The organism is Cupriavidus taiwanensis, from assembly GCF_900249755.1.
Lineage (GTDB): Bacteria > Pseudomonadota > Gammaproteobacteria > Burkholderiales > Burkholderiaceae > Cupriavidus > Cupriavidus taiwanensis_D.
Genome location: NZ_LT976853.1, coordinates 2,729,171 through 2,783,530 on the forward strand (window position 1 = coordinate 2,729,171; position 54,360 = coordinate 2,783,530).

The following is a 54,360-nucleotide window of genomic DNA, read 5'->3' on the forward strand; positions in this document are numbered from 1 at the left end:
GCGCGCAGCAGCTTGCGTCGCGCCTCTTCGCGGTCGGCGCCATGCGCGACCAGCTTGGCGACCATCGAGTCATAGTGGGTGGGGATGGCACCGCCCTCTTCCAGCGCATGGTCCACACGCACGTCGCGGCCGGCGGCAGGCGGGCGCCAGCGCAGCAGCGGCCCGCCCTGCGGCAGGAAGCCGGCCGGCACGTCCTCGGCGGTGAGACGCACTTCGATGGCATGGCCGTTGAGCCGGACCTGGTCCTGCGTGACCGGCAGCGGCTCGCCTGCCGCCACGCGCAGTTGCCATTCGACCAGGTCGAAGCCGGTGATGGCCTCGGTCACGGCATGTTCAACCTGCAGCCGGGTGTTCATCTCCATGAAGTAGAAATTGCCCTCGGCATCGAGCAGGAACTCCATGGTGCCGGCGCCGACGTAGCCGATGGCCTTGGCCGCGCGCACGGCGGCCTCGCCCATGCGCGCGCGCAGCACCGGGCCGACCGCGGGCGATGGCGCTTCCTCGATGACTTTCTGGTGGCGGCGCTGCACGGAGCAGTCGCGCTCGCCGAGATGGATGACATTGCCGTGGGTATCGGCAAAGACCTGGATCTCGACGTGGCGCGGCGCGATCACGGCGCGCTCGAGGATCAGCTCGTCGGAACCGAAGGCAGCCGCCGCCTCGGAGCGTGCGCTCGACAGCGCCGCGGGAAGCGCCGCCGCGTCGCGCACCAGCCGCATGCCGCGCCCGCCGCCGCCCGCCGCAGCCTTGACCATCAGGGGGAAGCCGATGGACCCGGCCTCGGCCAGCAGGGTAGCGTCATCCTGCGCGGCCCCCTGATAGCCGGGCACGCACGGCATGTCGGCGGCCAGCATCAGCCGCTTGGCTTCGGCCTTGTTGCCCATGGCGCGGATCGCCGTGGCGGGCGGGCCGACGAAGACCAGGCCGGCGGCGCTGACCGCCTCGGCAAAGGCGGCGTTCTCGGCCAGAAAGCCATAGCCCGGGTGGACCGCATCGGCACCGCTCGCGCGGGCCGCTTCGATGATGGCGGCAAGGTTCAGGTACGACTCGCGCGGCGCGGCCGCGCCGATGCACACGGCGCGGTCGGCGCAGGCAAGGTGCGGGCTGTGGCGGTCGGCTTCGGAATACACGGCGACTGTGGCCAGTCCGAGGCGGCGGGCGGTGCGCATGATACGCACCGCGATCTCGCCGCGATTGGCGACGAGCAGCGTATGGAAGGATCGGCGGGTAGCAGACATGGGAAATCCTGTGAATCTCTTGGAAGATGCGACCGGCGCGGTCAGCGGGTCGATTGCGCGGTGCGCACCGTGTCGGCATCGAAGCGAACGGTCCAGGCGGCATCGCGCTTGTCGCGGAATGCCGCCACGCCTTCGGCGCCCTCGCGCCGCATGCATTGCGCAAACTGGCGCGAGGCCTGGTCCAGCAGCGGGCCCAGCGGCTCGTGGCCGCAGCGGCCGACCAGCGTCTTGAACACGCGGTTGGCATTGGGGCCGCAACGGCCGATGCGCGTCAGCCACTCGGCAATCAGGGCGTCCAGCTCCGCGCTGTCGGCCGCGAGCTGGTCGACCAGGCCGATGGCTGCCGCTGCCTCGCCGCTGACGCGCTCGCCGGTCAGGCCCAGGCGGCGTGTGGCGGCAGCGCCCAGCCTTTGCACGACAAAGGGGGCGATCTGCGCGGCGACGATGCCCAGCGTGGTCTCCGACAACGCAAAGCGCGCATCGCGCGTGGCCAGCACGATGTCGGCCGCGCAGGCCAGGCCCATGCCGCCGCCCATGGCCGCGCCCTCAACCGCGGCGATCACCGGCACCGGCAGCACGCTCAGGCGCTCCATGAAGTAGCCGAACTGACGGTTGCGCGTGGCGACCGGGTCTTCCTGGCTGGCGTCGGCATCGAGCCGGGACTGGAAGCTGCCCACGTTGCCGCCTGCGCTGAAGCTGCCGCCGGCGCCGCGCAGCACCAGGGCGCGGACTTCCGGGTCGGCTTCGGCCCGCGCCACGGCGGCGGCCAGCGCGGCCACCACTTCGGGCGCCAGCGCATTGCGGGTGGCAGGAATGTTGAGGGTGGCGAACAGTACGCCGCAGGCGCGGCGCACGATCACGGCATCGTTGCATGAGCTGTCAGGCATGGCGATCCTGGCTGGTGGTTGGTTCAGGATCGCGTCAGCCGCGCGACATCAGGCCCATCTGCTTGGCAATGACCTGGAGCATGACCTCGTCCGCCCCGCCGCCGATCGAGCCCAGCCGGAAATCGCGATAGGCGCGCGACGCGTGGTTGTCCCAGGTATAGCCCATGCCGCCCTGGAACTGCATGCACCAGTCGGCCACCTCGCGCGACAGCCGCCCGGCCTTGAGCTTGGCCATCGACGCCAGTTCAATGACATCGCCCCCATCGACATAGGCCTGCGTGGCCATGTAGACCAGCGCGCGCAGCGCCTCCATCTCGGTCTTGAGCTCGGCCAGCTTGAACTGGATGAACTGGTTGTCGAGCAGCGGCTTGCCGAAGGCGACGCGCTGGCGCAGGTAGTCGGCGGTCTCCTCGATCAGCGCGTTGCAGGCCAGCCGGCGCGCGGCGCCGTTCAGCCGCTCTTCCTGGAACTGCTTCATCTGGTAGATGAAGCCCATGCCCTCTTCGCCGATGCGGTTGCGCACCGGCACGCGCACTTCGTCGAAGAAGATCTGCGCGGTGTCGGAGCACCACATGCCGAACTTCCTGATCTTCTGCACTTCCACGCCGCGCACGCGCTTGCCGTCTTCCCTGAGAGGCACCACCATCAGCGACTTGTTCTTGTGGACCGGACCGTCGGAGGTATTGCACAGCAGGCAGATCCAGTCGGCCTGGGTGCCGTTGGTGATCCACATCTTGGCGCCGGAGATGACATAGTCGTCGCCATCACGTACCGCACGGGTCTTGAGCGAGGCCACGTCGGAACCGGCGCCGGCTTCGGACACGCCGATGGAGCACACCATGTCGCCGGCAATGGCAGGGGCCAGGTAGTTGCGCTTGAGCTCGTCCGAGCCAAACGCGGTCAGCGCCGGCGTCGCCATGTCGGTCTGCACCCCAACGCCCATGCCCACGCCCTGTGCGCGGGCATAGCCCAGCGCCTCGGCGGCGGCAACGGCGTAGGAGAAGTCGAGCCCCATGCCGCCGTATTCGATCGGCTTGGTGATGCCGAGGAAGCCGAGGTCGCCCATCTTCTTGAACAGCGCATGCGCCGGGAATATCTCGGCGGCTTCCCACTCGTCGACGAAGGGATCGATCTCCGCCGAGACGAATCGGCGGATGCTATCCATGATGTTGCGGTGGTCTTCCGTGTAAAGCATGGTGGTCTCCTGGTGTCTTGTTCGTTTAGGACGTGTCGGGACGGCGCCGGCGCTTAGAAGCGCCCGACGCCAAACTGGATCGCGTGCGGCTTGCGCAGGCTGGCCTCGCGCGCGGTGGCCAGCACGAAGGCCAGCACGGCGCGCGTGTCGCGCGGATCAATCACGCCGTCGTCCAGCAGCAGCCCGCTGGTGACGAAGGCGCTGGCCTGGCGCTCGAAGTTGGCAACGATATCGGCGGTCTGGCTGGCCAGTTGCGCTTCATCGACCGGCACGCCCTTGCGCGCGGCCTGCTGGCGCGCCACGATCTCAAGCGTCATGGCGGCCTGCTCGCCGCCCATCACGGCGGTGCGCGCGTTCGGCCACGAGAAGCAGAAGCGCGGCCGGAAGCCCCGCCCGCACATGCCGAAGTTTCCCGCCCCGAACGAGGCCCCGCAGTACAGCGTGACCTGCGGCACCGTCGAGTTCGACAGCGCCTGGATCATCTTGGCGCCATGCTTGATCATGCCGGCCTCTTCCGAGGCGCGGCCGACGATAAAGCCGGTGGTGTTCTGCAGGAACACGATCGGTGTGTCCGACTGGTTGCATAGCTGGATGAACTGCGCGGCCTTGGTGGCACCGGCCGGGTCAATGGGACCGTTGTTGGTGATGAAGCCGACCGTATTGCCTTCGATGCGTGCATGGCCGCACACCGTGCCCGGGCCATAGTCGGGCTTGAACGGCAGCCAGGCGGAGTCGTCGACGATGCGCGCGATCACCTCGCGCATGTCCACCGGGCGCTTCATGTCGAGCGTCATCACCCCATCCAGCTCCGACGGGTCGAGCCGCGGCGGGCGCACGGGCTGCGCGGGCCCTGCCGCGACGGTCGGCCAGTCCAGGCTGGCGACAATGTCGCGCGCGGTGGCAAGCGCGTGCTCGTCGTCCTCGGCCAGGTATTCGGCCAGGCCGCTGATCGTCGCATGCAGGTCGGCGCCGCCCAGTTCCTCATCCGTGGCGATCTCGCCAGTGGCGGCCTTCAGCAGCGGAGGCCCCGCCAGGAAGGCGCGCGCGCGTTTGCGCACCATCACCACGTAGTCGGACAGCCCCGGCATGTAGGCGCCGCCCGCCGTGGACGAGCCATGCACGACCGTGATCACCGGCAGCCCGGCCGCGGACAGGCGAGCCAGGTTGTAGAACAGCGCGCCGCCGCGCACGAACTTGTCAACGCGGTACTTGCGCAGGTTGGCGCCGGCCGATTCCACGAGATGGATAAATGGCAGCCGGTTTTCCAGCGCGATTTCCTGGCAGCGCATCAGCTTCATGTTGCCGGCCTCGGTCATGGCACCGGCGTCGATGCCGGAATCCGTGGCCAGCACCATGCAGCGCACGCCGCAGACGAAACCGATGCCGGCCACCAGCGAACCGCCGGGGATGGAGGTCGCGGGGTCGGGGTCGTCCATGCCGAAGCCGGCCAGCGTGGCAATCGGCAGGAACGGCGCGCCTGGATCCAGCAGGCGGCCGATGCGCTCGCGCGGCAGCAATGCCCCGCGTTTGGCAAAGGTGGGCCGGGCGCGCTCCGAGGCGGCCACGGCACGCTGTTCGAGCCCATGGAGGCGGTCGATCAGGGCCTGCATGCCGGCGCGCTGGCTGGCGAAGACGTCGGAAGATGAGTCGATGCGTGAATCGATGGGAATCATAGCGCTTGCGTGAGGTTCCGTGATGCATGGATTGCAAACCACCACGCCGCCCGGGACAACCGCAATCGCTCAGTCTGTGCATAATGTGCACAAGCCAGAAACCCAGGACGCGGGGCGCGGCATCCGCCACCCCCAAAGCGTTCCCCGACGCACCTTTCCATGCTAACCAAGACCCCCTCGCCCGGCGGCGTGCAGAGCCTGTCCCGTGCCTTCACCCTGCTCCAGCTGCTTGCCGGGCATCACGAGGCGGGACTGACCCTGCCGGAACTCGCCGCGCTAGCCCAGATCGACCGTACCACCGTGCACCGGATGGCGCGCTTCCTGGAATCCGCTGGGTATATCGAGCGCGAGTCTGCGGGCAAGCGCTATCACCTGGGCACTGCCGCCATGGCGCTGGGCCTGCGTGCGATGAACCGGCCGCCGCCCAACAGCGCGCTGGTGAGCAAGATGAAGGCGCTGGCCCGGCTTACGGGCGACGCGGTGTTCCTGACCGTGCGCATCGGCGACCACGGGCACTGCCTGCATACCGAGGAAGGCAGCCACCGCATCAAGACCTTCCACTTGCTGACCGGCACCTCCCGCCTGCTAGGCCAGGGCACCGCCAGCATGGCCTTGCTGGCGACGATGGACAACGAGGCGGTGCGTGCGCATTACGAGCGGCACCGCGCCGAGTACGCGGCCGGCGGCCTGAGCCTGCTCAGGCTGTTGCGCGGCGTAGAGCGCGCCCGGAAGCTGGGCTATGCGCTTGCCGGCGCGGAGGGGGTGGCAGGCGTAGGCTATGCACTGCCCCTGGAAATGGGCGCCGAGGCGGCCATCAGCATCATGTCGACTGCCTCGCGGATGCCCGCGGCGCGGCGGCATGAAATGGGGGCGATTGTCGGCGCGATGTTCGCGCAGGGAAATTAGGCTCGACTTTTGGCACCGGCCCAGACGCCCGGCCCCTATTTCCTCAACTTCCCTCCAAACTGCTTTCGGAATTTGGCCAGTTTCGGCGAGATCACAAAGGCACAGTACCCTTGGCTCGGATGATCCTGATAGTAGTTCTGGTGACTGGCCTCCGCGCGCCAGTACGGCTGCTCCGGTTCGACCTGCGTGACGATCGGCGCATCGAACGCCCTGGCGGCGGCCAGCTCGCGCATCACGTATTCGGCCGTCGCGCGCTGCGCCTCCGAATGCGTGAAGATGGCCGAGCGGTATTGCGGCCCCACGTCGTTGCCCTGCCGGTCCGGCGTGGTCGGGTCGTGGATGGCGAAGAAGATCTCGAGGATCTCGCGGTAGCTGATCACCGACGGATCGAAGCTGACGCGCACCACCTCGACGTGGCCGGTATCGCCCTCGCAGACCTGCTGGTAGGTCGGGTGGTCGACATGGCCGCCGGTGTAGCCGGACTCGACCGCGACCACCCCCTCGACCTGCTGGTAGACCGCTTCCAGGCACCAGAAGCACCCGCCGCCCAGCGTGGCGGTTTCCAATCCATGTTCCATTTGCGCCGCTCCCTTGCGTAGTTGCCTGTCTTGCCAAGGCCTCAAGCATAAGCGCAGACCGGCGCGCTTGCAGCGGCTTCAGCCGGGCGGGCGCCGGGCCTCCAGCAGCGCGCGCAATTGCGGCTTGAGCACCTTGCCCAGCGCGCTGCGCGGCAGCTCGTCCATCAGCACCACCTCGCGCGGCAGCTTGAAGCGGGCGATGCGCGCGGCCAGCAGTTCGCGCAGCGGTTCGGCCGCGAGCGCGCCACGCGGCGCGCCCGGCCCCGGCACGATCACCGCCACCGGCACTTCGCCCCAGCGCGCATCGGCCACGCCCACCACCGCGCATTCCTGCACGCCGGGCAGGCCGAGCAGCACGTTCTCGATCTCGGCGGGATAGATGTTCTCGCCGCCGGAAATGATCATGTCCTTGCTGCGGCCGACCACCTCGATGCAGCCGTCGGCATCGCGGTGCGCCAGGTCGCCGGAGCGGAACCAGCCGCCCGGCAGCCCGTCGTCGGGCTGGTTCCAGTAGCCCGCCATCACGTTGGCGCCACGCACCCACAGCTCGCCGACCGTGCCCGGCGGCACCTCGGCGCCGTCGGGGCCGGCCAGGCGCACTTCGGCCTCGGGCTGCGGCCAGCCGGCGTAGCCGGGGCGCGCCATGGCCTGTTCCAGCTTCAGCACCACCGACACCGGCCCGGTCTCGGTGGCGCCATAGACCTGTCCCAGCGGCACGCCACGGGCGTGGAACGCGTCGATATACGAGCGCGGGATGGTCGATGATCCCGCCATCACGCCGCGCAGCGCCGCCAGGTCGGCATCGGCCCAGCCCGGATGCTCCAGCACCGCACGCAGCGTCGCCGGCACCATCAGCGACAGGCTCGGCTGCGCGCGCGCCACCGCATCCAGCCATGCCTGCGGCGCAAAGCGGTCGTGCAGCGTGACCTGGGCGCCGGCCAGCAGCGCCGGCAGCGTCTGGATGCACAGCCCGCCGACATGGAACAGCGGCAGCACCGACAGCACGTGGTCGTCCGCGCTCATGCCGTGCGCCCACCAGCTGGCGCGCGCATTGGCCAGCAGGCCGGCCTGGGTATGCACCGCGCCCTTGGGCTTGCCGGTGGTGCCGGAGGTATAGGCGAGCAGCAGCGGCGCATGGTCCGGCACGGGGGCATGGACCACGCCGTACGGCGCCGGCTGGTCGATCAGCCGGTCGAGCTGCGCCAGCTGGCCTTCGCCACCGGCCTCGCGCGCCAGCGCTGCATGCGCGGCGTCATGGAACAGCACGGCCAGTTGCGCGTTGGCCGCGATCGCGCGCAGCTCGACCGGCGCCAGCCGGTAGTTGAGCGGCACGAAGATTGCCCCGACGCGGGCGCAGGCGAACAGCAGCACCAATTGCAGTTCATGGTTCAGGCACAGCGTGCCCACGCGGTCGCCGGCGCGGATGCCCCAGGTCGCGGCCAGGTGGGCGCTGGCGCGCTCGACGCGCCGCCACAGCTTGCCGTAGGTGAAGCTGCGGCCGAGGTAGTGCAGGGCCGGCCGGCCCGGCGCAGCGTCGGCATGGCGATGCAGCATGGCCGGCAGCGCACNTGCCGGAGGTATAGGCGAGCAGCAGCGGCGCATGGTCCGGCACGGGGGCATGGACCACGCCGTACGGCGCCGGCTGGTCGATCAGCCGGTCGAGCTGCGCCAGCTGGCCTTCGCCACCGGCCTCGCGCGCCAGCGCTGCATGCGCGGCGTCATGGAACAGCACGGCCAGTTGCGCGTTGGCCGCGATCGCGCGCAGCTCGACCGGCGCCAGCCGGTAGTTGAGCGGCACGAAGATTGCCCCGACGCGGGCGCAGGCGAACAGCAGCACCAATTGCAGTTCATGGTTCAGGCACAGCGTGCCCACGCGGTCGCCGGCGCGGATGCCCCAGGTCGCGGCCAGGTGGGCGCTGGCGCGCTCGACGCGCCGCCACAGCTTGCCGTAGGTGAAGCTGCGGCCGAGGTAGTGCAGGGCCGGCCGGCCCGGCGCAGCGTCGGCATGGCGATGCAGCATGGCCGGCAGCGCACCCAGCCCGGCGGCACCGGCCCGGATCGCACGGGACGCGCTCATTCGTCGCGCTCGCCGGATTCGTACAGGGTCTCGCGGCCCATGCGGTCGAGGATCAGCTCGGCGGTCCACGGCAGCATCAGCGCGCCGCAGCGCGAATCGCGGTAGAGCCGCTCCAGCGGCAGGTCCTTGAGCATCGACTGGCCGCCGCAGGTGCGGATCGCCAGCCGGGCGATATCGTTGGCCCCTTCCATCACCGTGTAGTGCGCGGCGTACAGCCGCAGGCGCTCGTCCTTGGACGGATTGGGCTTCGCTTCATGGATCGCGCGCCAGAACAGCGAGCGCATGCTCTCCAGCTGGATGCGCATCTGCGCCACCGCGATCTGCTTGGTGGGATACATGCGGCGCTTGACCGGCGGCTGGCCCGGCACCTCGCCGCGCAGGTACTGCACGGTGAAGTCGTACGCCGCCTGCGCCACGCCCAGGTAGGTCGGCGACAGCGTGAAGAACATCGCCGGCCAGGTCTGCGCGGCGCGGTAGTAGACGCCGCGCGGCATCAGCTGCTCGTGGTCGGGCACGAACACGTCCTTGAGCAGCAGCGTGCGCGATACCGTGCCGCGCATGCCCATCGGGTCCCAGTCGCCGGTCACGCTCAGCCCTTCGGCCTGGCCGGGCACGGCGATGTAGAGCGTGTCGCGCATGTCCGGGTGCTGGTCGCCGCGGTCCTCGGTGCAGAGGATGCCGTAATAGTCGGCCGCGCCCGACAGCGAGGCGAAGATCTTGCGCCCGTTCAGCACCCAGCCGCCGTCGACCTTGCGCGCAGTGGTGCCGAACGGCGCCTTGCCGGCCGCCGCGGCCGAGCCTTCGGAGAACGGCTGCGCGTAGACCGCGCCGTCGCGCACCACGCGCGCGAAGTGCAGCTCGCGGCGGGCCTGGTGTTCGTCGCGCTGTGCCGGCGTCATGTCGATGCCATCGGACAGCACGCCGGTCCACATGGTCGAGCAGATATGCATGTTGTACGTCAGCGCGGTGGCGCCGCAGAAGCGGCCGATCTCGGCGCCGACCATGCAGTAGGTGGCAAAGTCCGCGCCCGCGCCGCCAAACGCCTGCGGCACGCACAACGCCAGCAGGCCGGCCTCGCGCAGGTCGTCGTAGTTGGCGAAGGGGAAGCTGGCCTCGCGGTCCCAGGTGGCGGCGCGCGGCGCGAAGCGCTCGCGCCCGAGGCGGTTGGTCAGCGCCAGCAGGCGCGCCTGTTCCGGGGTGAATGCCGCCGTGCCGACGGCGGGAATGAAATCGAGCTGGCCGGATGGCATGTCGCGGTCTCCTGTTCTTCCTGCTCGCGCCGGGGCTTGAAGGGGGGCGGCGCGGCGGTGGTTCTTGTGTTGGCGTTGCCGGAAAGCGGCGCGCTTCAGTGCACGGAAAAGCGTCGGCGCAGGAAGTCGAGCACGGCCTCGTTGAAGCGCGCCGGGCGCTCCATGCAGGCCAGGTGGCCGACGTCGGGCAGGCAGCGGTACTCCGCGCCCGCAATGCGCTGCGCCATGCGCTGCATCACCTCGGGCGAGGCATTGGTGTCGTGCTGGCCGGCCAGCGCCAGCACCGGCACGGCGATCCGCGCCAGCGCATCGCGCTGGTTGAAATGCACCAGCGCGCCCAGCGCGGCGCGGTAGGTCGGCGCGGGCACCGCGGCCATCACCGCGGTGGCAAAGGCCACCGCCGGCGCTTCCGCATCCGGCGCGACCATCGTGCGCACCAGCCCCGCCGCCATCTCTTCCATGGTCTTGCCGGCATCCAGCGGCGCGGTGCGCGCGGCGATGAACTCGCGTTGCCAGGGGCCGTCGCCCTTGCCGAACGCGGGCGAGGTGCCGGACAGCACCATGCCGTCGACCAGCGCCGGCGTGGCCGCGCACGCCTGCTGCGCGACCATGCCGCCCATGCTGTGGCCGAGCAGCACCACGCGCCGGCCGGCAGCGCGCTCGGCCTGCAGCAGCGGCGCCAGCGCGCCGGCCAGGCCGTCGAAGTCATAGGGGTCGATCATGGCGCTGTCGCCATAGCCGGGCATGTCCCACGCCAGCGCACGGTAGCCCGCCTGCGCCAGCGCTTCGCCCTGCGCCGGCCACGCGGCCTTGCCGCCGCCAATGCCGTGCAGCATCACCACCGCCACCGGGCCGTCGCCCCAGGCCAGCGTGGCGATGCCGTTGGCGTGCCGGTCGAGGGTGGGGGCGCTCATGCCGGCACCTCCGTCAGCTGGCCCGCGTCGACTTCATTGCGGCCGTCGAGAGAGACCGTGCAGTTGCGCAGCGGCAGGTCGAAATGGCCCAGCGTATGGCGCCCGGCCACCTCGTTGGCGCCGGTGGAAAACAGGAAGTTGCCGGCGAACGCGCGCAGCTCGGTGCCGTTGCAGTCGCGCTTGTCGTAGAACGTCATCGCGTCCCAGCGCGCCGTCCGGTTCAGGCCCCAGCCCACATGCGAGACCGCGTAGGCGTCGCGCGTGCCTTCGCGGTCGGCCCAGGCCTGGTAGTAGCCGCGCATCATGTCGGCGTCGACGCCCTGCCCCTCGACGCCGACGATATAGTCGTCCTCGATATGGCAGACCACGGTATCGCGCAGGTAGGTCTTGAAGGTCAGGTTGACGTCGCCCGGCGCCAGCACCAGCGTGCCGTTGACCTGGCGCCCGGCCGGGAACGCCAGGCACAGCCCGCCGGGCCAGTGCGAGACCTGGCCGGGCTTGTTGCAGAAGCCCCAGACGCCGCCCACGCGCGCCTCGGCCAGGCCGATGCGCAGCTCGGTGCCGGCGGCGGAATGCACGCGCATCTCGCGCGCGCCGCGCAGGCGCTTCATCGCCGCGCGCACGGTGGCCTCCAGCGACGGGTCGGGCTGGCAGCGCTCCAGGATCTCGGGGTTTTCGTTGCTGACCATCAGCATGCGCGGCACCACGCCGTCGGCGCCGCGCAGGATCAGCGGCAGCTCAGGGGCATGCAGCAGGCCTTCGACGGTGCAGTCGAGCACCAGCTGGCAGCGGCTCAGCGCGGCGACCACCGGGGCGAGGTTCTGCAGCGCATCGCTGGCGCCGGTCGAACGCACCGGGGCCGGCGCGCTGAGTGCGGGGGTCGGCACCTGGATCCGCACCGGCGTGGCGCCCAGCGACTGCGCGGCCAGTTCGGCCAAGGCCACGTTGACAGGGCGGGATTGCGACTCCGTTACAATTCCGACGACATCCCCGTGCCGCAGGGCACAGAGTTCCAGCGTGCGGCGGAACGCCGCCAGCCAGCGGTGTTCGATCTGCTCGATGAGCATGCGCTTTGTCTCCTGCTTGTTTTATTGGCGGCATGCGCCGCGCTGTTTTTGTCTGCTGGCCGGCACCTGCGGCAGGGCGGCAGGCCACCGGACTTGGTTGAAGTCCCTGGCGCGAATAATATATATGAAATTTCATGAACTCCAGTGGAGCCCCCATGGGCATGCCTGAGGCCCAGCCACGGATCGCCAACGTCGCCGCCGCGCCGGACTTCGATGCGCAGCATTTCCGCCGCACGCTGTCGCAGTTCGCGACCGGCGTGACGGTGATCACCACGCGCGCCAGCGCCGAATCCATCGCCGCCGGCGCGCCGCCGTTCATCGGCATCACAGCCAGTTCGTTCAACTCGGTGTCGCTGGAGCCGCCGCTGGTGCTGTGGAGCATGGCCACGCGCGCCAACAGCCTGCCGATGTTCCGCGACGGCAGCCACTACATCATCAACGTGCTGTCGGCCTCGCAGCTGGACCTGTGCCAGCGCTTCGCCACGCTCAAGGGCGACCGCTTCGCCGGCGTCGACTACCGGCTCTCGGCCACCGGCCTGCCGATCCTGTCGAACGCGCTGGCCTGGTTCGAATGCCACAACCGCAGCCGCTACGACGAGGGCGACCACGTGATCTTTGTCGGCGAAGTCGAGCGCTGCGGCGTGCTCGATGGCAGGGACGGCCCGCTGGTGTTCCAGGGCGGCCAGTTCACCACCACCGCCCCGCTCGATCTGTGAACCGTCGCTGAGCCATCATGGCGGACCTGCCGGCTGACCCCTACCCCGCGCCCCAGCCTTTCGTCGACGGCTACCTGGCCTACCTGCTGGCGCGCGCCAGCCATCTGATCTCGGGCGAATTCCATCGCGAGGTCGAGGCCAGCGGCCTGTCGGTGCAGGAATGGCGCGTGCTGGCCACGCTGGCCGATCGGCCCGACTGCACCATCGGCGCGCTGGCGGAAATCACGCTGACCAAGCAGCCCACGCTGACCAAGCTGGTCGACCGCATGGCGCAGGACGGCCTGGTCCGGCGCCGCCCCGGCAAGACCGACCGCCGCCACGCGCTGATCTCGATCACGCCGCGCGGCCTCGCCGTGGCGCGGCCGCTGCTGGAGCGTGCCGCGCAGCACGAGCGCGCCGTGCTGGATGACTTCGGCGTGCGCCAGGGCGCGCAGCTGAAGGAAACGCTGCGCCAGCTGATCGCGCTGCATACGCCGCCGCGCTAGGCGTCCGCCGTACCCGCCGCGTCCGACTTCAGGATCGCCAGCGGCGAACTGTCCACCTTGATCCGCTGCAGCACGATATTCGAGCGGATATCCATCACGCCCGGGGTGCGGTACAGACGGTTCACGATGAAGTCCGAGTAGTGCTTCAGGTTGCGCGCCTGCACGCGCAGGATGTAGTTGCTGTCGCCGGTGATGATGTATGCCGACAGCACTTCCGGCCACGCCTGCACCGCGGCGATGAAGGTGTCGTGCCAGCCCTCCACGTCATGGCGCATCGACACCTGCACGATCGCCTCCAGCTCCAGCCCCAGCTGCTCGGCGTCGAACCACGCCCGATAGCCGCCGATCACCCCTGACTCTTCCAGCAGCCGCACCCGGCGCAGGCACGCCGACGGCGACAGCGCCACGCGGTCGGCCAGGTCCTGGTTGCTGATGCGGCCGTTCTGTTGCAGACAGGTCAGGATGCGCAGATCGGTAGGGTCGAGGTTCATTCGAATTTCCTTCGATTAATCGCTGTTTTTTCGCATTCTATGCGAAAGAAGGATGGGATGACGGGCCATTTAGCAAGCCTCTTGCCGCCGATTTTGACTATGATTCCCGACATCGAGGCATACAGGATCGGCGCCCGCAGACGGCGCCGCGCAACCCCATGACCGCCCCCAATCCCGACCCGCGCCGGCTGTGGGACATCAGCCCGCCGCTGTCGCCCGCCACGCCGGTCTGGCCCGGCGATACGCCGTTCCAGCAGCAGCCGGCCTGGCAGATCGACGCGCATTGCCCGGTCAATGTCGGCCGCATCACGCTGTCGCCGCACACCGGCGCGCATGCGGACGCGCCGCTGCACTACGCCGCCGACGGCGCGCCGATCGGCGCCGTGCCGCTGGCGCCCTACCTGGGCGTCTGCCGGGTGATCCACTGCCTCGGCGCCGCGCCGCTGGTGCAGCCGCACCACATCGAGCACGCGCTCGCTGGCCTGCCGCCGCGGGTGCTGCTGCGCACCTACCGGCAGGCGCCGCTGGCGCAGTGGGACCCGGCCTTCTGCGCGGTAGCGCCCGACACCATCGCGCTGCTGGCCGCGCACGGCGTGCAGCTGGTCGGCATCGACACGCCGTCGCTCGATCCGCAGGACTCCAAGACCATGGACGCGCACCACGCCGTGCGCCGCCATGGCCTGGCGATCCTGGAAGGCATCGTGCTGGACCAGGTCGATGCCGGCGACTATGAGCTGATCGCGCTGCCGCTGCGCTTTGCCGCGCTGGATGCCAGCCCGGTGCGAGCGGTGCTGCGCAGCCTCGACTGAGCATTTCTTCCGAAACCCCGCCTGGCCTTTCTGCACGACATGACGACCATTGACCGCGAGCACTGTATCCGGCTCGACCAGCAAGACCCGCTGCGCCCGCTGCGCGATCAGTTCGCGCTGCCTGAGGGCGTGATCTACCTCGACGGCAATTCGCTCGGCGCCCGCCCGCGCGCCGCCGCCGCGCGCGCCGCCCAGGTGGTGGCCGAGGAATGGGGCGACGGCCTGATCCGCAGCTGGAACACCGCCGGCTGGTTCGAGCTGCCGCAGCGCCTGGGCAACAAGCTGGCGCCGCTGGTGGGCGCGGGCCCCGATGAAGTGGTGGTCACCGACACCACCTCGATCAACCTGTTCAAGGTGCTGGCCGCGGCGCTGCGCGTGCAGCAGACGCGCGACCCGGCGCGCAAGGTGATCGTCTCCGAGTCCAGCAACTTCCCCACCGACCTGTATATCGCCCAGGGCCTGGCCGACCTGCTGCAGCAAGGCTATTCACTGCGGCTGGTGAACTCGCCGGCCGAGATCGACGCCGCGGTCGGCGCCGATACCGCGGTGCTGATGCTGACCCATGTCAACTACAAGACCGGCGAGATGCTCGACATGGCCGGGCTGACCGAACTGGCCCACGCCCGCGGCGCGCTGACGGTATGGGACCTGTGCCATTCGGCCGGCGCCGTGCCGGTCGAGCTGAAGGCGGCCGGCGCCGACTACGCCATCGGCTGCACTTACAAGTACCTGAACGGCGGCCCGGGCTCGCCCGCCTTCGTCTGGGTCGCGCCGGCGCTGCGCGACGCCTTCTGGCAGCCGCTGTCGGGCTGGTGGGGCCATGCCGCGCCGTTCGCGATGGATCCGCAATACCGTCCGGTCGACGGCGTGCGCCGCTTCCTGTGCGGCACGCAGCCGGTCACGTCGCTGGCAATGGTCGAATGCGGGCTGGACGTGTTCGCGCAGACCGACATGCAGGCGCTGCGCGCCAAGTCGCTGCAGCTGACCGACCTGTTCATCCAGCTGGTCGAAGCGCGCTGCGGCCACCACCCGCTGGCGCTGGTGACGCCGCGAGAGCACGCGCGCCGCGGCAGCCAGGTCAGCCTGGAGCACCCCGACGGCTATGCCCTGGTGCAGGCGCTGATCGAGCGCGGCGTCATCGGCGATTACCGCGAGCCGCGCATCGCCCGCTTCGGCTTCACGCCGCTCTACACCAGCTTCGCCGAGGTGTGGGATGCTGTGGAAATCCTGCGCGACGTGCTGGACAGCGGCGCCTATCGCGACGCGCGTTTCCAGACGCGCGGCCAGGTGACCTGACCGGGAGCGCATCATGAGTGAATTCAAGGGATGCCCCTTCTCCGGCGCGGCGCCGGCAAACCCGCCGCAAGGCGATAGCTGGCACGGCGCGCAGATGGATTTCGCCAGGGACATGAGCTATGGCGACTACCTCGGCCTGGACCAGATCCTGAGCGCGCAGCATCCGCTGTCGCCGGACCACAACGAGATGCTGTTTATCGTGCAGCACCAGACCACCGAGCTGTGGATGAAGCTGATGCTGCACGAGCTGCGCGCCGCGCGCGAGTCGGTCAAGGCCGACAGCCTGCCGCCGGCGTTCAAGATGCTGACCCGCGTGTCGCGCATCATGGACCAGCTGGTGCAGGCGTGGAACGTGCTGGCCACCATGACGCCGCCGGAGTACTCGGCGATGCGGCCCTACCTGGGCATGTCGTCGGGCTTCCAGTCGTACCAGTACCGCGAGATCGAGTTCATCCTCGGCAACAAGAACGCCGCCATGCTCAGGCCGCATGCGCACCGGCCCGAGCACCTGGCGCTGGTCGAGGCCGCGCTGAAGACGCCGTCGCTGTACGACGAGGCGATCCGGCTGATGGCGCGGCGCGGCTTTGCCATCGATGCGGATTGCGTCGAGCGCGACTGGACCCAGCCGACCGCGTACAACGCGTCGGTCGAGGCGGCGTGGCTGGAGGTCTATCGCAACCCCGGCGCGCACTGGGAACTCTATGAGCTGGGCGAGAAGTTCGTCGACCTCGAAGACGCGTTCCGGCAATGGCGCTTCCGCCATGTGACCACGGTCGAGCGCGTGATCGGCTTCAAGCGCGGCACCGGCGGCACCGAAGGCGTCAGCTATCTGCGCAAGATGCTGGACGTGGTGCTGTTCCCGGAACTGTGGAAGTTGCGCACCGACCTTTGATCCGCTCCGGCCGGCGGCCTCAGCCCGCCGGCTCGGACAACCTTGCCGCCAGTGCCCGCAGCGCCGGCGCCAGGGTCTGGTGGAACACCGCCTCGTCCACCGCGCCATAAGACGCACTGCAGCTCAGCATGTGCAGCTCCTTCTCCCCCACCGGCCGGAACGCCACCGCGCAGGCATGGATGGCCGGATGCCAGTCGCGGAACGACGCCGCATAGCCGCGCTGCTGCGCCTCGGCCAGCGCGGCGCGGGTGGCGGCCTCCTGCTGCTTCCATTGTTCCGGGAAGGCCTGGCTGAACTCGGCCATCACGCGCTCGCGCCGCGCCGCCGGCAAGGCCGCCAGGTAGGCCCGCCCCATCGAGCTGGACACCAGCGACAGCCGCGAGCCGACCCCCAGCCCCAGCATCACGCCGGCGTCGTTGCGGATCGACTCCAGGTAGATCACCTCCATGCGCTCGCGCTTGCCCAGCGACACCGAGACCCCGTACGACTGCGCGAAGGCCAGCATGTGCGGGCGCGCCAGCGACACCACGTCCGACGCCGACAGGTAGGCATAGCCCAGCGCCAGCACCCCGGCATCGAGCGCGTACTTGCCCAGGCTGTCGTCATAGCGCAGGTAGCCCAGCTGCACCAGCGTGCCCGCCAGCCGGCTCACCGTGGCCTTGGGGAAGCCGGTGCGGCGCACGAACTCCTGGTTGCCCAGCATCGCCTCGCCGGTGCGGAAGCAGCGCAGCAGCTCCAGCCCGCGCGCCAGCGCGGTGACGAAGTTCGGGTCGCTGTCGCGCACGGGTGCAGGGGCGGATGCCGATGTGGCAGGGACTTCGGAAAGTGACGGATCGGGGTTCGGGTTGGCCAAGGTTCGCGGCTCCAGTCGGCGCTTGTCCGTTCATCGCACAAAGGCGCGGGGGTTCAGGGTTTTGCCTGTTGCGTGGCAAGACCATTGCGATATACTAATTCAACGGAACACAGTTCCGCAATGCGGAACTTTCAGGATCCCGAAAAAATCCTCCGCACGATCACCGAACCCGTTACGAAATGACCGATGCGCCGGCGCGCACAGCGGCACGCAAGCCGCCCCGCCCGGCGCTTCCCCTGCGCTACCGAAGGAGACCTGCATGGCTGCCAACGCCGAATTCCACTGGGCCGACCCCCTGCTGCTGGACCAGCAACTGAGCGCCGACGAGCGCATGGTGCGCGACGCCGCCGCGGCGTACTGCCAGGACAAGCTGATGCCGCGCGTGCTGCAGTCGTTCCGCAACGAGAAGACCGACGTCGAGATCTTCCGCGAGATGGGCGAGCTGGGTCTGCTCGGCCCGACCATCCCCGAGCAATACGGCGGCCCCGGCCTGAACTACGTCAGCTACGGCCTGATCGCGCGCGAAGTCGAGCGCGTCGATTCGGGCTACCGCTCGATGATGAGCGTGCAGTCGTCGCTGGTGATGGTCCCCATCTACGAATTCGGCACCGAGGCGCAGAAGCAGAAGTACCTGCCCAAGCTGGCCACCGGCGAATGGATCGGCTGCTTCGGCCTGACCGAGCCGAACCACGGCTCCGACCCGGGCTCGATGGTGACCCGCGCCAAGAAGGTTGAAGGCGGCTACGAGCTGACCGGCGCCAAGATGTGGATCACCAACTCGCCGATCGCCGACGTGTTCGTGGTCTGGGCCAAGCTGCAGGGCGAGGACGGCAAGGAAGACATCCGCGGCTTCATCCTGGAAAAGGGCTGGAAGGGCCTGAGCGCCCCCGCCATCCACGGCAAGGTCGGCCTGCGCACGTCGATCACCGGCGAGATCGTGCTCGACCAGGTGTTCGTGCCGGAAGAAAACATCATGCCGGGCGTGAAGGGCCTGAAGGGTCCGTTCACCTGCCTGAACTCGGCCCGCTACGGCATCGCCTGGGGCGCGCTGGGCGCCGCCGAATTCTGCTGGCACACCGCGCGCCAGTACACGCTGGACCGCAAGCAGTTCGGCCGCCCGCTGGCGCAGACGCAGCTGGTGCAGAAGAAGCTGGCCGACATGCAGACCGAGATCACGCTGGGCCTGCAGGGCTGCCTGCGCCTGGGCCGCATGAAGGACGAAGGCACCGCGGCGGTGGAAATTACCTCGATCATGAAGCGCAACTCGTGCGGCAAGTCGCTCGACATCGCCCGCGTGGCGCGCGACATGCTGGGCGGCAACGGCATCTCGGACGAGTTCGGCGTGATCCGCCATGTGGTGAACCTGGAGGTGGTCAACACCTACGAAGGCACCCATGACATCCACGCGCTGATCCTGGGCCGCGCCCAGACCGGCCTGCAGGCCTTCTTCTGATCGCAGCATAAAAAAGCCCGGCGATGAAGCCGGGCCAAGCACACTACCAAGGAGACGACGAGGCTGCCCTCGTCGATACAACACCTGCCTTGCATACGGCCCCGCCTCTGGCGGGGCCGTATGCATTGGGCTGCCGCGATGCGAGATCGCCGGGACGCAACGCCATGTTTCATGGTGGAACCAGAGTAACCGGATTGATATCCAACCCAAACGAATATAAAGTCACTACAAAATCACTCACAGTCATATAGACATTCTCTGACATCCATCACGCCCGCTTTCGTGCATGCTGGCAATACTTGGGCGTCCGATCCTTCCGCGACCCCTCGGCAACCCCTTCAGCGACCTGCCTCCGGGCGCGTTGCCTTGAAACGGCGACGTGTCGCCACATATGCTAAGTATCAGACCGACAAATGCCGTTAGCCTCGGAGCGAAGAAAATGTCAGAATCCGCACAAACCGAACCAACCGCCCGCAAACAGGAGAAACTGATGAGCGATGTCAAGACCGTGCTGTCCGACGCCGAGGAACTGCTGAAGCAAGCCGCCTCGACCACCGGGGAAAAGGCCGCCGAACTGCGCGAGCGTGGCATGGGCCTGCTCAAGCAAGCCAAGGAAAAGGCCCAGGACCTGCAAGATGCCGTCGTCACCAAGAGCAAGGCCGCCGCGCGCGCCACCGACGACTACGTGCACGACCACCCGTGGCGCGCCGTGGGCGTGGCGGCCGGCGTGGGCCTGCTGATCGGTCTGCTGCTCAACCGCAAGTAAGCGCTGCAAAGCCGGCGCGGCACGCCCATGCCGCGCCATCGCGGCGACCCGCCCCGGCGGGTCGCCAATGGCCGGGGTGCCCGGTGTGTCGATAGCGCGGACGTGGTTGGCCAGTGTCATGGTCGGCCTGCCGTTGTCGACGCCACCTGGCGCCGCATCCGGCCCCGCCAGCTGGATAGGTGCGCACGGCCATGCCGGCGCACCGCTCTTTGACGCCGGAGCCGCATGAGCGAATCCACCCCTTCCCCAAAGTTCCTCGACGCCGTGCGCAACCTGGCCGGCTCGCTGGTGGCGATGGTGCAGACGCGCCTGGAGCTAGCCAGCGTGGAGTTGGCCGAGGAGCGCACGCGCTTGCTGAAGGTCGCCCTGCTGGCCTTGTTCGGGCTGGCGTTCTTCGGGCTGGGCCTGGTCACGCTGACCGCCCTGATCGCGATCCTGTTCTGGGACACCTACCGCTGGCAGGCGCTGGGCGCGCTGACGGTGCTCTACCTGGTGCTGTGCGCCATCTGCCTGGCGTACGCCCGCAACGTGCTGCGCAACGCGCCGCCGATGCTGGAGGCCACGCTCGCCGAAATCGACAAAGACCGGGAGATCCTGCGCAGATGAGCACACTCGACCCTGACGACAGCACGCCCGGACGCGAACGCGGCGAGTACCCGCGCGCGCCCCGGTTCACGCAAGAGGTGCGCCTGCCGCTGGCGGTGCGCAAGGAACTGCTGCTGACCCGCGCCGCCCTCGAGCGCCACGATTGCCTGCAGGCGCTGCGCGCGGTGCGCGGCGGCGTGCACCGGCTGGGCAGCGTCAGCGCCTGGCTGCCGCGGATCGCGCGGCCGGGCTCGTGGATGAAGGTGGTCGGCCTGACCAAGGACTACCCGATGCTGAGCACCGCGGTGACGCTGGCGCTGCCCCTGCTCAAGCGCGCGCCGATGCTGCGCTGGACCTGGAAGCTGTCCAAGCTCGGCCTGCTGGCCGGCGCGGGCTACTGGGCCTACAACACCTGGCGCGAGGCCAAGGGCCAGGCAGTGCCGCCGGCAAGCGTGCCGACGCCGGCCCCGGCCGGCACCCCGCCCGCTGCCGACACCGGCTTCCGCGATCCGCTGATTCCCTGATCCCCCTGGCTGCGCCGGCGCACCCTTGCCGGCGCAGCCTCAGCCGGCCAGCGCCAGCACCGGCGGCGCCCCGGCCTCCGGGCCGGGCGGTGCGAACGGCACCGGCGGCGCAATGTGATAGCCCTGCGCCAGGTCCACGCCCAGCTCGCGCAGGCGCTCGAGCATTTCCTCGTTCTCGACGAATTCCGCAATGGTCTGCTTGCCCATCGCGTGGCCGATGCGCTGGATCACCTCCACCATCACCAGGTTGACCGGGTCGGCCAGCATGTCGCGCACAAAGCTGCCGTCGATCTTCAGGTAGGCCGCGGGCAGGTGCTTCAGGTAGGTGAACGAAGACATGCCGGCGCCAAAGTCGTCCAGCGCGAAGCGGCAGCCAAGCTGTTGCAACTGCACGATGAAGGCCCCGGCCTGCGCCAGGTTGGCAATGGCCGCGGTCTCGGTGATCTCGAAGCAGATGCCGTCCAGCGCGATGCCGAAGCGCTGCGCCTGCTCGCGCACGAAGTCCGGGAACTGCAGGTCGGCCAGCGACGAGCCTGACAGGTTGATCGCGCAGATGGCAATCTCGGCCTGGCGTCCCGCCAGCGTGGCAAACGCGGTCTCGACCACCCAGCGATCGATCATCGGCATCAGGTTGTAGCGCTCGCAGGCCGGCACGAACGCCATCGGAGGCACCAGCCGGCCGCGCTCGTCGACCAGGCGCAGCAACAGCTCCACATGGCGTCCCGCCGGGGGCAGCGCGCCCGGCTGCACCGGCACGATCTCCTGCGAGAACAGGCAGAAGCGGCCGGCGGCCAGCGCCGCATGCACGCGGCTGACCCATTCCATCTCGCCATGGCGGGCCTGCACCACGCTATCCAGCGGATGGTAGACCTGCACGCGGTTGCGCCCGCCCTCCTTGGCCACGTAGCATGCGGCGTCGGCCGCGCTCAGCGCCTCGGCCACGCTGCCGGTGTGCCGGTCCAGCGTGACCAGGCCGATGCTGACCCCGACCGCGAAGGTGCGCTGCCGGTGCGCAAAGCGGAAGCTCGCGATGGCGTGGCGCAAGCCCTCGGCGACGCGCTCGCCGTCGGCGCTGCCGCAATGCTCGAGCAGCACGCCGAACTCGTCGCCGCCCAGCCGCGCCAGCGTGTCGCTGCGGCGCAGCTGGCCGCGCATGATCTCGGCCATCTGCCGGATCAGCTCGTCGCCGGCGGCGTGGCCGCAGGTATCGTTGACCACCTTGAACTGGTCCAGGTCCAGGTACATCAGGGTGTGGGAGGTGCCTTGCGCGCGCGCGCGCCCGATCGCCGCGGCCAGCCGGCGCTCGAACTCGGCGCGGTTGACCAGGCCGGTCAGCGCGTCGTGGCTGGCCTCGTATGCCAGGCGCGCGGCATGCGCGCGTTCCTGGCTGATGTCGTGCAGCACCACCACCACGCCGATGGCCTGCGCGGCACGGTCGCGGATCAGCGCCACCGATGGCTTGACCGCCAGCGCCTGTCCGGGCTGGCCGGCGCCGTCGCGCTGCACCAGCTGGGCCGAGCGGCTGTGCCAGCGCTGGCGCAGCGCCAGCGTCACGATATCGGGCAGCGGCGCCAGGCTGTCCTCGTCGCGCAGCACGCAGACCTGGCTCAGCGGCAGGCCGCGCGCCTCGGTCTCGCGCCATCCGGTCAGGGCTTCGGCCGCGGGGTTGAGCGACTGCACGCGCCCCCACACATCGGCGGTCACCACCGCGTCGCCGATCGCCTGCAGCGTGACCTGGGCGCGCTCCTTTTCCGCAAACAGCTGCGTCTCGTAGCGCTTGTGCTCGGAAATATCGGTCAGCGAGCCCGCCATGCGCGCGCGCCGGCGCCCGGCGCCGCGCACCAGCCGGCCGCGGGCGCGCACCCAGAGGTAGTCGCCGGCGCGGTTGCGCAGGCGGAATTCGGCATCGTAGGGTTCGCCGCTGCGCAGGTGATGCGCCAGCTTGGCCTCGAACGCCGCCAGCTCGGACGGATGCAGCAGGCCCAGCACGGTTTCGCGCGCATGCGGCAGCTCGTCGCCGCGGTAGCCCAGCATCTGCGCGCAGCGCGGCGAGAAATACAGCTCGCCGCGGCCCAGGTGCCAGTCCCACAGGCCGTCGTTGCTGCCCTCGACCGCCAGCTGCAGTTGCTCCTCGCGCTGCGCCAGCGCCTCGCGCAGCCGGCGCTCGCGCCGCAGCGGCCCCACCGACAGCAGGATCGCCGACATCAGCAGCGCCGCCGCCATCACCGCGCTGCCGGTGGTGAGCAGCCGCGTGACCCGGCGCGAGGCCTGGCCCAGGTGGCCCGAGAAGGCTCGCTCCAGCGGCGTCAGCCTGGCGTCGATCTGCGCAATATTGCGCAGCACCGGCGCAACGCAGGCGTCGTCGCAGCCGGGCTGGCGCGCCAGGCGCCGCAGCGCCAGCGCTTGCTCATGCAAGGCAAAGATTTCGAGATCGCCCTGCGCCCACACGCGGATGGCGGCGTCGACCTCGTGGATATGGCGGAAATTGCGGTACAGGCGCACCATCCGCGGGATGTCTTCCGGGTGGTTGCCGCCGGCCAGCAGGCCTTCGTGCACGCGTTCGAGGTCGGGCTCGGCGCGGTCCAGCTCCAGGCGCGCGCGGTGGTCGCCGAACGGGATGGCGATGGACGACAGGTAGGCTTCGAAATCCGTGGGGTCGCGGGTCTCGCCGTAGCGCAGCAGGTGCAGCACGGCGTTCTTCTGGCCCTTGGACCACTGGCTCTCGCCCGCGACGAAGGCGCGCGCGGCGGACAACAGGTCGAGGCCGGCGATGCTGAACATCGCCAGCGCGACGACCACCGGTACGAACGGCCAGATGATGCGCAGCACGTGCCCGCTGGCCGGCAAGGAAACGCCTGCTCGCCGCATAGGTCTTGTTCGAGGGGCCGTGTCTCGCGGCCGTTCCGAGGGCCCGCGGTCCACACGCCGCGGTTGGCCCATTGTGCGGCGCGCGCCGGGCCTGCGTCTCTACCTCGAACTAGTTAAAGCACCCCCTACCATCGGGGCATGCCGGCGGCATCAAAACGCAAAAAGGGCCTGTGACGTGCGCCACAGGCCCTTCGGCATGCTGGTGGGTCGTGCGTGACTCGAACACGCGACCAACGGATTAAAAGTCCGCTGCTCTACCGACTGAGCTAACGACCCGAAAAAACAGAACCGCGATTATAGTGACGCGATTCTCGATGTGTCAAGCACGCGCCGCGCTGGCCCTCGCCATCAGACCATGCGTTCCAGGCGCCACATCTGGTAGCGGAATGCCAGCACCGCGCCGGCCAGGATGCCGGCCAGCGCAATGAACGATCCCAGCGCCAGCGTCGACACGCCCGACAACCCCTGCCCCACCGTGCAGCCCAGCGCGGTGACGCCGCCCGCGCCCATCAGGATGCCGCCGACCATGTGGTTGGCGACGTCCTCGGCATTGCCGAAGCCTTCCCAGCGGAACGTGCGCGTGACCAACGCATACGCAGCGGCGCCGGCGATCACGCCGAACACGCTGACGATGCCGATGGTCAGGACCTTGCTCTTGTCGCTGAACATCATCAGCCAGTCGAGCGTGTAGGCGTACGGCGCGACGAAGCTCAGGCTTTCCATGCGGCCGCTGTTGGTCGAGACGAACAGTTCTTCCAGCGTATTGGGGTCTTCGGCAACGTAGCCGAGGTGGCCGGACACGTACCACATCGCGACGATGATCAGGCCCACGCCGATGCCGCCCAGCAGGTTGTCGAAGGTGCGGAAGCCGCGGCCCGCCAGCGCCCACGCCGCCAGCACGCCGCCCAGCGCCAGGCCCAGCGCCAGCTGCAGCACGCCGCGCGCCGCGCCGGTGCCCTGCGCCAGTACCGACGGCAGGTCCTGCGTGGTCGGCAGCGCCAGCGCCACCGCATCGACGGTATTGACGCGCACCACGCCGAACAAACCGCGCAGCGTCATGTAGGCCGACAGCCCCAGGAACACGAACACCACCAGCGACTTCAGGTTGCCCGCGCCGATGCGCACCAGCGTCTTGCTGCCGCAGCCGGACGCCAGCACCATGCCGAAGCCGAACATCAGCCCGCCGGCCAGCGCCGACAGCCAGGCCAGCTTGCTCGCGGCATAGATGGTCTTGGTCGGGTCGATGGCGCCGTGCCAGGCCAGCACGCCGGTGCCGATCATGGCCACGCCGATCGCCAGCGCCCACATGCGCATGCGGCTCCAGTCGCCCATGTTGACGATGTCCGAGACCGCCCCCATGGTGCAGAAGTGCGTGCGCTGCAGTACCGCGCCAAACAGGAAGGTCAGGACAAAGGTGCTCAGCAGCACCGAACGCGAGAGCGCGGCAAGATCGATTTCAGGCATACGGGGGCGGGACGGCGGGCTCGGGGTTCAGGCGGCGGCCTGGTAGCGGGTCGGGTCGGGCACGCCGGCGGCCTCGAAGCCGGCGCGGCGGATGCGGCAGGAATCGCACACGCCGCAGGCGCGGCCGTCGTCGTCGGCCTGGTAGCACGACACCGTCAGGCTGTAGTCGACGCCCAGCGCGATGCCGGCGCGGATGATCTCGCCCTTGGTCATGTCGATGATGGGGGCATGCACGCGGAAGCGGTCGCCCTCGACGCCCGCCTTGGTGGCCAGGTTGGCCAGGGTCTCGTAGGCGGCGACGTATTCCGGGCGGCAGTCCGGATAGCCGGAATAGTCGACCGCGTTGGCGCCGAAGAACAGGTCGCGCCCGCCCACCGCCTCGGCCCAGCCGAGCGCCAGCGACAGCATGATGGTGTTGCGCGCCGGCACATAGGTGACCGGGATGCCGCCGGTGGCGCCATCGGTCGGCACCTCCAGCGCGTCGTCGGTCAGCGCCGAGCCGCCGAAGCGGCGCAGGTCGAGGTCGACGATCTCGTGGCGCACGGCGCCCAGCGCCGCGGCCACGCGCTTGGCGGCTTCCAGTTCCGAGGAATGGCGCTGGCCATAGCGCATCGACAGCGCATAGGTCTCGAAGCCCTGGGCGCGGGCCATGGCAAGTACGGTGGCGGAGTCGAGTCCGCCGGAGAGCAGGACGATGGCGCGTTGGGTCATGGTGCGGGTCGCGCCGGGGGGCGCGCAAGAACGTTCAGGCGAATCGCATATTCTAGCGCGACAAACGAGAAAGGCCCGCCGAAGCGGGCCTTGCGGTGGCGGGCAGCGGCGCCTGCGCTTACTTCAGCGTCTTGAGCCGGTTGCTCGCCGCCTGCGCGCCCTCGGTGCCGGGATACTTCGCCACCACCTGCTCCAGCGTCTTGCGCGCGGCCGCCTTCTGGCCGGACTCGAGCTGGTTGTTGGCAATGGCGATCATCGCGTCCGGCACCTTGGGGTGCGTCGGGTTGGCGTTGACCATGTTCTGCAGCACGAAGGTCGAGCCCTTGTAGTCGCGCTGCGCGTACAGCGAGTTGCCCAGCCAGTACTGGGCCAGCGGCAGGTACGGGCTCTGCGGGTACTTCTTCACGAACGCCGAGAACGAATTCCCCGCGCTCTTGAAGTCGCCCGCCTGGAACTGCTTGAGCGCGGCATCGTACTCGGGCTTTTCGCCCGGCTGCGCGATGCCTTCGCGGCCTTCTACCGTGACCTGCTGCGGCTCGAATTTCTTCAGGCGCGCATCCAGGTCGGCGTAGTAGTCCTTCTGCTGCTTCTGCAGCGTGTCCACCGTGTTCTGCAGGACTTCGTTCTGGCCGCGCAGCCGCGCCACTTCCTGGCGCAGGCCTTCGAGCTGGTTCTGCATGTCGAGCATGGTGCGGCTGTTCTGCTCGATGCGCTGCGTCGCGGTCGCCTGGAAACCGTTGAACTGGTCGCGCAGGCTGATGACGGCCTTGCGGGCCTCGTCATCGTCGAACACTCCGGCATGCGCCTGCGACAGCGGCAGCATGCCGCCGCCGGCCACGGCGGCGAGCCACAACAGGGTGGAAACGCGTGCTTTCATGGAAGGCGGTCCGGATCAGTAGTTGATGTCCGCGCGGCGGTTCTCGGCCCACGAGGCTTCATCATGGCCGGTGGCCTTGGGCTTTTCCTTGCCCAGGCTGACGGCTTCCATCTGCGCGTCGGGCACGCCCATCGACGCCAGCGAGCGGCGCACGGCTTCGGCGCGCTTCTGGCCCAGCGCGAGGTTGTACTCGCTGGTGCCGCGTTCGTCGGTGTTGCCCTGGATCAGGATCTTGCGGCCCTTGTTGGTGCCCAGGTACTTGGCGTGCGCGCCCAGCATGCCCTGGTAGTCGGCCTTGACGGTGTAGCTGTCGAAGTCGAAGTAGACGCTGCGCTTGGCCAGCGGGCTGTTCGGGTCGTTCAGCGGATCGGCGGCGGTCACCGGGGTGACGGCGCGCGGATCGGCACCCGTGCCGCCCGCGGCGCCGGCGCCGGCGTTGGCGGTGTCGTCGAGCTTGACGCCGGAGCTGCAGGCGCCCAGGGCCAGCAGTGCGGCAACGGCAAGGGATTTGGTCATCAGTTGAGGCATGGTGAATGACTCCTGTTATTGCATGAAAGGACCCCAGGACGGCTCGCGAACATCGCCGGACTGGAGGGACAGAACCTGCCGGGTACGCCCGTCAGTGGACACCGCCGCCAGCACCGCGCGACCGCCCACGCGGGTGGCATAAAGGATGTACTTGCCGTTGGCGGCGAAGCTGGGCGCTTCGTCGTTGGCCGTATCGGTCAGCGAAGTCACGTCGCCGTTGGTCAGGTCCTGCAACTGCAGCTTGAAGCCGCCCCCGCGCGAGATGTACGCCAGGTACTTGCCATCCGGCGAAATGCGCGGGCTCACGTTGTAGCTGCCCTTGAAGGTGACGCGTTGCGCCCCGCCGCCCTCCTCGCCGGAGGCGGGCATGCGGTAGACCTGCGGCGCACCGCCGCGGTCGCTGGTGAAATAGATGCTCTTGCCGTCGGGCGAGTACTGCGGCTCGGTGTCGATGGCGCTGCTGCGCGACAGGCGGCGGATGCCCGAGCCGTCGGCATTGACCTGGTAGACCTGGGTATTGCCATCGCGCGACAGCGCCAGCGCCAGGTGCCGGCCGTCCGGCGACCACGACGGCGCGCTGTTGTTGCCCTTCTGGTTCGACACCAGCGTGCGCTTGCCGGTGGCCAGGTCGTGCACATAGACCACCGGCTTTTTGGCCTCGAACGAGACGTAGGCCACGCGGGCGCCGTCCGGCGACCACGACGGCGAGATGATGGGCTCGTTGCTGGTCAGCGCCACCTGGGCGTTCTGCCCGTCCGAATCCGAGATCAGCAGCTGGTAGCGGCCGCCGACCTTCGACACGTAGGACAGGCGCGTGGCAAACACGCCGCGCTCGCCCAGCAGCTTTTCATAGATGTAGTCGGCGATCTTGTGCGCGGTCACGCGCAACTGCGACTGGTTGACGGTGAAGGCCAGCCCACCCAGGCTCTGGCCCTTGACGGTGTCGTACAGGCGGAAGCGCACCTCGTACTTGCCGCCCGCGGCCGGGGTCACGCTGCCGGCGACGAAGGCATCGGCGCCACGCGCCTTCCAGCTGCCCAGGTCGACATTGGCGGACTCGGCCACGGTGGCGCCGCCCGGGTCGACGTTGCGGAAGCGGCCGCTGCGGGCCAGGTCCGAACGGATGATCGCGGTCAGGTTCTGCGGGGCCTGGGCCTCGCCCTGGAAGTTGGCGGTGGCCACCGGGAACTGGCTGGCCCCTACCCCGGAGATCTCAACATTGAGCTGCGCGTGCGCGGCGCCGGCGGCCATGGTCATGGCCGCGGCCAGCCACGCCATCAGCGCGCGCCGGCCCGCCAGCGGCACCGCGCGGGCGGGGCCTCGGGATGCGGGGGGATTTGCGTTGTGCCGCCTCGCGGACAGCCAGTTGGGGGCCCAAAGCTTTCGCATGCTGCTCCTCAGTCGATTTCAAGTTTCGTCGGGCACGACAGGCAATCGGCAACACGGGCAAAGCGGCATTGCAGCGCGTGGCGCATGCCCCGTCCGCGTGCGTACCGCACCGTCGGCTGCGTCAGGCAACCTGTCATGCTAGCGCTGGGACCAGAACCCGGCGATGTAGGTTGCATTATGTTGCAAATCATGCCGTGCCGGTCACTCAGTCCTTCGGCCGGAAGGTAATGGTGAAGCTGGCCGGCGCCTTGCCGTTCTCATCGCGCGGCAGCGGATCGGAACGCTCCACCGCGCGCAGCACGGCATTGTCCCAGCCGGAATTGCCGCTGGACTTGGACAGCCGCGCCGCCAGCAGCGAACCGTCCGGCGCCAGCTGCACCGAGACCACCGCGGTCGGGTTGCCCGGCACGTCCTCGGTAAAGACGATGTTCGGCTTGACGCGGCGCCGCACGCGGTCGGCATAGCCGGGCGAAGCCTTGCCGCCACCGCCGGCACCGGCGCCGGCCGCATTGCCGACCCCGCCACCGCCGGCGCCGGAGCCGCCGGCCAGCGCCTGCAGGCGCGCCAGCTCGCTCTTGCGCTGGGCGTTGGCGGCGGCCTCGCGCCTGGCCTTGGCGTCGGCATCCGCCTTGGCCTTGGCGTCGGCCTGGGCCTTCGCCTTGGCGTCGGCCTGGGCTTTGGCCTTGGCGTCGGCGGCTTCCTTGCGCTCGCGCTCGGCCTGTTCCTTGCGGTCCTGCTCCTGCTGCGCGGCCTTCTTCTTCGCGTCTTCCTTGCGCTGCGCTTCCTTGCGCTCGGCTTCCTTGCGGTCAGCCTCCTTGCGCAGGGCTTCCTTGCGGGCTTCCTCCTTGCGGGCCTCTTCCTTGCGCTGCTCGGCCTCCTTGCGCTCGGCTTCCTTGCGCGCCGCTTCCTTGCGCTCGGCTTCTTCGCGCGCGGCCGCCTCGGCCCGGCGCTTCTTCTGCTCCAGCGCGATATCGGCGTCGTCCTCGACCTTGCTCTTCACCTGCGGCGGCGGCGGCACCGGACGCGGCTGCACCACCGGCTCGGGCTCTGGCCGCGGCGGCGGCGGGGGGGCGGTGGCGGCGGGAATTTCCTCCCACAGCTCGGCCTCGGCCCCGACCGGGGTGCTGCTCTGCCAGCTCACGCCGTAATACAGCACCACTGCCAGCAGCAGGTGCATGAACAGCGCGAGCAGGAAGGAACGCAGGGTTCCCCGCTCCTTGACCGGCTGGTAGGGATAGGCGGCGGCGGTCGTCATCAGGCGCAACGGCAATCGGATTGGCGCTTCAATGCGTCAGGAGGTCTTGGACTTGACCATCAGGCCCACGCGCTTGATGCCGTCGGCCTTCAGGATGGACATTACGTCCAGCACTGCTTCGTACTTGACCGCGCGGTCGGCGGCGATCACCACCGGCTGGTCGGGGTTCTCGTTCTGGCGCTGGTGGACGAAGTCCAGCAGGCCCTGCTTGTCGAGCTTGCGTTCGAAGGCATTGCCGGCATTGTCCTTGCCGCGCGCGGTGAGCTGGCCGTCTTCATGCACGGTGACGACGATCGGCGGCGCCTTCTGCTGCGGCGTGGCATTGGCCACGGTGGGCAGGTCGACGGTGGCGGGGCTCACGATCGGCGCGGCCACCATGAAGATGACCAGCAGCACGAGCATGACGTCGATATACGGCACGACGTTGATCTCGGCGCTGGCCCGGCGGCGCGAGCCGCCGCGGCGCTGAATGGCTGCCATTGCAGGACTCCTGGAGACGCCGGCCCGGGCTCACGCCCGGGCCGCTGGTACGCGGATAGGGAATACGGTCAGCGGGTCTGCCGCTGCAGGATGTTCAGGAACTCTTCCATGAAGCTCTCGAAGCGGATCGCCAGGCGATCGATCTCGGTCGCATAGCGGTTGTAGGCGATCACCGCGGGGATGGCCGCGAACAGGCCGATCGCGGTAGCCACCAGCGCTTCGGCAATGCCGGGCGCCACCGAGGCGAGCGTCGCCTGCTGCACGTTCGACAGCCCGCGGAACGCGTTCATGATCCCCCACACCGTGCCGAACAGGCCGATATACGGGCTCACCGAACCGACCGACGCCAGGAACGGCAGGTGCGATTCGAGCACGTCCATCTCGCGCTGGTAGGCCGCGCGCATGGCGCGGCGGGCGGCGTCGAGCAGCGCGCCGGCCTCGTTGCCGCGCTCGCGCGCCTTCAGGAACTCGCCCATGCCGGATTCGAAGATCCGCTCCAGCGCACCGGTGTTGTGGCGGTTGTTGACGGCGCTGTTATAGAGCGCCTGCAGGTCGCCGCCGGCCCAGAAGTCGCGCTCGAAGCCTTCGGTCTGGGTCCGCGCCGAGCGCACCGCCAGGTGCTTGCGGAAGATATAGGTCCACGAAAACAGCGACATGACGAGCAACAGCGCCATGACGGCCTGTGCCAGCACGCTGGCGTGGAGCACCAGCGTTACGATCGACATGTCTTGCGTGACGGTCACGGGATTCATCGTGCTGACTTGATGGTGGCTAGAACGGGGTCGGGGATCGGGGCGGGACGGAAAGTGCTTTTGTCGACGCAGCCGACGCGGATCGCGCCGGTCGCCAGCATCTGCTCGTCCCGCCAGGCTTCCTGGGTGAACTGCACCGAAGCCGGGCCGACCCGGTCGATGCGCGTGCGGATCTCAAGCTGGTCGTCCAGCCGGGCGGGCGCATTGTAGTCCACCGCCGTGCTGCGGACGATGAAGACCACGCCCGCCTGGTCGGCGAGCGCCTGCTGTTCGATGCCGAGCGAGCGCAGCCACTCGGTGCGGGCGCGCTCGAAGAACTTGAGGTAGTTGGCGTAGAACACGACGCCGCCTGCATCGGTGTCTTCCCAGTACACCCGCAGGGTCCAGACAAAGTTTGTCATGGCCGCGATTGTAACGGAGAGCGATACCCGTTTCGTGTAAACCCGCAGGACGACTTTGCAACAGCAAGTTGCTGGCCAGGGCCGCGCCAGCCCTTGCCAGCGCTTGGCTGGCGGGCCCACGGCTTGCGGCGGGCGGCCGCCTCGCGCTACACTGCGCGCAACCATTCCATCTTGCGCGACTGGCGAAGTCAGTGGGCACTACCACGAGGAAGCGCAAGTTCTCTGGCGTGAAGTTTCCAAACGCCATGGCGTTGACGCGAGTCATGCCTGCCGCTCGCCTGGGCAGCGAATGGGAAGCAGGGTGCGCCCTGCGCCGACGGCCAAGTGCCGCCGGTGCCGGTCGCCGCTAGCCTTCCCCGCGCGCCCTACCCCCGATGCCCAGCATCGGATTCCCTTTTTTCAGACGAGTTTCGCCATGTTCGAACGCAGCCGTTTTACGATCGACCAGATCGACCCCGAGGTCTTTGCCGCCATCCAGCAGGAAAACCAGCGCCAGGAAGACCACATCGAGCTGATCGCCTCCGAGAACTACACCTCGCCGGCGGTGATGGCCGCGCAGGGTTCGCAGCTGACCAACAAGTACGCCGAGGGCTATCCCGGCAAGCGCTACTACGGCGGTTGCGAGTACGTCGACATCGTCGAGCAGCTCGCCATCGACCGCGTCAAGCAGCTGTTCGGCGCCGAAGCCGCCAACGTGCAGCCCAACTCGGGCTCGCAGGCCAACCAGGGCGTGTACTTCGCCGTGCTCAAGCCGGGCGACACCATCATGGGCATGAGCCTGGCCGAAGGCGGCCACCTGACCCACGGCATGGCGCTGAACATGAGCGGCAAGTGGTTCAACGTGGTCAGCTACGGCCTGAACGCGCAGGAAGACATCGACTACGACGCGCTGGAAAAGCTGGCGCAAGAGAAGAAGCCCAAGCTGATCATCGCCGGCGCCTCGGCCTTCGCGCTGCGCATCGACTTCGAGCGCATCGGCCGCGTTGCCCGCTCGATCGGCGCCTACTTCATGGTCGACATGGCCCACTACGCCGGCCTGATCGCCGCGGGCGTCTACCCGAACCCGGTGCCGCACGCCGACTTCGTCACCACCACCACGCACAAGAGCCTGCGCGGCCCGCGCGGCGGCGTGATCCTGATGAAGGCCGAGCATGAAAAGGCGATCAACTCGTCGATCTTCCCCGGCATCCAGGGCGGCCCGCTGATGCACGTGATCGCCGGCAAGGCGGTGGCGTTCAAGGAAGCGCTGACGCCCGAGTTCAAGGAATACCAGCAGCAGGTGGTGAAGAACGCCGCCGTGCTGGCCGAGACCCTGATCGCGCGCGGCCTGCGCATCGTCTCGGGCCGCACCGAGAGCCACGTGATGCTGGTCGACCTGCGCGCCAAGAACATCACCGGCAAGGAAGCCGAGCGCATCCTGGGCGAGGCGCACCTGACCGTGAACAAGAACGCGATCCCGAACGACCCGGAAAAACCGTTCGTCACCTCGGGCATCCGCGTCGGCTCGCCGGCCATGACCACGCGCGGCTTCAGGGAAGAAGAAGCCCGCATCGTCGGCAACCTGATCGCCGACGTGCTGGACAACCCGCACGACGCCGCCAACATCGCCGCGGTGCGCGAGCAGGTGTCGGCCCTGACCAAGCGTTTCCCGGTCTACGGCTGACGGTACCAGGCCGCCCGTGCGCGCGCGCAGGGGCGGCCGGCAGCTCCGCGGTCCGCGCCACCCCGGCGCGGGCGGCGGGCCTCGCCAACCCGCCCCGCCGCCGCAGAACGACAACACAAGGCGATGGGGTTCAAACTGAAGGTGGTCCGGCATGAAATGCCCCTTTTGCGGTCATTCCAATACCCAGGTTCTCGACACGCGCATGTCCGAAGACGGCGATGCCGTGCGCCGGCGCCGCCGCTGCGAAGCCTGCGACCGCCGCTTCACCACCTATGAGCGGATCGAGCTGTTCTTTCCCGCCATCGTCAAGAAAAACGGCTCGCGCGTCGACTACACCCGCGCCAAGCTGAAGGATTCGATGCGCCTGGCGCTGCGCAAGCGCCCGGTCTCGGCCGAAGCCATCGACGAAGCCATCACCCGCATCGAAGAAAAGCTGCTGGCGCTGGGCGAGAAGGAAATCCCCAGCAGCCAGGTCGGCGAGCTGGTGATGCGCGAATTGCGCAAGCTCGACAAGATCGCCTATATCCGCTTTGCCTCGGTGTACCGCAGCTTTGAAGACGTGTCCGAGTTCTCGGACGTGCTGGCGGAAGTCACCGCCGGCAGCGGCAAGCGCTGACGCCTGCTCTTCCCGCTACCAGCACTGCGCCGACGCCACGCCGGCGCGCATCCCGGTGTTTCCCTGCATCCCAAGATGGTTGATGGTGTAGCTGCCGCAGTCGTCCCCCGCCTGCGGCCCGACCGGCGTTGCCGTCGCGGTATAGGTGGTCGCCGGATTGCCCGCCACCACGGTCAGCTGGTAGTAGGCCTGGCTGCCTGACTGGATCGCCACCGGAAACGCCGGCCCGGCGTAGCCGAGCGCGGCCGGCGTGCCGCCGTAGACGTTCTGCGTGGTGAACAGGCGCTCCTGGCGCGCCGCCAGATCCAGCAAGGCCGTCTTGGCGTCGGTGCGGCGCGACTTGCGCACATGCTCCGTGTAGGACGGGTAGGCAACCGCCGCCAGGATCGCGGCGATCGCCACCGTGATCATCAGCTCGATCAGCGTGAAGCCGGCGGCGGCACGGCGGGATCGGGCGAAGTCAGTCAGGGTCATGGTCATTACCGCAAGCGTATCCAGTTGAGGCGGGCGCCGGCACCGTTGGCGCCGGGGTTGATCTGCGTGATGGCGCCGCTGCCGCCCACGGTCTGCTGCACCAGGTAGGGCCGCTTCTTCGCCGTCACCACCGACGGCGTGCCGGTGCCGCTCAGGCCGATGCCGCTGACGATGCCGTTGTTCAGCAGCGGGAAGGTGCTGCTGTTGGTGCTGCTGAAGAACGACTGCGCGGCCGCGCCGCCCGAGCCCATCGACACGCCCATGGTGAAGCCCGACGGCACCTCGGCATTGCACGACAGTGCCTGTGACAGCGCCGAACTGGGCGGGATGGTGGTGTTCACGATCACCATGCCGTAGGCGATCACCGGGTTGTAGATCACCTGCTCGCGCGTGGCCGACGGCAGCGGCAGCTGCCAGCCGTACTTGTTGTTGCCGCTCGCGCAGGCCGTCGAGCCCTGCCAGCACACCTTGCTGGCGCTGACCGTTCGCACCGTCACCGTGCTGCCGGCGGCGCGCCCTTCGGCGGTAATCGATTGCTGCGTCAGGTTGGCGCTGGCGAGCGGCCGCGTGGCGCTGGCCAGCGACGCATAGCGGGCCTGCGCGCCGGCCAGCGCGTTCCATGCCGCCATGTCCCAGTCCCACACGCCATACAGCCCCTGCCCGCCTGGCTCGAACACCGCTTCGCTGCCCTGGGTCTGCTCCAGCCGGCGGCCGGTGCCGAACGCCACCACCACGCGCGGCATCGCCGACGCGCCGGTGCCGGTACCGGGCACCGAGCCCACCGCCACCTTCGTGGAGATCGGCTTGCCGCCGGTCTGCATCAGCGGGCGGCTGGCGGCGCGCCAGTTGTCCGGATTGTCCGAAGTCAGGTCGAAGCGCCACAGGTTGCCGAACACGTCGCCGGCGTAGACGTAGTCGGTGATGTGGTCGCCGTCGAGATCGGCCGGCGTGACGTAGGCGATGCCGTTCTTGCTGCCGGCGCCGGCCGGGTCCTGCTGCGGGCCGTAGCCGGTGCCGAGATAGCGGAAGCTGCGCGAGCCGTCGGCCGGATCGACCAGCATGAGGAACAGGCCGGCCGAGCCGCTCTTGCTGTTAAGCCCGTTGCCAAACAGCACCGCCCACTGGCCGTTGTGCAGGCGGCGGATCACGGGCGTGCCATAGGTGTTGCCGAGGTTGTCGCCGCACGCGGTGTCGCCGCTGCATTGCAGCGTGTTGTTCCATTCGCCGATCACCGTGGCGCTGGCCGCTGCCGGGGTATCGCTGAAGCGCTCCGGGTCGGTCACGTCGAGCGCGTAGAGCGCACCGCCGGTCGCGGTCGCGGTCTTGCTGGCGAGCGGGCCGCCGCGGTTCGCGCCCGGCCCCAGGCCGCCGACCAGCCAGGTATGCCAGGCACCGTTGTAGTAAAGGTCGCCGGTGCCGGGCGTGGCATCGACAAACAGGTTGTGCACGTATTGCGGCGAACTGTAGTCGAGCGCCGCATTGGTCGAATGGATGGTGTCGAGCACCGCGCCGGGCATGTACGCCAGCACCTCGCGGCCGTCGTTGGGCTTGCTGGCATCGTTGCCGACGAAGGCGCCGGCCGCGTTGTAGTAGCCCGAGCGGAAGCCGTGCAGCAGCCCGTCGTTGGCGCCGACATAGACCACGTTCAGGCGCTGCGCCCGGGCTTGCCGGAAGGCGTCATAGCTGCCGGCAGGCTCGGGCGGGGTGGCGCTCTTGTACAAGGCATCGGTCCAGGGCCCGCTGTAGGGCGATGACGGCGCGCCCACCCAGGCCGGGCTGGAATCGATGATGTCGCCCAGCACGCCGGTGCGCTTGCGGAACAGCCCGGCGCCGGATGCGGTCAGCTCCTTGCTGCGGTTGCCGCGCAGGTAGTCGAGGCGGTCGCCGGTCTGCGTGGCATCGCCCGCGGTCAGCCTGGCCTTGAGCGCGTCGGGCAGGTTGGCGTCCCAGCGCAGCGGGATGCCGGTGCTGCCGCTCCAGGTCAGGATCTTGCGGCTGTCCGGCGCCTGCGCCACCACCGAGGTGCCGGTCGCCGCGCAGTTGCCGCCGGTCAGCGTGCAATGGGCGTTCCAGTTGGCCACGGTGGCGATCGACACCGAATCGGTGGCGGCATCGTAGAGCAGGTTCTGCGCGCTCAGCTCGCCCCACCAGTTGGTCGGGTGGTAGTAGGCCAGGTACACCTGCGAGCCCGCCTCGACCCGCGCCGACTGCTGCACGTTGGTGCCGGCCGAACTGCTGGACTGCCCCACCGGCTCGGCCTTGAAGCAGGTGATTTCGTGCACGTTGCTGCCGCCGCCGGTGCCCGCCGCGAAGCCGAAGCGCAGCGACGCCGGCACCGGCCCGTTGGACTGCGTGATGTCCTGGTCGGTGATCACGGGCGTGGCGGCGCCGCCGTTGTAGCTGTAGGACATGCTCAGCAGCCCGTTCTGGGTCAGCTTGAGCGAATAGACGATGGGAATGCCCTTGGCCCGCGTCGGCCTGGACACTGCCTGCTGGTTGGCGATCTTGTCCGGCAGGTCGCTGATGCCGAGGATGCGGTAGTTGTAGGGCAGCCGCCGGCCGCTGACATCGCCGCCGTCCCGGCCCTTGCTCCAGTCCTGCACGTAGCCGCGCGCGCAGGTGTTCTGCACCGCTTGGGTGCGCTTGCTGGCGCTGAGGCTGTCGGGGTAATAAGCCGGATAGGCGGCGCGCAGGCCGGCCCAGTTGGTATCGCCCGAGCCGCGCACGCTGATGCGGTTGGCCTGGAACGCCGGGCCGGAGTCGGTGTTGTCGGCCTTGTTCGAGAAGTTGCCGTACTCGTCGATGCCGATGCCGATATAGCCGCCGGCCACGCCGTCGTACGCGGCATTGAGGTTCGAGCAGCTGTAGCCGAGGCTGCCGCCGAGCCCGCCCACGGTCGGGCTCTTGCTGCCGTCGGCCAGGTAGAAGCTGATGCCGTCGGCACCGGTGCCGCGCAGGTTGTCGCCGCCGTAGGTGACGGTGGAGAACGTGACCTGCAGCCCTTCCTGCATGCCGAAGGTGAACCGCGACACCACCGCCCCGGTCTGGTTGTCGCCGTTCGCGCCTTCGGCGGTGTCGCCATTGGTCAGCCGCAGCGCGCCATAGCCTACGGCGTCCGGCACGGTTCCGCTGGCGCCGCCGACCAGCTTCGAGTTGCGGTCCCGGTAGTAGGTGAAGCTCGACGTGGCGCAGCCCGGGATCGAGCCGGTGCCGTTGCCTGCGGTCAGGCAGGCGCCATTCAGCGCCACCCAGTCATAGGAGGACGAAGCCCCGTTCAGGTTGTCCTGGATCACCAGCGCATGCGCCGGCCCGGCCAGGACTGCGTTGACGGCGGCGCTGACGGCGGCGGCGATGCCGGCGAGGCGTGGAGGTTGGCTCATCACTCTTTCCCGAGGTCTTTGGTACCCGCGCCAAGCTGGTAGGTGCTCTGCACCACCGCGGCGGTGCCGTCGCTGCCGCCGTAGCCGGCGCCGGTCACGCGGAACAGCATCGACAGGCCATCCGGCGACAGGCCCAGGTAGTGGATATAGAGGCTGGGCGCGCGCGTGTAGCGGATGTCATTACCGTTCACGCCGACCGGGCGGTCGGCGCCGGCCAGCGTCATCGACGGCGGCAGGTAGTCGGCCCGGGCCGGCGTCCACGGCAGGTTGACCGGGTCTGCCAGCGCGTTGGCGCAGACCTGCAGGTTGGCCGGATCGTTGGCGTCGATCACCGCGTTGCAGGCGGCGCCGGCCGAGCCGTTGCCCTGCCCCAGCCACCATTCGCCGTACTGCAGCGCGCCCTGCGCGGCCTCGAACGCGCGCTGCTTCTCGCGCGTGTTGCCGGCGATCTTCTCCTGCAGGCCGAAGCCGCGGAACATGGTCACCGACAGCAGCGACAGGATCAGCAGGAACAGCAGGCCGATGATCAGGACATAGCCGCGCGGCGCGCTAGAGCAGGCACTCGGGCAGGCGCGCAAGCAAACGCGGGCACGGGAACGGGGCATGGCGCGTGTCATGGGCGGTTCATCAGGCTGATGGTCTGGGTCCAGCCGATGGTGGCCGGCTGGCCGGGCTGGCCGGCGAAGGGATTGACAAAGGTCAGCGTCACGCGCGCGGTGCGCACCTGCCCCCACAGTGCGCCGGCGCTGACCGCGCTGGCGCTCAGGTAGCTGTCGACATTGCCGCCATTGCCGGTATCGGTGCCGTAGCGCACCCGCAGCGCCGTGATGCCGCCGGCCAGCGGCACCGCCGCGCCGCCGTTGACCGCGCAGGTCAGCTCGTTGGCGGCATTGACGGCAAAGGTATTGAGGTAGGCCGCATTGGCGCCCGAGCTATTGGCCGCGCCCTGGCAGTTCATGATGCCGTCGCCGCTGGCGGTGACAAAGCGCGCCGTCAGCGTATCGCTCGCACCGTCGGCGCCGGATTGCCCGACGATCGCCTGCCCCGCGGCGAAATCGCCAAAGGCGTTGCCGGCCAGCGCCGGCAGCGCGTCCGCCGCCACCTGGTTCAGCGGATCGGGGAAATAGCCGGCCGACTGCACCGTGTTGGCCAGCATCGTCATCACCAGCCGCTCGCTGTCCTGCAGCGCGGCCAGGCGCTCCTGGTCGCGCACGGTGCCGCGCAGGTTGAGGAATACCGTCATCAGCGCCGCCAGCATGAACAGCGCGATCACCATGGCCACCAGCACCTCGACCAGCGAGACCCCGGCCTGCCTGCGGCAAGGGCTGCCGCGCGAAATCCGGAACGTGGCGCTCATGGCTGGACGTGCAGCGTCAGGCTTTGCGTGGCGGCCATGGCCGAGGTCTGCGCCGCGGTGGTCTGGTTGTAGGCCACGTAGTGCTCGCTCCAGGTGGTGGTCAGGCTGCAGCGGATCGGGCGGCTGATGTCGTTGCTGCAGGTGACCGTGGCCGCGTAGGTGGGAAAGTGCGCCGCCATGTCGGCCGCCCAGTGCTGCACGTCGTAGGCGGCCATCTGGATCGGCGTGCAGGCCACGCTGGCGCAGTCCGGCGCCTCGGTGCCGAGCGCGCCGGTGCTGTCGGTCACGGTGGCGCCGGACAGCGTGAACGTGGTCGGCGCCGTGCCCGCCGCCCAGAAGCCGCGGTTGCCGTGCATCGCCGCGGCCAGGCTTTCGAGCTGCAGCGCCACCAGCGAACGTCCGCGCGCGATCTGCGTATTGGCCAGCGCCGCCGCCTGCATCTTGGCCAGGCCGAGCAGCCCCACCGAGGTAATGACCAGCGTGATCAGCACCTCGATCAGCGAGAATCCCAGCGCCATGCGGCGCATGCGCAAGTCTTGCCGACGGGTCATTGGCATGCACCCTCTCCCGCGCGCTGGATGGTCTGCCGGCCCGCAATGTTGATGGCAATGCAGCGCGTGGCTTCGGCCGCCACCGGGCTGGTGTGCAAGGTCATGGTCAGCGCGCCGCCGGGCAGCACGGCGAAGCCATCGCGGTTGTAGGTCAGGAAGGCCGCGCCGGCGGGCGTGGTGAAGGTGTCGGTGGCGGACCAGCCGGCGCGGTAGTGCAGCACCTCGTCGGCCGGCGCCGCTGCGTCCACCGTTCCCGACGCATTGCGGTCGACGAACGCGATCCAGCCGCGCGCCCAGTTGCCGGCCCCCAGGCACGCGCTGCCGTTGGCGGACGGGCACACGCTGACCGGCAGGCCGCGCTTGATGGCCTCGCTGCGCGCGAGCTGCAGGGTGCCGACCATCGACTGGATCTCGCTGTCGACGCGGCTGTTGCGCAGCAGCGCGATGAACGAAGGCGTGCCGATCGCGGCGAGGATCGCCACCATCACCACCACCGCCATCAGCTCGACCAGCGTCAGCCCGCGGCAGCGCCGGCGCCATGCCCGCGGGCCGGCGCCATCGCCACTGCGGTAGCCGTGCAGCTTGCCGCGAATGCCGCTGCCGCTGCCGGCCACGCGCACACGCATGCCCCGGCCGGGCATGGCGACATCGTGGTGGAGGCGGGGAGGCGCGGTATCGCGAAGGCGAACCGTCGCCGGCATGTCAGCGCGCGGGCAGAGGTGCCGCCGCCGATGGACAAGGAACTGCCAGGATGACCCGATGCATGTTGACCCCCGATAAATGGCTTTTGTTATCTAGGCAAGGCACTCCGCTCTGACGGCGGAAAGGCCAGCCCGCACCCGAAATTCTTGTTTTATGCCTCGCTGCCGGCCGAGATGCGGGCAGCGGGATGCCGCGAATAGCGGAATCGTTACGACTTTGCAACACCCGCGATAGTGGGGAATTTGATAATTCCTGTCAATTGCAGCGCGCGTCGGGCGGGCGGCAAGGCGTTGGGCCGCCGCAACTGGCCGGAGCAAGCGTGACGAGCCGGCGCGCCAAGCCCGGCTTAACACAATGGTGCGGATCGCCCTGCTTTACGTTTGGGCACGTTCGCGGCCGCTGCGGCTGGCTAATCTTGGCCCATCGCCTGCCGTCGCCCGTGCCATGCCCGCATCCGCAACCCGCCGCCGAACGCTGCCGCCAGCCTGCCCGCAACCCGGCCTCCAGCGCGCTTACGCCCTGGTCGAGGCGCTTGGCGCCTTGTCGATCGTACTGGCCGGCCTGCTGCCGATGACCGCGGTCGGCACCAACGGCCTCGGCTGGCTGCGCCAGCTGGAGCGCCTGGCGCAAGCCACCCGCAGCGCGGCCGACGATGCCGAACTGGGCCGCTGTGCGTCAGCCCCGTTGCCGATGCCGCGCGTCGTCTTCGTGCCGATGCCGGATACCGGCGGCTGCCTGTCCGGCGGGGCAACATGGGTGGGCCCGTGAACACGCGGACCTCGCGCGCCAGGCCACGCGGCTTCTCGCTGGTCGAGCTGATGGTCGGCATGACGCTGGGCCTGATCGCCGCCGCGGCCGCCGGCGCCGCCTTCCTGGCCGCGCACGCGGCTTATCTTGCCGCTACCGACCGCGTGCTGATCGAGGAGCGCGGCCAGCGCGCGCTGGCCATCGTCGCCGCGCTGCTGCGCCAGTCAGGCTGGCCGGGCGAGCCTTCGCCTGGCAGCAACGGCGCTGGCCTGCCCGTGGTCAGCGGCGCCGACAATTGCGGGCAACCCGCCATGGCCGCCGTGCCTGCCTGCGCCAAAGCTGCCGTCGGCCAGAGCGACGCGCTGCTGCTCCGCTTCAGCGGCAGCGGCCTGCCTTCCGCGCCGGCGCAGCCGGACGACACCATGACCGATTGCAGCGGCTACCCGGTCGCGGCCCGCTTGGCGGGGGTGGCGGGGGCGGCGGGGGCGGCGGGCGCCGAGCCAACCGCCGGCCATGTCGCGGAGAACCTGCTCTATGTCGCGGCTGGCGCCGATGGCGTGCCGCAACTGCTGTGCCGTTACCCGTCCCGCCGCAACGGCCTGATCGACGGCAGCGGCTGGACCTCGGGCGCGCTGGTGCGCGGGGTGGAATCGCTGCAAGTGCGCTATGGGCTGGACCTGGACCAGGATGGCTGGCCCGAACGCTTCGAGCCGGCCTCGGCCATCCCCGCGCTGGGCGTAGACGCCTGGCAACGCGTGGTGGCCGTCCAAGTTGCCATCGCCGTGCGCGGCGACCGGCCGGGTTCGGCCACGCCGGTTCGCGGCAGCGGCGCCGACCCGCTGGCGCCGGCGGGCACCGCAGCGGGAGACCTGCCGCCCGCTGCGGCGGCGCAGTCCGGCACGGCGCGCCGCGTGTTCGCCGCCACGGTACGGCTGCGCAATGCGCCCCGCTGCGAGGAGACGCTGTGCTAGCGCGCCGCCCGCAACCACACCCGCGCCAGGCCGGCGCCGTCACGCTGCTGCTGTGCGGCACCATGCTGCTGATGGTGGTGCTGATCGCGGCCGCGACGCTGCATATGCTGCTGTCCGGCCGGCAGCTTGCCGTCATGCAGCGCGAGCGCGAACTCGCCTTCCGTGCCGCCGAGGCGGCGCTGCGCGATGGCGAGGGCGAACTGCTCGCCGCGGCTTCATCGCCCGACACGCAGGACCGCCTGGGCCAGTGGCCGGCGCCGGGCGGGTGCGGCAGCGGCCGGCAGGCTGGCATCTGCCGGCCAGCGGTGGCCGGGCCGCCGGTGTGGCTGCCATGGCTGCAGGCCGATGCCGACGTCGGCGCCATCGGCGTGCCGCTGGGGCGCTTTACCGGCACCACCCTGCCCGCCCTGCCCGCCCTGCCCGCGCTGCTGGCTGACACCGCCGCAACGCAGGAGCCGCCGCGCTATATCGCGGAAATCCTGGAAGAAGCGCCTGCCGGCTACAGCGTGCCGGACCCCGCCATGGCCACGGCCCCGGCGCCGCGAATCCGCGTGACCGCCATCGGCTTCGGCCGCACCCACGCCGTGCGCGCCTTATTGCAAAGCGTGATCCAGCCATGACCTGCCGCGCCGCCCGCTGCCTGATCGCCTGCCTTGTCTTCTTCCTTGCTCCGGCGTGCCACGCCGCCGGGTCCGAAGCGGGCCGGCTGCCGCTGGCCTACCGCACCGCGAACGGCGCCTATCCGTGGACCGGGCGCCTGTTCGCGGTCGGCTGGCAGGACCTGACGCAGGCACCGTCGCCGGACTTGTGGGAGGCCGGCGATCGCCTCGACCACCGGACCGTGCCGTCACGCCGGATCTTCACGTATGCGGCGCTGGCGGGCGAGACCGCGCGCGCCATGCCGCTGCAATGGGATGCCGTGGCCGGCGTCTTGCCCGGCGCGGACCGCGCCGCGGTGGACTGGCTGCGCGGTGACCAGACCCACGCCGGCCTGCGCCCGCGCGATACGCGCCTGGGCCACGCGGCGGGCGCACGGGTGCGCGTGGTCGCGCCGCCCGCATGGTCGCCCGGCAAGCCCGGCCACGCCGGCTTTCGCCTGCGCTACAGCCTGCGCCCGCACCTGGCCTGGCTGGGCACCGGCGACGGCCTGCTGCACGCCTTCGACGCCGCGACCGGCGACGAGCGTGCGGCGTACCTGCCGGGCGCGTTGCTGCCCCATGCCCTCGCCATGCCGGTCCCCGGCGCTCCCACGATGCCGTCGCCGTGCCCACGCCCCGAAGCGCAGGACGTCACCATCAGCGGCGAATGGCGCACGGTCTTGCTGTGCGGCATCCCGGCCAATGCCGGCGCCGGCAATCCCGCCGCAGCCTTCGTGCTGGACATCACCGATCCCGACGGACAGATGCCGTTCGTGCCGATCTGGGAAATCGCCGCGACCGACACCCTGCCGCTGGCCGCGCGCGGGCCGGTACGCGCCGCCGGCCTCCGCGGCCCGGACGGGATGCGATGGTTCGCGGTCGTGATCGTGGATGCCAGCGCCAATGACGCCGCGGGCGCCGGCCGCGCCGGGCTTGCGCTGCTGCCATTGGACAAGCCCGCCGCTGCCGCATGGGCCGGCCAGTACGCCATCCGCACCCTGCCCTTGCCGGCTCGCGATTGCCTTGGCCAGGATGCGGCCAGCCAGCTGGTGGCGGTCAGCGTGCTGTCCGACCTCACCGGTGCCGCGCTCACCGCCTATGCCACCGACGATGCCGGCCAGCTGTGGCGCTTCGCGCTCGCCGACGCGCCGCAAGCCGGGGCAAGCGCTGCCGCGGCATGCCTGTACCGGATGCAGACGTCCGCGCAACCGGCCAGGGAAGAAGCCCCCGTGTTGCTCGGGTCCCCGACCGCACCCGTGGTGATCTACGGCGCCGGCAACGAACTGGCCGCGGTGCCCGATGGCCCCGCCACGCGCACCGCCCCGGCACGCACGCCGCGGCAGGTCGCGGCGCAGGCGGCGGACAACGGCCATATCTTGCGCGGGCCGCCCGGCGGCGCGGACGATACCGGCTGGCGCCTGACCCTGCCCCATGCCGGCGAGCAATTGGTCGAGATCCAGCCGATATTCCCCGGCTACCTGCTGTTCGTGACGCGCACGCCCGATGGCGCGCAGCGCAGCTACCTGGTGCTGGCGGCAAGCGGGGAATCGGTCGTCCAGCGCAGCACCGGCGAGCGCCTGCTCGTCGCCACCGGCCAGTTGCTGCCGTCCGATGCCAGCGTGTTCGCGACCCGCACCGAATTGCCGGGGACGCCCGCACAACCGGGCGAAGCCGGGCGCCAGGCGTACGCGCTGTCGGTGTGGTCTGCCACGGACAACGCCGTCACGCGCGTCGCGCAAACCGTCGCCACGCGCCGCACCGGGCGCCTGCGCTGGCGCGAGATCGTCGGCCCGCCAAGGGAGGACTCGCCATGATGATCGTGGCATCGGCTGGCCGGCGCAGGCGCGGCTTCAGCCTGATCGAGCTGGTGGCCGCATTGGCCGTGCTGGCCATCCTTGCGGCCATCGCCGTGCCCACGTGGCATCGCCACCTGGCGCGCGGCTGGCGCGCGCAGGCCCGCGCCGCGCTGACCGGCGCGATGCTGCAACTGGAGCGGCATGCGCTCGAGGCCATGACCTTCGCCACCGCGCCCGGGTCGGACACGGTCGCCGGCGAATGGCCGCTGCCCGTTCCAGCCAGCGGCCCCGTGCGCCATCTGGTCAGCGCCGGCGCCTGCCCGCAAGACGCGCTCGATACCTGTGTCGAACTCCGTGCGACGCCGCAAGCCGCCGATCCCGAATGCGGCACGCTGATCCTGCGCAGCACCGGACAGTGGCTGGCACTGCCCGATGGCGCGTCAGCGCCGCAGCCATTGCCGCAGCACTGCTGAGCCCATGATGCACAGGCCAATGCCATCCGATGCCGGCAGGCACCACCGCCTCCATGGCCGAAGCCCTTGTGGCCTGACGCTGGTGGAACTGGTCGCCAGCCTGGTCATTCTGGGCGTGATCTCCGCCGCCGCATATCCGGTCTTCAGCGGCATGCTCGCGCGCCAGCAGGTCACGCTGGCGGCCGACCGGCTGGCAATGTCGCTGGCGCTGGCGCGCGCCACCGCGTTGTCGCGCCGCGTCGAGGTGACGCTGCAGCCGCTGCCGGGCGAGGTCACGCTGAGTCCCGGCTGGCAGTTGGTGACGGCCGGCGCCGGCCCGGACCGGCAGACCGTGCTGTCCGTCGTCGAACCGGGCATGCCGTGCCTGTCCGTGACGCTGCGCCAGGCCGTGCGCGGCGCCAATGTGCTGAAATTCCTGCCTGTGGGATACTCTCGATCTGAGCAGGGCGGTTTTCAGGCCGCCACCTTCACGCTTGGCTGCCGTGGCGAGCAGCGGCAAGTCAGGCTGGGCGCGCAGGGACGTATCCGACTCTGCACACCCGGCCGCGACGCTGACTGCGAGGCGGCGGTATCCTCCGACCCGCCATGACCCGGCTGCCCTGTCACCCCAATCGCAGCGCCAAGGCCCACCCGAAACGCCGAATGTTTTCCGATACCGACCACGCCGCCATGCAACAGGCGCTCGCGCTCGCCGCGCGGGGCATGTTCAACACCACGCCCAACCCTCGCGTCGGCTGCGTGCTCATCAAGGCTGGCCAGGTGATCGGACAGGGTTTCACGCAGCCGGCCGGGCAGGACCATGCCGAGATCCAGGCGATGAAAGACGCGCTGTCGCGCGGGCTCGATCCGGCCGGCGCCACCGCCTATGTCACGCTGGAGCCGTGCAGCCATTTCGGCCGCACCCCGCCCTGCGCCGATGCGCTGGTGCGCGCCGGCGTGGCGCGCGTGGTGGCGGCGATGGAAGACCCCAATCCGTCGGTCTCCGGGCGCGGCCTGCAGCGCCTGCGCGATGCCGGCATCGACGTGCGCTGCGGCCTGCTGGAAAAAGAGGCGCGCGACCTGAATATCGGCTTCGTCTCGCGCATGACGCGCGGGCTGCCGTGGGTGCGCGTGAAGGTGGCGGCGTCGATGGACGGCGGCACCGCGCTGCATGACGGCACCAGCCAGTGGATCACCGGCCAGGCCGCGCGCGACGACGGGCACGCCTGGCGCGCGCGCGCCTGCGCCATCCTGACCGGCATCGGCACGGTGCGCGACGACAATCCCGCGCTGACGGTGCGGGCCCTCGCCACGCCGCGCCAGCCGCAGCGGGTGCTGGTCGATTCCCGGCTCGAAGTGCCGCTCGACGCGCAGATCCTGGCGCCTGACACCGGCGAGTTCGCCCGGCCCGTGCTGGTGTTCTGCGCGGTGGAAGACCGGCAGCGCCAGCGCGCGCTGGAAGGCCGCGGCGCCGAAGTGGTGGTGCTGCCCAACCCGCACGGCAAGGTCGAGTTGCGCCGCATGCTGGAAGAACTCGGCCGCCGCGGCATCAACGAATTGCACGTCGAGGCGGGCTTCAAGCTCAACGGTTCGCTGGTGCGCGAGCATTGCGCGGACGAACTGCTGATCTACCTCGCGCCCAAGCTGCTCGGCGATGCCCAGGGCATGTTCAACCTGCCGCCGCTGGCCCGGCTGCAGGACGCCGAGCAATTCCACTGGCATGAAGTCCGGCAGATCGGCGATGACCTGCGCCTGATCGCCCGGCGCAACGACGCGTAGCGCGACCTGCCACGGCAGCGCACCCCACGATTTTCAAAACCTCAAGCACAAGACTCCACCATGTTTACTGGCATCGTCGCGGCGGTCGGCCGCATTGAATCCGTTACCCCGCTCGGCAGCGCCGCCGACGCCGGCGTGCGCCTGCGCATCGCCGCGGGCGGGCTGGACCTGTCGGATGTCATCATCGGCGACAGCATCGCGATCCAGGGCGCCTGCATGACCGTGATCGCCATGGCGCCCGACGCGTTCGACGTCGAAGTCTCGCGCGAATCGCTGGACAAGACCGTGGGGCTCGACCGTGCCGGCCGCGTCAACCTGGAAAAGGCGCTGCGCCTGGCCGACCGCCTCGGCGGACACCTGGTGTCGGGGCATGTCGACGGCCTGGGCGAAGTGGTGCATTTCGCGCCGGTGGGCGAGTCGCATGAACTGCGCATTCGCGCCCCGCGCGAGCTGGCGCGCTACCTGGCGTACAAGGGCTCGGTGGTGGTCAACGGCGTGTCGCTGACCGTCAACCGCGTCAGCGACGAGGCCGACGGCTGCGTGTTCTCGATCAACCTGATCCCGCACACCGTCGAAGTGACCACGCTGCAGGAGCTCAAGCCCGGGGCGCGCGTGAACCTCGAGATCGACCTGATCGCCCGTTACGTGGAGCGGATGCTGTCGACCGCGCAGGCGCCCGCGTAAGCGGCGCGGCTACTTGCCCTCGTCGGGCACGTTGTAATCCTGGCGCAACTGGTCGGTGAAGGGGCGCAGCGCTTCCACGCAGGCGGCGCTGTCGCCGCCTTCCATGGTCGACAGGCTCCAGTTGCAGCCGCTGGCATCCGGCGCGTGCCAGACGATATCGCCAAAGCAGGCCCCCTCGCACACGGGCACCTTCGCCTGCTGTGCCCGGACCATCGCGCGCAGTTCGGCCTTGTTCTTGATCTGTCTCGGCATGGCTGTCTCCCTGAGTGGTGCAAACCCGCGGACGCGACCGGAGCGGGGCCGCATCCCCGGTCCGGCTGGCACTCCCACGCCGCCACTGGTGCAGCTTACGCTGCCGGGCCCCTTTGGTGGCAGTTTTGGTGGCAGTTTTCTTGCCGCGATGCCTATCTTGTAAGTGAACTGGGATGAACGGCCCGGTGCGCCTAGAATGAAAGGGCTGTGCGGACGGCATGTCTGGCCCCGGCCGCACCCCGGCACCCGCATTCCGCATTCCGGTTTCCCTCGCCTACGCCTCTTCGGACGCTGCCTCTTGGCAAGCGCGCCCGCTTCACTGGCGTTTCCATACATCCGCCACGCCGAGCGCCAGTGCCGTGGCCGCCGTGCCGGCTTCTGCCCCGGCAACCAAGAGGATTCGCATGTCCGAGCTCGCTTCCCGAATGACTTACCGCTGGATTCCCGCCCTGCCGCGGCCCCAGTCGCCACGCCATGCCGCGCGCGCCACCCAGAACATGGGCCTGCTGCGGCTCAGCTCGACGCCGCTGCGGCGCGCGGTCACGCTGCTGATCGACTGGGATCGCGCCGTCGGCGACGGCTGGCCGCGCCTGCAGCCGCCGTCGTGGCCGTTGTTCAGGCGCTTCAGGCCGCTCCGGCGCCCCGGCGCGCGGCGCTATGCCGGTTTTCCGTGGTGCCATGCCCGGCCAGCCTGACGGGATGCAAGCGACCTTCCATCCCGCCAACTATCGCGCGCTTTCACGCGCGCCAACCAAATGGAACCAGCATGGGTGAAAGCTTTTTCTACCAGCACTGCCACGTTGTCGTAACACTGGCCGAAGTCACCTTCGGCAAGTGGGAATGGTCGTATGCGCTCGATGCGCACGCCAGGTTCACCCGGCCCGATGCCGGCTTCGCCACCCGCGAACTGGCGCTGGCGGACGCCACGCGCTCCGCCCGGACACGCATTGCCAGGACCTCGCGCCTGCGTACGGCAGTCCTGGTTCCGGATCGGATGCCTCTGGCCGAAGCCGCTTAAGCCCGCATACCGGCGGGCGCCAGCGGCCAGGGGCCGCAGCCTGCACCCGGCCGGCTTGCCCCTTCCTTCCCGCCGCTGCAGCCGGCGCACTTTCCGCTGCCGCTGCCTCCCGCATCGCCTGCCTTGGCGTACAATACCCGGCTTGACTGGGCAACCGGCCGCGCGTATATGGCCGGCCGGCCTGGCCCGATGCCCCGCCTCAGTCCGGCCGCTCTCACCGCGGCCATGGTTCCTGCCACAGCTATTCGCCGGTTTTCCGCCAGAATTCGCCCCAACTTGCCGTTCAGCACGCCATGACAATCGCCCGTACCGAAGACATCATTGCCGACATTCGCGCCGGCCGCATGGTCATCCTTGTCGACGAGGAAGACCGCGAAAATGAGGGCGACCTGGTCCTGGCTGCCGATTTCGTCACGCCCGAGGCGATCAACTTCATGGCCAAGCACGGCCGTGGCCTGATCTGCCTGACGCTGACCGCCGAGCGCTGCCGCCAGCTGGACCTGCACCCGATGGTCAGCCGCAACGGCACCCAGCACGGCACCAACTTCACCGTGTCGATCGAAGCGGCCGAGGGCGTCACGACCGGCATTTCCGCCGCCGACCGCGCCCGCACCGTGCAGGCGGCGGTCGCCCGCGACGCCAAGCCGGCCGACCTGGTCCAGCCCGGCCATATCTTCCCGCTGACGGCCCAGCCCGGCGGCGTGCTGATCCGCGCCGGCCATACCGAGGCCGGCTGCGACCTGGGCGCGCTGGCCGGCCTGACCCCGGCCGCGGTGATCTGCGAGATCATGAAGGACGACGGCACCATGGCGCGCCTGCCCGACCTGGTCGAGTTCGCGCAGGAGCATGGCCTGAAGATCGGCACCATCGCCGACCTGATCCACTACCGCAGCCGCACCGAAAGCATCATCGAGCGCGTGGGCGAGCGCGCCATGCAAACCCCGTACGGCACCTTCCACAGCATCGCCTACCGCGACAAGCCCACCGGCCAGGCCCACCTGGCGCTGGTCAAGGGCAAGCCCACCCCAGAACAGGAAACGCTGGTGCGCGTGCACGAGCCGTTCTCGGTGCTGGACCTGCTGGAAGTGAAATGCACCACCCATTCGTGGAGCATCCCCGCCGCGATGCAGGCCATCGCCGAGGCCGACCGCGGCGCGATCGTGCTGCTGAACTGCGGCGACACCGTCGAGCAGCTGTTCACGCAGTTCAGCGCGCTCGACGCCCCGCAGTCGCGGCCGCGCCGCAAGCCGGACCTGCGCACCTATGGCATGGGCGCGCAGATCCTGAAGGACGTCGGCGTGGGCAAGATGCGCGTGCTCGCCGCCAAACAGCGCATGCCCAGCATGACCGGCTTCGACCTGGAAGTGACCGGCTACCAGCCGATGAACGGCCAGGCCGACTGAGCCGCTCCCCCCAATATCCGGGCCGCGGCGCATGCCGCCGCGGCCCTCCCGAAAACTGGAGAACTGAACAATGGATCACGGCTTCTACCCCAGCAACCTCGACGGTGAAGGCCTGCGCATCGGCATCGTGCAGGCACGCTTCAACGAGCCGGTCTGCGCCGAACTGCTCGAGGCCTGCGTGGCCGAGCTGGAAAAGCTCGGCGTCGAGGGCGAGGACACCCTGGTGGTGACCGTCCCCGGCGCGCTGGAAGTCCCGCTGGCACTGCAGAAGATGTGCGAGAGCGGCCAGTTCGACGCGCTGGTCGCGCTGGGCGCGGTGGTGCGCGGCGAGACCTACCACTTCGAGCTGGTCTCGAACGAGTCGGGCGCCGGCATCACCCGCGTCGGCCTGGACTTCAACGTGCCGATCGCCAACGGCATCCTGACCGTCGACACCGACGAGCAGGCCCATGCCCGCACCCGCGAAAAGGGCCGCGACTGCGCCCGCGCCGCGGTGGAGATGGCCAACCTGGTGGCGGCGCTCGATTCGCTGCGCGGCCAGGAAGACGAAGACGAGGACGACGATGAGTGATACGTCGAAGACCCCGGACAACGACGCCGGCAAGAACGCCGGCGCCAAGCCCGGCGCGGCCCGCACCGAGGCCAAGGCGCCGCCCAAGAGCGCGCGCCGCCGCTCGCGCGAGCTGGCCCTGCAGGGCCTGTACCAGTGGCTGCTGAACCGCAACGACATCGGTGCGATCCAGGCCCACCTGCATGACGCCCAGGGCTTCAACAAGGCCGACCGCGAGCACTTCGACGCGCTGCTCAACGGCGCCGTGCGCGAAGAGACCCGCCTGACCGCCGCGTTCGAGCCGTTCCTGGACCGTACCGTCGACGAGCTGTCGCCGGTGGAGCGCGCCGCGCTGCTGGTCGGCAGCTATGAGTTGGTGCACTGCCTCGACATCCCGTACAAGGTGGTGATCAACGAGGCCGTCGAGCTGACCAAGACCTTCGGCGGCGTCGAGGGCTACAAGTACGTCAACGGCGTGCTGGACAAGCTTGCCGCCCAGGTGCGCGCCGCCGAAGTGGCCGCGCGCCGCTGAGCGGCCCTGCCCCGCGACCCAGCGGCCCCTGCGTGCCGTCGCGCTGGCCCTGGCGCCAGCGCCGATGAAGACGACACCCGCCGCGGCGGGTGTTTTCATTCCTACCTATCCCTTTTGCTGATCGGGCCCCGGCCCGCCCCGGAACACCATGGACTTGCAGCACCTGGCCACCGCCTCCCGCCTCGCCAACATCGAAGCCTTCCATGTGATGGAGCTGGCCAAGCAGGCCGCCGCGCTGGAGCGCGCCGGCCGCCATATCGTGCACATGGGCATCGGCGAGCCGGACTTCACCGCCGCCGAGCCGGTGGTGCGCGCCGCCGAAGCCGCCATGCGCCGCGGCGTCACGCAGTACACCGGCGCGCTCGGCATCCACCCGCTGCGCGAGGCCATCGCCGGCTATTACCAGACCGCCTACGGGCTCGATATCCCGGCCCGGCGCGTGATCGTCACCGCCGGCGCGTCGGGCGCGCTGCTGCTGGCGTGCGCGGTGCTGGTCGAGATCGGCGCCGAGGTGCTGATGCCCGACCCCAGCTATCCGTGCAACCGCCACTTCGTCGCCGCCTTCGACGGCGCCGCGCGCATGATCCCGAGCGGACCGGCCGAGCGCTTCCAGCTGACCGCGGCGCAAGTCGAGGCCAACTGGGGCGAGCAGACCCGGGGCGTGCTGCTGGCGTCGCCGTCCAACCCGACCGGCACTTCGATCCTGCCCGACGAGCTTGCGCGGATCCTGCAGGCGGTGCGCGCGCGCAACGGCTTCGCCATCCTGGACGAGATCTACCAGGGCCTGTCCTACGACGCGCCGCCGGTTTCGGCGCTGAGCCTGGACCCGGACGTGGTCACGGTGAACAGCTTCTCGAAGTACTTCAACATGACCGGCTGGCGCCTGGGCTGGCTGGTGGTGCCCGACGCGCTGGTCGAGGCCTTCGAGAAGGTCGCGCAGAACCTGTTCATCTGCGCGTCGGCGGTGGCGCAGCATGCCGCGCTGGCCTGCTTCACGCCCGAGGCGCTGGCGATCTACGACGAACGCAAGGCCGAGTTCCGCCGCCGCCGCGACCTGATCGTGCCGGCGCTGGAGTCGCTGGGCCTGCGCGTGCCGGTGCGCCCCGACGGCGCCTTTTATGTGTATGCGGACTGCCGCGGCGTCAACCACCCGGCCGCCGGCGATGCCGACCGCCTGACGCAGTCGATGCTGCACGATGCCGGCGTGGTGATGGTGCCGGGGCAGGACTTCGGCCCGCATACCGCCAGGGACTACATCCGGATCTCGTATGCGACCTCGCGCGAGAATATCGAAGAGGCGATGGCGCGGCTGGGCAAGCTGTTCCGCTGAGCACGGCCCGGCCGCTGCGGCGGCAGGCAAAAGAAAAGCACCCCGCGGGGTGCTTTTCTTCTGGGCGATGCCGGGGCCAGCCTCAGGCGTTGTGCGGCCCGTTGTTGGCTTCCAGCTTCTCGGTCGGTGCGTGCTCGACCGGCGCCTTGTCCTCGACGGCCGGCTTGTCGGCGTTGGCGGGCGCGCTGCGCACGCCGATCAGCTGGCGCAGGCGGGCGCGCTCGGCCAGCACCTTGGCGCCGTAGCCGCCGTCGGTGGCCGTGGTGGCGCCGACGTAGTACTTCAGGCCGCCCTCGAGCGAGCCGGCGCGGGCGATGCAGTCCTTGAGCACCAGCGCGCCGATCTTGATGTTGGCGTACGGGTTCAGGGCCGCGGACACGCCGCCGACGGCTTCGTACTTGTCCTGGTGGACCTTGGTCATGACCTGCATCAGGCCCTGCGCGCCCACGCCGCTTTCGGCGTACGGGTTGAAGCTGGACTCGATCGCGATCACGCCCAGGATCAGCAGCGGGTCGATCCCCACCTCGCGGCCGGTCAGGTAGGCCGCCTTGACCAGCTGCGCGGTGGCCTGCGCCGCCACGCGGTACTTGCGCGCGATATAGTCCGCCACGGCGGCCTGCTCGCGCGCGCTGCCCAGCGTGGCGCCGGTGCTGCGGGCATCCATGGCCACGCGCGTCACCGGGATGCGCGCGGCGAGGTGCGCCACCGACGGCACCTTGGTATTGGCCGCCAGGCTCCATTCGTCGACGCCCGACACGGTCGGCAGGCCGAGCTTGCCGCTGCGGCCACTGCCGGCGCCATAGCCGAACTTGATTGCCGCGACGTCCGCCGTGCTCGGCGGCACGGCGCTGGATGCGGCCGCGCCGTTGGCTGCGCTGCTGGTGGCGCTGTCGCCAGCGGCGGCCGTGCCGCCATGCGCGGGCGCTGCCACGGCAGCGCTCACCAGCACCGCGGGTGCTTCGTCGCCGGCCAGCAAGGCGGCCAGCGTGGTGCGCCATTCCTGGCTCACCGACAGCGACACCGCCGAAACCACCGCCACCACGCCCAGGCTGTTCAGGGCGTACTTCAGTGTTGTGCGGCCACCGCGCAACGCGCGGCCCGCGACCGGATGCGCGAGGCGGACCTGCAATGCCCGACTCACTCCGGGTACCGGCTGTCGGAGGCGGACCTGCAGGGCCCGCCCGATGCCGGGAAGATGAAGGGTTTTCCAACCGCTCATGCTTACCTCCATCCGTTGCCCGCTTCGCGTGCCACACTGCGGCGCGCGCCCGATCTCAACGTACTCAAGTAAGGATGCCGCGCCGTCTAGCAGTGACGACCAAGCACCTGTTGGCAGGGCGCTCCCCATGCGCCCAACTTGGAAACAGGCCACGCCCTGGGGGAGCGCTACCTGCCACGACTTAACTCTCTCTACACTCCGGCAAGCCGCCGGAGGCGACCGGTCGTCCCACCATGCGTGCGGGACTCTGACCATCGGTCCTTGCTGGAGGGACTTTCTGGCACGTTGTTTTGATGTGCACCCCTTGACACAGGGGGAAAATCCATGTTGCGACGCAACACTCCATGGAGCAGACCGGATTGTAGGAACGGTGTTATATCCCGTCAAGAATAATAAAATGGAATTTCACTACTTCCAGTTATTTGTAACAAGCCTGTTTTAGTCGGCCCCGCATCACTCGTTCGCCCGCAAACGCAGGCGTGGCCTTGCCTCCCAGCGATCGGACGGAACTTCGCATCGACAAAAAACTTACAATTTGCCCGGCATCGCTCATGCGATTTTTTTGCCGTCGGCGGGATCCATGTGTATCGTCACCGACCTGACCGCGGCCTCGCGGAATCCCCTGCGGATGCCGCACCACAACAGAATTCACTATGCAATACAAAGACTTGCGAGATTTCATCAGCCAGCTTGAGCGCATCGGCGAGCTGCGGCGGATCGCCCGGCCGGTGTCGCCCAACCTGGAAATGACCGAAATCTGCGATCGCCTGCTGCGCGACGGCGGCCCCGCGGTCCTCTTCGAGCAGCCTGCGGGCGCCCCCCATGGCGACATCTATAGCGTGCCAGTGCTGGCCAATCTGTTCGGC

Annotated in this window: 56 protein-coding genes, 1 tRNA gene, 1 pseudogene and 1 riboswitch (2 of these 59 only partly in view); of the genes and pseudogenes, 27 read left to right on the plus strand and 31 right to left on the minus strand. The window is 69.5% G+C overall.

Features of this window, described 5'->3' with window-relative positions:
• The 4 genes in view from CBM2594_RS12450 to CBM2594_RS12465 are tightly spaced (at most 53 nt apart) and all read right to left on the minus strand, a layout consistent with a single transcriptional unit that may run on beyond the window.
• On the minus strand, positions 1-1,238 hold the 5' portion of the coding sequence (locus tag CBM2594_RS12450) for an acetyl/propionyl/methylcrotonyl-CoA carboxylase subunit alpha (protein WP_116357088.1). 766 nt of this gene lie to the left of the window's left edge; 1,238 of the gene's 2,004 nt are visible here — the first part of the coding sequence; it begins with the start codon at positions 1,236-1,238; the stop codon falls past the left edge of the window.
• A 41-nt stretch (positions 1,239-1,279) separates the two neighbouring features.
• Positions 1,280-2,125 (minus strand): enoyl-CoA hydratase/isomerase family protein, encoded by an 846-nt coding sequence (locus tag CBM2594_RS12455; protein ID WP_116357089.1) that lies wholly within the window; start codon positions 2,123-2,125, stop codon positions 1,280-1,282.
• A 34-nt stretch (positions 2,126-2,159) separates the two neighbouring features.
• The gene (locus CBM2594_RS12460) at positions 2,160-3,320 is read right to left on the minus strand and encodes an acyl-CoA dehydrogenase family protein (protein WP_116357090.1); all 1,161 of its coding nucleotides are present in this window, start codon (positions 3,318-3,320) and stop codon (positions 2,160-2,162) included.
• 53 nt (positions 3,321-3,373) lie between these two features.
• A complete protein-coding gene (locus tag CBM2594_RS12465; RefSeq protein WP_116357091.1) occupies positions 3,374-4,993 on the minus strand; it encodes an acyl-CoA carboxylase subunit beta in 1,620 nt (539 codons plus the stop codon).
• Between the two features lie 159 nt (positions 4,994-5,152).
• Here CBM2594_RS12465 and CBM2594_RS12470 point away from each other — a divergent pair, with 159 nt between their 5' ends.
• A complete protein-coding gene (locus CBM2594_RS12470) occupies positions 5,153-5,899 on the plus strand; it encodes an IclR family transcriptional regulator (RefSeq protein WP_116357092.1) in 747 nt (248 codons plus the stop codon).
• 35 nt (positions 5,900-5,934) lie between these two features.
• Here CBM2594_RS12470 and msrA read toward each other — a convergent pair whose 3' ends face one another.
• From msrA to CBM2594_RS12500, 6 genes and pseudogenes are all read right to left on the minus strand, one after another.
• Positions 5,935-6,477 (minus strand): peptide-methionine (S)-S-oxide reductase MsrA, encoded by a 543-nt coding sequence (msrA, locus tag CBM2594_RS12475; RefSeq protein ID WP_116357093.1) that lies wholly within the window; start codon positions 6,475-6,477, stop codon positions 5,935-5,937.
• 78 nt (positions 6,478-6,555) lie between these two features.
• Complete coding sequence (locus CBM2594_RS12480) at positions 6,556-8,031, minus strand: class I adenylate-forming enzyme family protein (RefSeq protein WP_232346607.1); 1,476 nt, start codon at positions 8,029-8,031, stop codon at positions 6,556-6,558.
• A gap of 76 nt (positions 8,032-8,107) precedes the next feature.
• Positions 8,108-8,554 (minus strand): annotated as a pseudogene (locus CBM2594_RS12485) (AMP-binding protein); the annotation flags it as partial.
• Entirely contained in the window at positions 8,551-9,804 is a 1,254-nt protein-coding gene (locus CBM2594_RS12490; protein WP_116357095.1) for an acyl-CoA dehydrogenase family protein, read from the minus strand. The gene CBM2594_RS12490 and the pseudogene CBM2594_RS12485, both read right to left, overlap by 4 nt.
• A 95-nt stretch (positions 9,805-9,899) precedes the next feature.
• On the minus strand, positions 9,900-10,718 hold the full coding sequence (locus CBM2594_RS12495; RefSeq protein WP_116357096.1) for an alpha/beta fold hydrolase: 819 nt from the start codon (positions 10,716-10,718) through the stop codon (positions 9,900-9,902).
• The gene (locus CBM2594_RS12500) at positions 10,715-11,785 is read right to left on the minus strand and encodes a peptidase M29 (RefSeq protein ID WP_116357097.1); all 1,071 of its coding nucleotides are present in this window, start codon (positions 11,783-11,785) and stop codon (positions 10,715-10,717) included. The genes CBM2594_RS12495 and CBM2594_RS12500 overlap by 4 nt, the downstream gene beginning before the upstream one ends.
• A gap of 155 nt (positions 11,786-11,940) precedes the next feature.
• Here CBM2594_RS12500 and CBM2594_RS12505 point away from each other — a divergent pair, with 155 nt between their 5' ends.
• Together CBM2594_RS12505 and CBM2594_RS12510 are read left to right on the plus strand one after the other, a co-directional pair.
• Positions 11,941-12,501, plus strand: a complete 561-nt coding sequence (locus tag CBM2594_RS12505; RefSeq protein WP_116357098.1) for a flavin reductase family protein — start codon at positions 11,941-11,943, stop codon at positions 12,499-12,501.
• Positions 12,502-12,518: 17 nt separating this feature from the next.
• Positions 12,519-12,986 (plus strand): MarR family winged helix-turn-helix transcriptional regulator, encoded by a 468-nt coding sequence (locus tag CBM2594_RS12510; RefSeq protein ID WP_116357099.1) that lies wholly within the window; start codon positions 12,519-12,521, stop codon positions 12,984-12,986.
• On the opposite strand, the gene CBM2594_RS12515 is transcribed toward CBM2594_RS12510, so the two are convergent.
• Positions 12,983-13,477: an Lrp/AsnC family transcriptional regulator gene (locus CBM2594_RS12515; protein ID WP_116357100.1), complete on the minus strand. Its 495-nt coding sequence runs from the start codon at positions 13,475-13,477 to the stop codon at positions 12,983-12,985. The genes CBM2594_RS12510 and CBM2594_RS12515 overlap by 4 nt on opposite strands.
• Positions 13,478-13,635: 158 nt before the next feature.
• Here CBM2594_RS12515 and kynB point away from each other — a divergent pair, with 158 nt between their 5' ends.
• The 3 genes from kynB to kynA are packed head-to-tail and all read left to right on the plus strand — an operon-like array spanning position 13,636 to position 16,474.
• On the plus strand, positions 13,636-14,286 hold the full coding sequence (kynB, locus tag CBM2594_RS12520) for an arylformamidase (RefSeq protein WP_116357101.1): 651 nt from the start codon (positions 13,636-13,638) through the stop codon (positions 14,284-14,286).
• Positions 14,287-14,325: 39 nt separating this feature from the next.
• Positions 14,326-15,582: a kynureninase gene (gene kynU, locus CBM2594_RS12525; protein WP_116357102.1), complete on the plus strand. Its 1,257-nt coding sequence runs from the start codon at positions 14,326-14,328 to the stop codon at positions 15,580-15,582.
• A 13-nt stretch (positions 15,583-15,595) separates the two neighbouring features.
• Positions 15,596-16,474, plus strand: a complete 879-nt coding sequence (gene kynA, locus CBM2594_RS12530) for a tryptophan 2,3-dioxygenase (protein ID WP_116357103.1) — start codon at positions 15,596-15,598, stop codon at positions 16,472-16,474.
• Positions 16,475-16,493: 19 nt separating this feature from the next.
• Here the strand turns inward: kynA and CBM2594_RS12535 are convergent, their stop codons facing one another.
• A complete protein-coding gene (locus tag CBM2594_RS12535) occupies positions 16,494-17,327 on the minus strand; it encodes an IclR family transcriptional regulator (RefSeq protein ID WP_116357104.1) in 834 nt (277 codons plus the stop codon).
• 259 nt (positions 17,328-17,586) lie between these two features.
• On the opposite strand from CBM2594_RS12535, the gene CBM2594_RS12540 reads away from it, so the two are divergent.
• The 4 genes from CBM2594_RS12540 (at position 17,587) to CBM2594_RS12555 (ending at position 20,655) form a co-directional block, all read left to right on the plus strand.
• Entirely contained in the window at positions 17,587-18,780 is a 1,194-nt protein-coding gene (locus tag CBM2594_RS12540; protein ID WP_116357105.1) for an acyl-CoA dehydrogenase, read from the plus strand.
• A 439-nt stretch (positions 18,781-19,219) separates the two neighbouring features.
• On the plus strand, positions 19,220-19,546 hold the full coding sequence (locus CBM2594_RS12545; RefSeq protein WP_010813729.1) for a DUF883 family protein: 327 nt from the start codon (positions 19,220-19,222) through the stop codon (positions 19,544-19,546).
• A 225-nt stretch (positions 19,547-19,771) separates the two neighbouring features.
• Entirely contained in the window at positions 19,772-20,152 is a 381-nt protein-coding gene (locus CBM2594_RS12550) for a phage holin family protein (protein ID WP_116357106.1), read from the plus strand.
• A complete protein-coding gene (locus CBM2594_RS12555; protein ID WP_116357107.1) occupies positions 20,149-20,655 on the plus strand; it encodes a DUF3318 domain-containing protein in 507 nt (168 codons plus the stop codon). Before CBM2594_RS12550 ends, CBM2594_RS12555 begins: the two co-directional genes overlap by 4 nt.
• A 39-nt stretch (positions 20,656-20,694) precedes the next feature.
• Here the strand turns inward: CBM2594_RS12555 and CBM2594_RS12560 are convergent, their stop codons facing one another.
• The 11 genes from CBM2594_RS12560 to ybgC all read right to left on the minus strand — a co-directional run bounded on the left by CBM2594_RS12560 (position 20,695) and on the right by ybgC (position 31,380).
• Positions 20,695-23,595 (minus strand): EAL domain-containing protein, encoded by a 2,901-nt coding sequence (locus tag CBM2594_RS12560; protein WP_116357108.1) that lies wholly within the window; start codon positions 23,593-23,595, stop codon positions 20,695-20,697.
• Positions 23,596-23,723: 128 nt separating this feature from the next.
• A tRNA-Lys gene (locus CBM2594_RS12565) sits at positions 23,724-23,799 on the minus strand.
• Between the two features lie 72 nt (positions 23,800-23,871).
• Entirely contained in the window at positions 23,872-24,987 is a 1,116-nt protein-coding gene (locus CBM2594_RS12570; protein ID WP_116357109.1) for a YeeE/YedE family protein, read from the minus strand.
• 27 nt (positions 24,988-25,014) lie between these two features.
• Positions 25,015-25,698 carry a 7-cyano-7-deazaguanine synthase QueC gene (gene queC, locus CBM2594_RS12575; RefSeq protein WP_116357110.1) on the minus strand — a complete coding sequence of 228 codons (684 nt, stop codon included), beginning with the start codon at positions 25,696-25,698 and terminating at the stop codon, positions 25,015-25,017.
• Positions 25,699-25,816: 118 nt separating this feature from the next.
• Positions 25,817-26,575, minus strand: a complete 759-nt coding sequence (ybgF, locus tag CBM2594_RS12580; RefSeq protein ID WP_116357111.1) for a tol-pal system protein YbgF — start codon at positions 26,573-26,575, stop codon at positions 25,817-25,819.
• A 15-nt stretch (positions 26,576-26,590) separates the two neighbouring features.
• Positions 26,591-27,103, minus strand: a complete 513-nt coding sequence (pal, locus tag CBM2594_RS12585) for a peptidoglycan-associated lipoprotein Pal (RefSeq protein ID WP_116357112.1) — start codon at positions 27,101-27,103, stop codon at positions 26,591-26,593.
• A gap of 15 nt (positions 27,104-27,118) precedes the next feature.
• Positions 27,119-28,492 (minus strand): Tol-Pal system beta propeller repeat protein TolB, encoded by a 1,374-nt coding sequence (gene tolB / locus CBM2594_RS12590; RefSeq protein ID WP_116357113.1) that lies wholly within the window; start codon positions 28,490-28,492, stop codon positions 27,119-27,121.
• 205 nt (positions 28,493-28,697) lie between these two features.
• The gene (gene tolA, locus CBM2594_RS12595; protein WP_116357777.1) at positions 28,698-29,747 is read right to left on the minus strand and encodes a cell envelope integrity protein TolA; all 1,050 of its coding nucleotides are present in this window, start codon (positions 29,745-29,747) and stop codon (positions 28,698-28,700) included.
• A gap of 36 nt (positions 29,748-29,783) precedes the next feature.
• The gene (gene tolR, locus CBM2594_RS12600) at positions 29,784-30,227 is read right to left on the minus strand and encodes a protein TolR (protein ID WP_116357114.1); all 444 of its coding nucleotides are present in this window, start codon (positions 30,225-30,227) and stop codon (positions 29,784-29,786) included.
• A 68-nt stretch (positions 30,228-30,295) separates the two neighbouring features.
• Complete coding sequence (gene tolQ / locus CBM2594_RS12605; RefSeq protein WP_012353556.1) at positions 30,296-30,979, minus strand: protein TolQ; 684 nt, start codon at positions 30,977-30,979, stop codon at positions 30,296-30,298.
• Entirely contained in the window at positions 30,976-31,380 is a 405-nt protein-coding gene (ybgC, locus tag CBM2594_RS12610) for a tol-pal system-associated acyl-CoA thioesterase (RefSeq protein ID WP_116357115.1), read from the minus strand. Before ybgC ends, tolQ begins: the two co-directional genes overlap by 4 nt.
• Positions 31,381-31,545: 165 nt before the next feature.
• Positions 31,546-31,671, plus strand: a riboswitch (ZMP/ZTP riboswitch).
• Between the two features lie 124 nt (positions 31,672-31,795).
• On the opposite strand from ybgC, the gene glyA reads away from it, so the two are divergent.
• Both glyA and nrdR read left to right on the plus strand, forming a co-directional pair.
• The gene (gene glyA / locus CBM2594_RS12615; protein WP_116357116.1) at positions 31,796-33,043 is read left to right on the plus strand and encodes a serine hydroxymethyltransferase; all 1,248 of its coding nucleotides are present in this window, start codon (positions 31,796-31,798) and stop codon (positions 33,041-33,043) included.
• 151 nt (positions 33,044-33,194) lie between these two features.
• Positions 33,195-33,659 (plus strand): transcriptional regulator NrdR, encoded by a 465-nt coding sequence (gene nrdR, locus CBM2594_RS12620; protein WP_116357117.1) that lies wholly within the window; start codon positions 33,195-33,197, stop codon positions 33,657-33,659.
• A gap of 15 nt (positions 33,660-33,674) precedes the next feature.
• Here the strand turns inward: nrdR and CBM2594_RS12625 are convergent, their stop codons facing one another.
• The 6 genes from CBM2594_RS12625 to CBM2594_RS12650 are packed head-to-tail and all read right to left on the minus strand — an operon-like array spanning position 33,675 to position 40,062.
• Positions 33,675-34,133: a type IV pilin protein gene (locus tag CBM2594_RS12625; protein WP_116357778.1), complete on the minus strand. Its 459-nt coding sequence runs from the start codon at positions 34,131-34,133 to the stop codon at positions 33,675-33,677.
• A 5-nt stretch (positions 34,134-34,138) separates the two neighbouring features.
• Complete coding sequence (locus CBM2594_RS12630) at positions 34,139-37,513, minus strand: pilus assembly protein (RefSeq protein WP_116357118.1); 3,375 nt, start codon at positions 37,511-37,513, stop codon at positions 34,139-34,141.
• Entirely contained in the window at positions 37,513-38,118 is a 606-nt protein-coding gene (locus tag CBM2594_RS12635; RefSeq protein WP_116357779.1) for a PilX N-terminal domain-containing pilus assembly protein, read from the minus strand. The genes CBM2594_RS12630 and CBM2594_RS12635 overlap by 1 nt, the downstream gene beginning before the upstream one ends.
• An 8-nt stretch (positions 38,119-38,126) precedes the next feature.
• Positions 38,127-38,870 (minus strand): PilW family protein, encoded by a 744-nt coding sequence (locus CBM2594_RS12640; protein ID WP_116357119.1) that lies wholly within the window; start codon positions 38,868-38,870, stop codon positions 38,127-38,129.
• Positions 38,867-39,421: a type IV pilus modification protein PilV gene (gene pilV / locus CBM2594_RS12645; RefSeq protein ID WP_373457589.1), complete on the minus strand. Its 555-nt coding sequence runs from the start codon at positions 39,419-39,421 to the stop codon at positions 38,867-38,869. The genes CBM2594_RS12640 and pilV overlap by 4 nt, the downstream gene beginning before the upstream one ends.
• On the minus strand, positions 39,418-40,062 hold the full coding sequence (locus tag CBM2594_RS12650; RefSeq protein ID WP_116357120.1) for a GspH/FimT family pseudopilin: 645 nt from the start codon (positions 40,060-40,062) through the stop codon (positions 39,418-39,420). Before CBM2594_RS12650 ends, pilV begins: the two co-directional genes overlap by 4 nt.
• Positions 40,063-40,663: 601 nt before the next feature.
• Here CBM2594_RS12650 and CBM2594_RS12655 point away from each other — a divergent pair.
• Genes CBM2594_RS12655 through CBM2594_RS12690 form a run of 8 tightly spaced genes read left to right on the plus strand, consistent with a single transcriptional unit; the run spans position 40,664 to position 47,190 of the window.
• A complete protein-coding gene (locus tag CBM2594_RS12655) occupies positions 40,664-40,891 on the plus strand; it encodes a hypothetical protein (RefSeq protein ID WP_116357121.1) in 228 nt (75 codons plus the stop codon).
• Positions 40,888-41,841, plus strand: coding sequence for a PilW family protein (locus CBM2594_RS12660; protein ID WP_232346609.1), 954 nt, complete (start codon positions 40,888-40,890; stop codon positions 41,839-41,841). Before CBM2594_RS12655 ends, CBM2594_RS12660 begins: the two co-directional genes overlap by 4 nt.
• Complete coding sequence (locus tag CBM2594_RS12665; protein ID WP_232346610.1) at positions 41,835-42,461, plus strand: pilus assembly PilX family protein; 627 nt, start codon at positions 41,835-41,837, stop codon at positions 42,459-42,461. Before CBM2594_RS12660 ends, CBM2594_RS12665 begins: the two co-directional genes overlap by 7 nt.
• Complete coding sequence (locus CBM2594_RS12670; RefSeq protein ID WP_116357123.1) at positions 42,458-44,293, plus strand: pilus assembly protein PilY; 1,836 nt, start codon at positions 42,458-42,460, stop codon at positions 44,291-44,293. Before CBM2594_RS12665 ends, CBM2594_RS12670 begins: the two co-directional genes overlap by 4 nt.
• Complete coding sequence (locus tag CBM2594_RS12675; protein ID WP_116357782.1) at positions 44,293-44,748, plus strand: prepilin-type N-terminal cleavage/methylation domain-containing protein; 456 nt, start codon at positions 44,293-44,295, stop codon at positions 44,746-44,748. Before CBM2594_RS12670 ends, CBM2594_RS12675 begins: the two co-directional genes overlap by 1 nt.
• A gap of 19 nt (positions 44,749-44,767) precedes the next feature.
• Positions 44,768-45,337: a GspH/FimT family pseudopilin gene (locus CBM2594_RS12680; RefSeq protein ID WP_116357124.1), complete on the plus strand. Its 570-nt coding sequence runs from the start codon at positions 44,768-44,770 to the stop codon at positions 45,335-45,337.
• Between the two features lie 53 nt (positions 45,338-45,390).
• Positions 45,391-46,506, plus strand: coding sequence for a bifunctional diaminohydroxyphosphoribosylaminopyrimidine deaminase/5-amino-6-(5-phosphoribosylamino)uracil reductase RibD (gene ribD, locus CBM2594_RS12685; RefSeq protein WP_116357125.1), 1,116 nt, complete (start codon positions 45,391-45,393; stop codon positions 46,504-46,506).
• Positions 46,507-46,566: 60 nt separating this feature from the next.
• A complete protein-coding gene (locus CBM2594_RS12690) occupies positions 46,567-47,190 on the plus strand; it encodes a riboflavin synthase (protein WP_116357126.1) in 624 nt (207 codons plus the stop codon).
• A 9-nt stretch (positions 47,191-47,199) separates the two neighbouring features.
• Here the strand turns inward: CBM2594_RS12690 and CBM2594_RS12695 are convergent, their stop codons facing one another.
• On the minus strand, positions 47,200-47,442 hold the full coding sequence (locus CBM2594_RS12695) for a hypothetical protein (RefSeq protein ID WP_116357127.1): 243 nt from the start codon (positions 47,440-47,442) through the stop codon (positions 47,200-47,202).
• A gap of 404 nt (positions 47,443-47,846) precedes the next feature.
• Here CBM2594_RS12695 and CBM2594_RS12700 point away from each other — a divergent pair, with 404 nt between their 5' ends.
• The 6 genes from CBM2594_RS12700 to CBM2594_RS12725 all read left to right on the plus strand — a co-directional run bounded on the left by CBM2594_RS12700 (position 47,847) and on the right by CBM2594_RS12725 (position 52,275).
• Positions 47,847-48,137, plus strand: coding sequence for a hypothetical protein (locus CBM2594_RS12700; protein ID WP_116357128.1), 291 nt, complete (start codon positions 47,847-47,849; stop codon positions 48,135-48,137).
• Between the two features lie 71 nt (positions 48,138-48,208).
• A complete protein-coding gene (locus CBM2594_RS12705) occupies positions 48,209-48,460 on the plus strand; it encodes a hypothetical protein (RefSeq protein ID WP_116357129.1) in 252 nt (83 codons plus the stop codon).
• Between the two features lie 293 nt (positions 48,461-48,753).
• On the plus strand, positions 48,754-49,863 hold the full coding sequence (gene ribBA, locus CBM2594_RS12710; RefSeq protein ID WP_116357130.1) for a bifunctional 3,4-dihydroxy-2-butanone-4-phosphate synthase/GTP cyclohydrolase II: 1,110 nt from the start codon (positions 48,754-48,756) through the stop codon (positions 49,861-49,863).
• A 70-nt stretch (positions 49,864-49,933) separates the two neighbouring features.
• The gene (gene ribH, locus CBM2594_RS12715; RefSeq protein ID WP_115680885.1) at positions 49,934-50,434 is read left to right on the plus strand and encodes a 6,7-dimethyl-8-ribityllumazine synthase; all 501 of its coding nucleotides are present in this window, start codon (positions 49,934-49,936) and stop codon (positions 50,432-50,434) included.
• Positions 50,427-50,945, plus strand: a complete 519-nt coding sequence (gene nusB, locus CBM2594_RS12720; RefSeq protein WP_116357131.1) for a transcription antitermination factor NusB — start codon at positions 50,427-50,429, stop codon at positions 50,943-50,945. The genes ribH and nusB overlap by 8 nt, the downstream gene beginning before the upstream one ends.
• Positions 50,946-51,093: 148 nt before the next feature.
• Positions 51,094-52,275, plus strand: coding sequence for a pyridoxal phosphate-dependent aminotransferase (locus CBM2594_RS12725; RefSeq protein ID WP_116357132.1), 1,182 nt, complete (start codon positions 51,094-51,096; stop codon positions 52,273-52,275).
• An 82-nt stretch (positions 52,276-52,357) separates the two neighbouring features.
• Here the strand turns inward: CBM2594_RS12725 and CBM2594_RS12730 are convergent, their stop codons facing one another.
• Positions 52,358-53,494, minus strand: a complete 1,137-nt coding sequence (locus CBM2594_RS12730) for a lytic transglycosylase domain-containing protein (RefSeq protein WP_116357133.1) — start codon at positions 53,492-53,494, stop codon at positions 52,358-52,360.
• Between the two features lie 653 nt (positions 53,495-54,147).
• Here CBM2594_RS12730 and ubiD point away from each other — a divergent pair.
• A protein-coding gene (ubiD, locus tag CBM2594_RS12735) for a 4-hydroxy-3-polyprenylbenzoate decarboxylase (RefSeq protein WP_116357134.1) crosses the window boundary here: on the plus strand, positions 54,148-54,360 show its 5' portion. 1,314 nt of this gene lie beyond the right edge of the window; the window shows 213 of its 1,527 coding nt (coding positions 1-213); it begins with the start codon at positions 54,148-54,150; the stop codon falls past the right edge of the window.

Excerpts from the sequence above, each read along its gene's own strand:
- CBM2594_RS12640 (WP_116357119.1), bottom strand. The coding sequence starts at position 38,870 with ATGAGCGCCACGTTCCGGATTTCGCGCGGCAGCCCTTGCCGCAGGCAG.
- CBM2594_RS12470 (WP_116357092.1), top strand. The coding sequence starts at position 5,153 with ATGCTAACCAAGACCCCCTCGCCCGGCGGCGTGCAGAGCCTGTCCCGT.
- CBM2594_RS12635 (WP_116357779.1), bottom strand. The coding sequence starts at position 38,118 with ATGCCCCGTTCCCGTGCCCGCGTTTGCTTGCGCGCCTGCCCGAGTGCC.
- CBM2594_RS12705 (WP_116357129.1), top strand. The coding sequence starts at position 48,209 with ATGGGTGAAAGCTTTTTCTACCAGCACTGCCACGTTGTCGTAACACTG.
- CBM2594_RS12625 (WP_116357778.1), bottom strand. The coding sequence starts at position 34,133 with ATGACCCTGACTGACTTCGCCCGATCCCGCCGTGCCGCCGCCGGCTTC.
- CBM2594_RS12540 (WP_116357105.1), top strand. The coding sequence starts at position 17,587 with ATGGCTGCCAACGCCGAATTCCACTGGGCCGACCCCCTGCTGCTGGAC.
- CBM2594_RS12545 (WP_010813729.1), top strand. The coding sequence starts at position 19,220 with ATGTCAGAATCCGCACAAACCGAACCAACCGCCCGCAAACAGGAGAAA.
- ybgF (WP_116357111.1), bottom strand. The coding sequence starts at position 26,575 with ATGAAAGCACGCGTTTCCACCCTGTTGTGGCTCGCCGCCGTGGCCGGC.
- CBM2594_RS12675 (WP_116357782.1), top strand. The coding sequence starts at position 44,293 with ATGATCGTGGCATCGGCTGGCCGGCGCAGGCGCGGCTTCAGCCTGATC.
- tolQ (WP_012353556.1), bottom strand. The coding sequence starts at position 30,979 with ATGAATCCCGTGACCGTCACGCAAGACATGTCGATCGTAACGCTGGTG.
- nusB (WP_116357131.1), top strand. The coding sequence starts at position 50,427 with ATGAGTGATACGTCGAAGACCCCGGACAACGACGCCGGCAAGAACGCC.
- ribH (WP_115680885.1), top strand. The coding sequence starts at position 49,934 with ATGGATCACGGCTTCTACCCCAGCAACCTCGACGGTGAAGGCCTGCGC.
- kynU (WP_116357102.1), top strand. The coding sequence starts at position 14,326 with ATGACGACCATTGACCGCGAGCACTGTATCCGGCTCGACCAGCAAGAC.
- pal (WP_116357112.1), bottom strand. The coding sequence starts at position 27,103 with ATGCCTCAACTGATGACCAAATCCCTTGCCGTTGCCGCACTGCTGGCC.
- CBM2594_RS12555 (WP_116357107.1), top strand. The coding sequence starts at position 20,149 with ATGAGCACACTCGACCCTGACGACAGCACGCCCGGACGCGAACGCGGC.
- CBM2594_RS12680 (WP_116357124.1), top strand. The coding sequence starts at position 44,768 with ATGCCATCCGATGCCGGCAGGCACCACCGCCTCCATGGCCGAAGCCCT.
- CBM2594_RS12650 (WP_116357120.1), bottom strand. The coding sequence starts at position 40,062 with ATGCCCGGCCGGGGCATGCGTGTGCGCGTGGCCGGCAGCGGCAGCGGC.
- CBM2594_RS12510 (WP_116357099.1), top strand. The coding sequence starts at position 12,519 with ATGGCGGACCTGCCGGCTGACCCCTACCCCGCGCCCCAGCCTTTCGTC.
- nrdR (WP_116357117.1), top strand. The coding sequence starts at position 33,195 with ATGAAATGCCCCTTTTGCGGTCATTCCAATACCCAGGTTCTCGACACG.
- CBM2594_RS12455 (WP_116357089.1), bottom strand. The coding sequence starts at position 2,125 with ATGCCTGACAGCTCATGCAACGATGCCGTGATCGTGCGCCGCGCCTGC.
- CBM2594_RS12480 (WP_232346607.1), bottom strand. The coding sequence starts at position 8,031 with ATGCTGCATCGCCATGCCGACGCTGCGCCGGGCCGGCCGGCCCTGCAC.
- CBM2594_RS12505 (WP_116357098.1), top strand. The coding sequence starts at position 11,941 with ATGGGCATGCCTGAGGCCCAGCCACGGATCGCCAACGTCGCCGCCGCG.
- ribBA (WP_116357130.1), top strand. The coding sequence starts at position 48,754 with ATGACAATCGCCCGTACCGAAGACATCATTGCCGACATTCGCGCCGGC.
- CBM2594_RS12670 (WP_116357123.1), top strand. The coding sequence starts at position 42,458 with ATGACCTGCCGCGCCGCCCGCTGCCTGATCGCCTGCCTTGTCTTCTTC.
- kynA (WP_116357103.1), top strand. The coding sequence starts at position 15,596 with ATGAGTGAATTCAAGGGATGCCCCTTCTCCGGCGCGGCGCCGGCAAAC.
- CBM2594_RS12630 (WP_116357118.1), bottom strand. The coding sequence starts at position 37,513 with ATGAGCCAACCTCCACGCCTCGCCGGCATCGCCGCCGCCGTCAGCGCC.
- CBM2594_RS12550 (WP_116357106.1), top strand. The coding sequence starts at position 19,772 with ATGAGCGAATCCACCCCTTCCCCAAAGTTCCTCGACGCCGTGCGCAAC.
- CBM2594_RS12465 (WP_116357091.1), bottom strand. The coding sequence starts at position 4,993 with ATGATTCCCATCGATTCACGCATCGACTCATCTTCCGACGTCTTCGCC.
- CBM2594_RS12500 (WP_116357097.1), bottom strand. The coding sequence starts at position 11,785 with ATGCTCATCGAGCAGATCGAACACCGCTGGCTGGCGGCGTTCCGCCGC.
- CBM2594_RS12560 (WP_116357108.1), bottom strand. The coding sequence starts at position 23,595 with ATGGGCCAACCGCGGCGTGTGGACCGCGGGCCCTCGGAACGGCCGCGA.
- glyA (WP_116357116.1), top strand. The coding sequence starts at position 31,796 with ATGTTCGAACGCAGCCGTTTTACGATCGACCAGATCGACCCCGAGGTC.
- pilV (WP_373457589.1), bottom strand. The coding sequence starts at position 39,421 with ATGACCCGTCGGCAAGACTTGCGCATGCGCCGCATGGCGCTGGGATTC.
- CBM2594_RS12700 (WP_116357128.1), top strand. The coding sequence starts at position 47,847 with ATGTCCGAGCTCGCTTCCCGAATGACTTACCGCTGGATTCCCGCCCTG.
- CBM2594_RS12515 (WP_116357100.1), bottom strand. The coding sequence starts at position 13,477 with ATGAACCTCGACCCTACCGATCTGCGCATCCTGACCTGTCTGCAACAG.
- CBM2594_RS12460 (WP_116357090.1), bottom strand. The coding sequence starts at position 3,320 with ATGCTTTACACGGAAGACCACCGCAACATCATGGATAGCATCCGCCGA.
- CBM2594_RS12730 (WP_116357133.1), bottom strand. The coding sequence starts at position 53,494 with ATGAGCGGTTGGAAAACCCTTCATCTTCCCGGCATCGGGCGGGCCCTG.
- CBM2594_RS12690 (WP_116357126.1), top strand. The coding sequence starts at position 46,567 with ATGTTTACTGGCATCGTCGCGGCGGTCGGCCGCATTGAATCCGTTACC.
- msrA (WP_116357093.1), bottom strand. The coding sequence starts at position 6,477 with ATGGAACATGGATTGGAAACCGCCACGCTGGGCGGCGGGTGCTTCTGG.
- CBM2594_RS12695 (WP_116357127.1), bottom strand. The coding sequence starts at position 47,442 with ATGCCGAGACAGATCAAGAACAAGGCCGAACTGCGCGCGATGGTCCGG.
- CBM2594_RS12725 (WP_116357132.1), top strand. The coding sequence starts at position 51,094 with ATGGACTTGCAGCACCTGGCCACCGCCTCCCGCCTCGCCAACATCGAA.
- tolB (WP_116357113.1), bottom strand. The coding sequence starts at position 28,492 with ATGCGAAAGCTTTGGGCCCCCAACTGGCTGTCCGCGAGGCGGCACAAC.
- tolR (WP_116357114.1), bottom strand. The coding sequence starts at position 30,227 with ATGGCAGCCATTCAGCGCCGCGGCGGCTCGCGCCGCCGGGCCAGCGCC.
- ribD (WP_116357125.1), top strand. The coding sequence starts at position 45,391 with ATGTTTTCCGATACCGACCACGCCGCCATGCAACAGGCGCTCGCGCTC.
- CBM2594_RS12490 (WP_116357095.1), bottom strand. The coding sequence starts at position 9,804 with ATGCCATCCGGCCAGCTCGATTTCATTCCCGCCGTCGGCACGGCGGCA.
- queC (WP_116357110.1), bottom strand. The coding sequence starts at position 25,698 with ATGACCCAACGCGCCATCGTCCTGCTCTCCGGCGGACTCGACTCCGCC.
- CBM2594_RS12495 (WP_116357096.1), bottom strand. The coding sequence starts at position 10,718 with ATGAGCGCCCCCACCCTCGACCGGCACGCCAACGGCATCGCCACGCTG.
- tolA (WP_116357777.1), bottom strand. The coding sequence starts at position 29,747 with ATGACGACCGCCGCCGCCTATCCCTACCAGCCGGTCAAGGAGCGGGGA.
- CBM2594_RS12570 (WP_116357109.1), bottom strand. The coding sequence starts at position 24,987 with ATGCCTGAAATCGATCTTGCCGCGCTCTCGCGTTCGGTGCTGCTGAGC.
- kynB (WP_116357101.1), top strand. The coding sequence starts at position 13,636 with ATGACCGCCCCCAATCCCGACCCGCGCCGGCTGTGGGACATCAGCCCG.
- ybgC (WP_116357115.1), bottom strand. The coding sequence starts at position 31,380 with ATGACAAACTTTGTCTGGACCCTGCGGGTGTACTGGGAAGACACCGAT.